Origin of the sequence: Mesorhizobium sp. B2-3-13 (assembly GCF_006442195.1) — a bacterium.
Lineage (GTDB): Bacteria > Pseudomonadota > Alphaproteobacteria > Rhizobiales > Rhizobiaceae > Mesorhizobium > Mesorhizobium salmacidum.
Genome location: NZ_VFVQ01000012.1, coordinates 57672 through 112461, shown reverse-complemented (window position 1 = coordinate 112461; position 54790 = coordinate 57672). Strand labels below are relative to the sequence as shown.

57 protein-coding genes and 1 tRNA gene (2 of these 58 only partly in view) are annotated in these 54790 nt (G+C 65.3%); 33 read left to right on the top strand and 25 right to left on the bottom strand.

The annotated features are described in order from the left end of the window. Window positions 1–836: the 3' portion of an iron exporter MbfA gene (gene mbfA / locus FJ941_RS16205; RefSeq protein WP_140507058.1), read on the top strand. It extends 148 nt beyond the left edge of the window; the window shows 836 of its 984 coding nt (coding positions 149–984); its start codon lies beyond the left edge, outside the window; its stop codon occupies window positions 834–836. A 212-nt stretch (window positions 837–1048) separates the two neighbouring features. Here the strand turns inward: mbfA and FJ941_RS16200 are convergent, their stop codons facing one another. The 3 genes from FJ941_RS16200 to FJ941_RS16190 all read right to left on the bottom strand — a co-directional run bounded on the left by FJ941_RS16200 (window position 1049) and on the right by FJ941_RS16190 (window position 2030). Then, complete coding sequence (locus FJ941_RS16200; protein ID WP_140507056.1) at window positions 1049–1393, bottom strand: antibiotic biosynthesis monooxygenase; 345 nt, start codon at window positions 1391–1393, stop codon at window positions 1049–1051. Next, complete coding sequence (locus FJ941_RS16195; protein ID WP_140507054.1) at window positions 1390–1722, bottom strand: NIPSNAP family protein; 333 nt, start codon at window positions 1720–1722, stop codon at window positions 1390–1392. The genes FJ941_RS16200 and FJ941_RS16195 overlap by 4 nt, the downstream gene beginning before the upstream one ends. Window positions 1723–1814: 92 nt before the next feature. Then, window positions 1815–2030, bottom strand: a complete 216-nt coding sequence (locus FJ941_RS16190) for a DUF1127 domain-containing protein (RefSeq protein ID WP_140507052.1) — start codon at window positions 2028–2030, stop codon at window positions 1815–1817. A gap of 68 nt (window positions 2031–2098) precedes the next feature. Between FJ941_RS16190 and FJ941_RS16185 the strand changes: the two genes are divergently transcribed. Beyond that, window positions 2099–2773, top strand: a complete 675-nt coding sequence (locus FJ941_RS16185) for a winged helix-turn-helix domain-containing protein (RefSeq protein ID WP_140507050.1) — start codon at window positions 2099–2101, stop codon at window positions 2771–2773. A gap of 82 nt (window positions 2774–2855) precedes the next feature. On the opposite strand, the gene ligD is transcribed toward FJ941_RS16185, so the two are convergent. The 3 genes from ligD to FJ941_RS16170 form a co-directional block, all read right to left on the bottom strand. Further along, complete coding sequence (gene ligD / locus FJ941_RS16180; protein WP_140507048.1) at window positions 2856–5378, bottom strand: DNA ligase D; 2523 nt, start codon at window positions 5376–5378, stop codon at window positions 2856–2858. A 9-nt stretch (window positions 5379–5387) separates the two neighbouring features. Next, window positions 5388–6257, bottom strand: coding sequence for a Ku protein (locus tag FJ941_RS16175; protein WP_140507046.1), 870 nt, complete (start codon window positions 6255–6257; stop codon window positions 5388–5390). A 102-nt stretch (window positions 6258–6359) separates the two neighbouring features. Then, complete coding sequence (locus FJ941_RS16170) at window positions 6360–6866, bottom strand: ferritin-like domain-containing protein (protein ID WP_027142569.1); 507 nt, start codon at window positions 6864–6866, stop codon at window positions 6360–6362. A 402-nt stretch (window positions 6867–7268) separates the two neighbouring features. On the opposite strand from FJ941_RS16170, the gene FJ941_RS16165 reads away from it, so the two are divergent. Continuing rightward, entirely contained in the window at window positions 7269–7409 is a 141-nt protein-coding gene (locus FJ941_RS16165) for a hypothetical protein (RefSeq protein ID WP_084636462.1), read from the top strand. Window positions 7410–7666: 257 nt separating this feature from the next. After that, entirely contained in the window at window positions 7667–7855 is a 189-nt protein-coding gene (locus tag FJ941_RS16160; protein ID WP_246673849.1) for a DUF4166 domain-containing protein, read from the top strand. Here FJ941_RS16160 and FJ941_RS16155 read toward each other — a convergent pair. The 3 genes from FJ941_RS16155 to FJ941_RS16145 all read right to left on the bottom strand — a co-directional run bounded on the left by FJ941_RS16155 (window position 7768) and on the right by FJ941_RS16145 (window position 11373). Beyond that, window positions 7768–8151 (bottom strand): DUF1850 domain-containing protein, encoded by a 384-nt coding sequence (locus tag FJ941_RS16155; protein ID WP_140507044.1) that lies wholly within the window; start codon window positions 8149–8151, stop codon window positions 7768–7770. The genes FJ941_RS16160 and FJ941_RS16155 overlap by 88 nt on opposite strands. 76 nt (window positions 8152–8227) lie before the next feature. Further along, entirely contained in the window at window positions 8228–10348 is a 2121-nt protein-coding gene (locus FJ941_RS16150) for a TRAP transporter permease (RefSeq protein WP_140507042.1), read from the bottom strand. Window positions 10349–10413: 65 nt separating this feature from the next. Continuing rightward, window positions 10414–11373: a TAXI family TRAP transporter solute-binding subunit gene (locus FJ941_RS16145; protein ID WP_140507040.1), complete on the bottom strand. Its 960-nt coding sequence runs from the start codon at window positions 11371–11373 to the stop codon at window positions 10414–10416. 256 nt (window positions 11374–11629) lie between these two features. Here FJ941_RS16145 and FJ941_RS16140 point away from each other — a divergent pair, with 256 nt between their 5' ends. Further along, complete coding sequence (locus FJ941_RS16140; protein WP_027142565.1) at window positions 11630–11998, top strand: YciI family protein; 369 nt, start codon at window positions 11630–11632, stop codon at window positions 11996–11998. Window positions 11999–12005: 7 nt separating this feature from the next. Continuing rightward, on the top strand, window positions 12006–13250 hold the full coding sequence (locus tag FJ941_RS16135; RefSeq protein ID WP_140507038.1) for an RNA polymerase sigma factor: 1245 nt from the start codon (window positions 12006–12008) through the stop codon (window positions 13248–13250). Between the two features lie 37 nt (window positions 13251–13287). Here the strand turns inward: FJ941_RS16135 and FJ941_RS16130 are convergent, their stop codons facing one another. The 6 genes from FJ941_RS16130 to hrcA all read right to left on the bottom strand — a co-directional run bounded on the left by FJ941_RS16130 (window position 13288) and on the right by hrcA (window position 18804). Further along, a complete protein-coding gene (locus FJ941_RS16130) occupies window positions 13288–13914 on the bottom strand; it encodes a glutathione S-transferase family protein (RefSeq protein ID WP_140507036.1) in 627 nt (208 codons plus the stop codon). Window positions 13915–14046: 132 nt separating this feature from the next. Continuing rightward, window positions 14047–15027, bottom strand: a complete 981-nt coding sequence (gene cysK, locus FJ941_RS16125) for a cysteine synthase A (protein WP_140507035.1) — start codon at window positions 15025–15027, stop codon at window positions 14047–14049. 177 nt (window positions 15028–15204) lie between these two features. Further along, window positions 15205–15822, bottom strand: a complete 618-nt coding sequence (locus tag FJ941_RS16120; RefSeq protein ID WP_140507033.1) for a LysE family translocator — start codon at window positions 15820–15822, stop codon at window positions 15205–15207. Between the two features lie 130 nt (window positions 15823–15952). Then, window positions 15953–17299, bottom strand: a complete 1347-nt coding sequence (locus FJ941_RS16115) for a sorbosone dehydrogenase family protein (protein ID WP_181169835.1) — start codon at window positions 17297–17299, stop codon at window positions 15953–15955. An 83-nt stretch (window positions 17300–17382) separates the two neighbouring features. Next, window positions 17383–17580, bottom strand: a complete 198-nt coding sequence (locus FJ941_RS16110) for a hypothetical protein (protein WP_015314792.1) — start codon at window positions 17578–17580, stop codon at window positions 17383–17385. A 141-nt stretch (window positions 17581–17721) separates the two neighbouring features. After that, the gene (hrcA, locus tag FJ941_RS16105) at window positions 17722–18804 is read right to left on the bottom strand and encodes a heat-inducible transcriptional repressor HrcA (RefSeq protein WP_027142559.1); all 1083 of its coding nucleotides are present in this window, start codon (window positions 18802–18804) and stop codon (window positions 17722–17724) included. A 293-nt stretch (window positions 18805–19097) separates the two neighbouring features. On the opposite strand from hrcA, the gene rph reads away from it, so the two are divergent. The 5 genes from rph to FJ941_RS16075 all read left to right on the top strand — a co-directional run bounded on the left by rph (window position 19098) and on the right by FJ941_RS16075 (window position 22587). Next, window positions 19098–19814, top strand: a complete 717-nt coding sequence (gene rph, locus FJ941_RS16100; protein ID WP_027142558.1) for a ribonuclease PH — start codon at window positions 19098–19100, stop codon at window positions 19812–19814. 182 nt (window positions 19815–19996) lie between these two features. Continuing rightward, complete coding sequence (locus FJ941_RS16090) at window positions 19997–20407, top strand: VOC family protein (RefSeq protein ID WP_140507029.1); 411 nt, start codon at window positions 19997–19999, stop codon at window positions 20405–20407. Continuing rightward, window positions 20407–21084 (top strand): RdgB/HAM1 family non-canonical purine NTP pyrophosphatase, encoded by a 678-nt coding sequence (gene rdgB / locus FJ941_RS16085; RefSeq protein ID WP_140507027.1) that lies wholly within the window; start codon window positions 20407–20409, stop codon window positions 21082–21084. Before FJ941_RS16090 ends, rdgB begins: the two co-directional genes overlap by 1 nt. Further along, complete coding sequence (hemW, locus tag FJ941_RS16080) at window positions 21081–22259, top strand: radical SAM family heme chaperone HemW (RefSeq protein WP_140507025.1); 1179 nt, start codon at window positions 21081–21083, stop codon at window positions 22257–22259. Before rdgB ends, hemW begins: the two co-directional genes overlap by 4 nt. Window positions 22260–22263: 4 nt before the next feature. Continuing rightward, the gene (locus FJ941_RS16075; RefSeq protein ID WP_140507023.1) at window positions 22264–22587 is read left to right on the top strand and encodes a low molecular weight protein tyrosine phosphatase family protein; all 324 of its coding nucleotides are present in this window, start codon (window positions 22264–22266) and stop codon (window positions 22585–22587) included. A gap of 59 nt (window positions 22588–22646) precedes the next feature. Here the strand turns inward: FJ941_RS16075 and FJ941_RS16070 are convergent, their stop codons facing one another. Then, window positions 22647–22835 (bottom strand): hypothetical protein, encoded by a 189-nt coding sequence (locus FJ941_RS16070; RefSeq protein ID WP_027142553.1) that lies wholly within the window; start codon window positions 22833–22835, stop codon window positions 22647–22649. Between the two features lie 7 nt (window positions 22836–22842). Continuing rightward, window positions 22843–23028, bottom strand: coding sequence for a hypothetical protein (locus FJ941_RS16065; protein WP_140507021.1), 186 nt, complete (start codon window positions 23026–23028; stop codon window positions 22843–22845). Between the two features lie 168 nt (window positions 23029–23196). Here FJ941_RS16065 and rsmI point away from each other — a divergent pair, with 168 nt between their 5' ends. Continuing rightward, a complete protein-coding gene (rsmI, locus tag FJ941_RS16060; RefSeq protein WP_140507019.1) occupies window positions 23197–24093 on the top strand; it encodes a 16S rRNA (cytidine(1402)-2'-O)-methyltransferase in 897 nt (298 codons plus the stop codon). An 84-nt stretch (window positions 24094–24177) separates the two neighbouring features. Continuing rightward, a complete protein-coding gene (locus FJ941_RS16055; RefSeq protein WP_140507018.1) occupies window positions 24178–24555 on the top strand; it encodes a YraN family protein in 378 nt (125 codons plus the stop codon). 59 nt (window positions 24556–24614) lie between these two features. Here FJ941_RS16055 and FJ941_RS16050 read toward each other — a convergent pair whose 3' ends face one another. After that, window positions 24615–25421 carry an undecaprenyl-diphosphate phosphatase gene (locus tag FJ941_RS16050; RefSeq protein ID WP_027142549.1) on the bottom strand — a complete coding sequence of 269 codons (807 nt, stop codon included), beginning with the start codon at window positions 25419–25421 and terminating at the stop codon, window positions 24615–24617. 321 nt (window positions 25422–25742) lie between these two features. Here FJ941_RS16050 and FJ941_RS16045 point away from each other — a divergent pair, with 321 nt between their 5' ends. The 11 genes from FJ941_RS16045 to FJ941_RS15995 all read left to right on the top strand — a co-directional run bounded on the left by FJ941_RS16045 (window position 25743) and on the right by FJ941_RS15995 (window position 36716). Continuing rightward, window positions 25743–26435 (top strand): glutathione S-transferase family protein, encoded by a 693-nt coding sequence (locus tag FJ941_RS16045; RefSeq protein WP_015314714.1) that lies wholly within the window; start codon window positions 25743–25745, stop codon window positions 26433–26435. Next, entirely contained in the window at window positions 26416–27570 is a 1155-nt protein-coding gene (queG, locus tag FJ941_RS16040; protein ID WP_140507016.1) for a tRNA epoxyqueuosine(34) reductase QueG, read from the top strand. The genes FJ941_RS16045 and queG overlap by 20 nt, the downstream gene beginning before the upstream one ends. After that, window positions 27567–28481: an SDR family oxidoreductase gene (locus FJ941_RS16035; RefSeq protein WP_140507014.1), complete on the top strand. Its 915-nt coding sequence runs from the start codon at window positions 27567–27569 to the stop codon at window positions 28479–28481. The genes queG and FJ941_RS16035 overlap by 4 nt, the downstream gene beginning before the upstream one ends. A 58-nt stretch (window positions 28482–28539) precedes the next feature. Then, window positions 28540–29631 carry a penicillin-insensitive murein endopeptidase gene (gene mepA, locus FJ941_RS16030; RefSeq protein WP_140507012.1) on the top strand — a complete coding sequence of 364 codons (1092 nt, stop codon included), beginning with the start codon at window positions 28540–28542 and terminating at the stop codon, window positions 29629–29631. A gap of 187 nt (window positions 29632–29818) precedes the next feature. After that, window positions 29819–30865: a glucokinase gene (locus FJ941_RS16025; protein ID WP_140507010.1), complete on the top strand. Its 1047-nt coding sequence runs from the start codon at window positions 29819–29821 to the stop codon at window positions 30863–30865. A 78-nt stretch (window positions 30866–30943) separates the two neighbouring features. Continuing rightward, window positions 30944–32803 (top strand): ABC transporter ATP-binding protein, encoded by a 1860-nt coding sequence (locus FJ941_RS16020; protein WP_140507008.1) that lies wholly within the window; start codon window positions 30944–30946, stop codon window positions 32801–32803. Beyond that, window positions 32800–33645 carry a 4-hydroxy-tetrahydrodipicolinate reductase gene (gene dapB / locus FJ941_RS16015; protein WP_140507006.1) on the top strand — a complete coding sequence of 282 codons (846 nt, stop codon included), beginning with the start codon at window positions 32800–32802 and terminating at the stop codon, window positions 33643–33645. Before FJ941_RS16020 ends, dapB begins: the two co-directional genes overlap by 4 nt. A gap of 92 nt (window positions 33646–33737) precedes the next feature. After that, complete coding sequence (locus FJ941_RS16010; RefSeq protein WP_140507004.1) at window positions 33738–34358, top strand: 2,3-bisphosphoglycerate-dependent phosphoglycerate mutase; 621 nt, start codon at window positions 33738–33740, stop codon at window positions 34356–34358. Window positions 34359–34481: 123 nt separating this feature from the next. Next, window positions 34482–34566, top strand: a tRNA-Leu gene (locus FJ941_RS16005). 150 nt (window positions 34567–34716) lie between these two features. Continuing rightward, window positions 34717–36408, top strand: coding sequence for an FAD-dependent oxidoreductase (locus tag FJ941_RS16000; RefSeq protein ID WP_140507002.1), 1692 nt, complete (start codon window positions 34717–34719; stop codon window positions 36406–36408). Then, window positions 36408–36716: a UBP-type zinc finger domain-containing protein gene (locus FJ941_RS15995; protein WP_140507000.1), complete on the top strand. Its 309-nt coding sequence runs from the start codon at window positions 36408–36410 to the stop codon at window positions 36714–36716. Before FJ941_RS16000 ends, FJ941_RS15995 begins: the two co-directional genes overlap by 1 nt. Before the next feature lie 37 nt (window positions 36717–36753). Here FJ941_RS15995 and FJ941_RS15990 read toward each other — a convergent pair whose 3' ends face one another. Next, the gene (locus FJ941_RS15990; RefSeq protein WP_181165991.1) at window positions 36754–36930 is read right to left on the bottom strand and encodes a hypothetical protein; all 177 of its coding nucleotides are present in this window, start codon (window positions 36928–36930) and stop codon (window positions 36754–36756) included. A gap of 97 nt (window positions 36931–37027) precedes the next feature. Next, window positions 37028–39034, bottom strand: coding sequence for a BTAD domain-containing putative transcriptional regulator (locus FJ941_RS15985; protein ID WP_140506997.1), 2007 nt, complete (start codon window positions 39032–39034; stop codon window positions 37028–37030). Between the two features lie 249 nt (window positions 39035–39283). On the opposite strand from FJ941_RS15985, the gene FJ941_RS15980 reads away from it, so the two are divergent. Genes FJ941_RS15980 through FJ941_RS15970 form a run of 3 tightly spaced genes read left to right on the top strand, consistent with a single transcriptional unit; the run spans window position 39284 to window position 42278 of the window. Next, window positions 39284–40372 carry a pyridoxal-phosphate dependent enzyme gene (locus tag FJ941_RS15980; protein WP_140506995.1) on the top strand — a complete coding sequence of 363 codons (1089 nt, stop codon included), beginning with the start codon at window positions 39284–39286 and terminating at the stop codon, window positions 40370–40372. An 11-nt stretch (window positions 40373–40383) separates the two neighbouring features. Continuing rightward, window positions 40384–41871, top strand: coding sequence for an aspartate aminotransferase family protein (locus tag FJ941_RS15975; RefSeq protein WP_140506993.1), 1488 nt, complete (start codon window positions 40384–40386; stop codon window positions 41869–41871). Window positions 41872–41921: 50 nt separating this feature from the next. Beyond that, window positions 41922–42278 (top strand): hypothetical protein, encoded by a 357-nt coding sequence (locus tag FJ941_RS15970; RefSeq protein ID WP_140506991.1) that lies wholly within the window; start codon window positions 41922–41924, stop codon window positions 42276–42278. A gap of 33 nt (window positions 42279–42311) precedes the next feature. Here FJ941_RS15970 and FJ941_RS15965 read toward each other — a convergent pair whose 3' ends face one another. Next, window positions 42312–43832, bottom strand: a complete 1521-nt coding sequence (locus FJ941_RS15965; RefSeq protein WP_140506989.1) for a winged helix-turn-helix domain-containing protein — start codon at window positions 43830–43832, stop codon at window positions 42312–42314. A gap of 212 nt (window positions 43833–44044) precedes the next feature. Between FJ941_RS15965 and FJ941_RS15960 the strand changes: the two genes are divergently transcribed. The 5 genes from FJ941_RS15960 to FJ941_RS15940 all read left to right on the top strand — a co-directional run bounded on the left by FJ941_RS15960 (window position 44045) and on the right by FJ941_RS15940 (window position 50209). Continuing rightward, window positions 44045–44284, top strand: coding sequence for a DUF1127 domain-containing protein (locus FJ941_RS15960; RefSeq protein WP_140506988.1), 240 nt, complete (start codon window positions 44045–44047; stop codon window positions 44282–44284). A gap of 116 nt (window positions 44285–44400) precedes the next feature. Next, window positions 44401–44772, top strand: a complete 372-nt coding sequence (locus FJ941_RS15955; protein WP_140506986.1) for a hypothetical protein — start codon at window positions 44401–44403, stop codon at window positions 44770–44772. 109 nt (window positions 44773–44881) lie between these two features. Then, window positions 44882–45508 (top strand): CDGSH iron-sulfur domain-containing protein, encoded by a 627-nt coding sequence (locus tag FJ941_RS15950; protein WP_140506984.1) that lies wholly within the window; start codon window positions 44882–44884, stop codon window positions 45506–45508. A 190-nt stretch (window positions 45509–45698) separates the two neighbouring features. Then, window positions 45699–47741: a hydantoinase/oxoprolinase family protein gene (locus FJ941_RS15945; protein ID WP_140506982.1), complete on the top strand. Its 2043-nt coding sequence runs from the start codon at window positions 45699–45701 to the stop codon at window positions 47739–47741. 296 nt (window positions 47742–48037) lie between these two features. Next, window positions 48038–50209 (top strand): malate synthase G, encoded by a 2172-nt coding sequence (locus tag FJ941_RS15940; RefSeq protein WP_140506981.1) that lies wholly within the window; start codon window positions 48038–48040, stop codon window positions 50207–50209. Window positions 50210–50410: 201 nt separating this feature from the next. On the opposite strand, the gene FJ941_RS15935 is transcribed toward FJ941_RS15940, so the two are convergent. Beyond that, the gene (locus FJ941_RS15935) at window positions 50411–51943 is read right to left on the bottom strand and encodes a YifB family Mg chelatase-like AAA ATPase (RefSeq protein ID WP_140506979.1); all 1533 of its coding nucleotides are present in this window, start codon (window positions 51941–51943) and stop codon (window positions 50411–50413) included. A gap of 121 nt (window positions 51944–52064) precedes the next feature. Here FJ941_RS15935 and FJ941_RS15930 point away from each other — a divergent pair, with 121 nt between their 5' ends. Further along, window positions 52065–52769 carry a LysR substrate-binding domain-containing protein gene (locus tag FJ941_RS15930; RefSeq protein ID WP_246673847.1) on the top strand — a complete coding sequence of 235 codons (705 nt, stop codon included), beginning with the start codon at window positions 52065–52067 and terminating at the stop codon, window positions 52767–52769. 112 nt (window positions 52770–52881) lie between these two features. On the opposite strand, the gene gshB is transcribed toward FJ941_RS15930, so the two are convergent. The 3 genes from gshB to FJ941_RS15915 form a co-directional block, all read right to left on the bottom strand. After that, window positions 52882–53823 (bottom strand): glutathione synthase, encoded by a 942-nt coding sequence (gshB, locus tag FJ941_RS15925; RefSeq protein WP_140506976.1) that lies wholly within the window; start codon window positions 53821–53823, stop codon window positions 52882–52884. Window positions 53824–53894: 71 nt separating this feature from the next. Beyond that, complete coding sequence (locus FJ941_RS15920) at window positions 53895–54269, bottom strand: GtrA family protein (protein WP_140506974.1); 375 nt, start codon at window positions 54267–54269, stop codon at window positions 53895–53897. Between the two features lie 3 nt (window positions 54270–54272). After that, window positions 54273–54790: the 3' portion of a glycosyltransferase gene (locus FJ941_RS15915; protein ID WP_140506972.1), read on the bottom strand. 475 nt of this gene lie beyond the right edge of the window; the window shows 518 of its 993 coding nt (coding positions 476–993); the start codon falls outside the window, past its right edge — the gene reads right to left on this strand; the stop codon is at window positions 54273–54275.

Genomic DNA, 54790 nt, shown 5'->3' with positions numbered 1-54790 from the left:
CGGCCAAACTGTTCGAGGCGATGGCCAAGGAGGAGGACGGCCATCGCGACTCGCTGATCGAGCTCCATCGCAAGCGTTTCGGCGAGCGCATTCCGCTGATCCGCCGTGAACATGTGAAAGGCTATTATGAGCGCAAGCCCGACTGGCTGGTGCGGCCGCTCGGCATCGAGGCCGTGCGTACCCAGGCCGAGGCGATGGAGCGGCAGGCCTACCTGTTCTATGTCGAGGCGGCCAAGCGCACCACCGATGCCTCGACGCGAAAACTGCTCAACGACCTGGCCGCGGCCGAACAGGGCCATGAAAGCTCGGCCCATGCGCTGGAGCAGAAACATGTCCCGGGCGAAGTCAGGGTCGAGGAGGCGACCGCCGAGCAGCGCCAGTTCATTCTCACCTATGTGCAGCCGGGCCTGGCCGGGCTGATGGACGGATCGGTATCGACGCTGGCGCCGATCTTCGCTGCCGCCTTTGCCACGCATGACACGTGGCAGACGCTTCTGGTCGGTCTCGCCGCCTCGATCGGCGCGGGCATCTCGATGGGGTTCACCGAAGTGGCCTCCGACGACGGCAAACTGTCGGGCAGGGGCTCGCCGATCAAGCGCGGCCTGACCGTCGGCGTCATGACGACGCTGGGCGGCCTCGGCCACGCGCTGCCCTACCTCATCCCGCATTTCTGGACGGCGACCGGCGTTGCCGCCGTGGTGGTGTTCTTCGAATTGTGGGCGATCGCCTTCGTCCAGAACCGCTACATGCAGACTCCGTTCCTGCGCGCCGCCTTCCAGGTGGTTCTCGGCGGTGCCCTGGTGTTCGCGGCGGGTGTGCTGATCGGGAATGCGTAGAACGCCTCTTCCTTCCCCCTCGTGGCGGAAGGTGGCCTCGCGCAGCGAGGTCGGATGAGGGGTGCTCCAGGGAAAGCCAGCGTCTCACTCCGCTGGAACACCCCTCGACCGTCTCGGCGCTGCGCGCCGATCCACCGCCCTGGGCGAGTCACGGTCCTCGCCCGCCCTTCGGGCCCCACAAGGGGGGAAGGGAAAAGCGTCGCGCTAACCTCTCACCCATTCACCGCCCGGCTGTCCGCCGGCGCCTCGTCTCTTTCCGTCAGCCCATAATCCCGCACCACATGCGCGATCCGCAATCTATAGCCGGCAAAGATGCCGCCCCGCCCTGCCTTTTGTGCCTGTCGGTGTTCTTCGGTATTGCGCCAGGCCTTGACCGCCTCCTCGTCACGCCAGAACGACAGCGACAGGATCCGGTTCGGGTCGGCCAGGCTCTGGAAGCGCTCGATGGAGATGAACCCATCGATGCCGTCGAGCAGCGGCCGCAGATCCGCGGCGATGCTCAGATAAGCCTCGCGCCAGCCCTGTGCGGGCTGCACCTCGAAGATGACGGCGATCATAGCTTCACCAGTGGCGCGTGCGGGCCGGAAGCCAGTTTCAGGAACATGCGGTCCTCCCTAAGGATGAAGCGTTCACGGCGGGCGAACTCGTAGTTTGCCTTGCCGGCGGGGTCGGCGGCAAGCCGGGCGCGATAGGCTTCGTAGGCGGCCAGATTCTCGATGTTGTAGGCGGCATAGGCCATCGTGGCCGAGCCCTCATGCGGCGCGAAATAACCGATCAGATCGGCGCCGCAGCGCGGAATGGCCTGGCCCCAGTTGCGGGCATACTCCTCGAAGGCGGCCTTGCCGAACGGGTCGATCTCATAGCGGATAAAGCACGTGATGGTCATCTCGGTCTCTCCTTGAAGAGTGTTTTCGCGTGGATAATTCGAGCGGCGTCGAACCGTTGTATCGTCCGATCTGCTAGGCAAATGTCCTGACCTCAAGCCTGCCAGAAGGACTTCGCGCATTCGCGGCGCACATCTTCCCGTGTCAGGCCAAGGTCGCGCAGCAGATGGTCGTCGATCTCGCGGAGATCGCGGCGCCGCAAATGGCGGTCATACCAGCGGGCCGGCAGCCGCGAGCGGACCCAGCTGATGAACGGGAACGATTGGCGGCGGGGCAACGGTGCGGGGACGAAAGCGATTCGTGCGGCCATCGTCGTCTCCTTGATCTGGTCGGAGAATAATGTTTACCTGACAAGAATGCTTCGATGAGGATCAAACCATGCGTGAAGGACCCGATATTGCCCGCATCGCCAGCCTGGTCGGCGATCCGGCCCGCGCCAACATGCTGAACGCCCTGATGGGCGGCACGGCATTGACCGCGAGCGAACTGGCGCTGGAGGCCGGCGTGTCGCTGCCGACCGCCTCCTCGCATCTGTCCAAACTGATGGAGGGCGGGTTGCTGACCTTGGCCAGCCAGGGCCGGCATCGTTATTACGGGCTGGCCGGCCCGCAAGTGGCCGGCATGATCGAAGCCATCACCGGCGTGGCCGAAGCTGTTGGCCCCAAGCGCGTGCGGCCGGGTCCTCGCGACGGCGCGATGCGCATCGCGCGCGTCTGCTACGATCACCTTGCCGGCGAGCAGGCCGTTGCGATGCTGGATCGCCTTGTCGAGAAAAACATCCTGGTCCGCGACGACAAGGAGATCAGGCTCGGGCCCTCCGCCGCATCGCACTTCGCGGCGATAGGCATCGATGTCTACACCAAGCCGCGGCGGCCGGTGTGCCGCGCCTGCCTCGACTGGAGCGTGCGGCGCTCGCACCTCGCCGGGACGCTGGGCGCCGCCATCCTCGACAAGATCCTTGCCGAGAAATGGGCGCGCCGCGAGAAGGACAGCCGGGCGGTGATTTTCTCGCCGCCCGGCAAGCAGGCGTTCGAGAGGGTGTTTCTGGCGTGATGGATTGCGGAGACCTCGGCGGAACAGCGCCCCCCTCCGGCAGGCCAGAGGGGGGTGGTGCCCCAGGGCGTCGAAAGTCGAGTTAGCCCCGCTTCAATACCTTGCCCTTCTTGAAGAAATCCGCCCACGGATCGGCTTCCGAAAGCCGTTTCAGCGTCGTCTTGTCGCCGATCGGGAAGGCGTTTGGCGGCAAGCCGGCCTCGATCTCGGCCCAGGTCACCGGCATCGACACCGTCGCGCCCTTCTTGGCCCGCGACGAGTACGGTGCGACGGTGGTCGCGCCGCTGCCGTTGCGCAGATAGTCGACGAAGATCTTTCCCGTGCGCGCCTTCTTCGACAGCGTCGCCGTGTAGCGGTCCGGCGCGCCTTGCTCAAGCGCCCTGGCGAAATCATGGGCGAAGCCTTTGACCTCGGCCCAATCCGCCGACGGTTTCAGCGGCACGACGACATGAAAGCCCTTGCCGCCCGATGTCTTGACGAAATTGGGCAGCGACAGCTCATCGAGCTTGGCCCTGATGTCGAGCGCCGCCTCGCGCACCGCTTTCACATCGACGCCTTCGTCGGGGTCCAGATCGAAGACGATCTGGTCCGGCTGTTCAAGCTTCTCGATCGTGCAGCCCCAGATGTGGATCTCAACCACGCCGAGCTGGACCAGCGCCGCGATGCCGTCGAAATCGCGGATGAACAGGATTTCCTCGCCATCCGTGGGATCCCTGGTCTTCTCGATCTTCGCATGCATGCCGGCCGAGGCATGCTTCTGGAAGAAGCGCTGGCCGCCGACGCCATCCGGCGCCCTGACCAGGCTGAGCGGCCGCTCGACAACGAACTGCTTCATGCGCGGCCATACCAGCGCGTAATGATCGAGCAGGGCCCGCTTCGAGATCTTTTCGTCGGGCCACAGAAGCTTGTCCGGGTGGGACAGCTTCACAGTGATTTTCGCCGCCGTTCCTGCCGTATTGGCGTTTGCCGCCGGCTTGGCCTTGGCCGGGCCCTTGCCTGTCGCCGCCTTATCTGTCGCTGGCTTCGGCTTTTCCTGCACGACTTCCTCCGCCGGCTTGTCCTCGCGCAGCCCCTGGAACGAAGCATGGCGTATTATACGGTCCGACGTCCAGCTGCGAAATTCCACTTCGCCGACCAGTTCCGGCTTGACCCAGACCAGGCCCTTGCCCTTCGGCACGGCCGCATCGAAGGGCGAGGCGTCTGTCTTCAGCGCATCGAGCTTCTTCTTCAGGTCGTTGGCGCCCTTGGTGGAGAAGCCGGTGCCGACACGGCCGGCATAGTGCAAGCTGCCGTCTTCGAAATAGCCGACCAGCAGCGAGCGCAGGCCGCGTCCGGTCTTGTCCGACGGCAGATAGCCGCCGATGACGAATTCCTGCCGTGCCGTGCATTTCGATTTGACCCATGTCGGACCGCGCCCGCTGCGGTAGGGCGCATCAGCGCGTTTCGAGACGACGCCTTCCAGCCCCATGCGACAGGCATGTTCCAGCATGATCTTGCCGGGTTCGGTAAAATGGTCGGAGAAGCGCACCGCCGCGTTGTCGGCCTGCTCGCCGAGCAGATCCTGCAAGGTGTGCTTGCGCTCGACCAGGGGTTCACGGCGCAAATCCTTGCCGTCGAGCCGCATCAGGTCGAAGACATAGTAGAGGAAGCGGTTTGTCCGCTTCGCCGACAGATCCTGCTGCAGCAGCGCGAAGGACGACACGCCGCTATCGGCCAGCACGACGATCTCGCCGTCGATGATGGCATCGCTGCATTTCAGCCCAGCGAGCTCGGCCGCGATCTCGCCGCCGAATTTTTCCGTCCAGTCGAGGCCGGTGCGGGTCAAGAGCCGCACCTCGGTGCCGGCGATCTGCGCCTGCATGCGATAACCGTCGAACTTCACCTCATGCAGCCAGTCCTGGCCGGGCGGCGCGTCCCGCTCCAGCGTGGCGAGCTGCGGCTCAATGAAGTCGAGCTTCTTGCCGCCGGTTTTGGCCCTGCTGACGGCCGGCTTGTTCGAGTGCCAGACCTTCGGTTTCTCGCCCTTGGCCGCCTTGCCTTCGCCGACCTCCTCGATCGTCAGACCTGATTTCACCGACTTCGGCTCGTCCTTCAGAATGTCCTCGCCGGGGCGTGCGGCAGCATCGTCGGACTTGATCAGCAGCCAGTTGTCCCGTTTTTCGCCCGGGCGCGGACGCAGCCGCACCAGATGCCATTTGCCACGCAGCTTGTGGCCCTCGAGCTCGAAGTTGATGTGGCCCTTCGCCATCATCTTGGCCGGATCGCCCTCGGGCATCCAGGTGCCCTCGTCCCAGACGAGGACCGAGCCGCCGCCATACTCGCCCTTGGGGATGGTGCCTTCGAAGCCGGCATAGTCGATGGGATGGTCCTCGACATGCACGGCCAGCCGCTTTTCGTGCGGGTCGAGGCTCGGACCGCGCGTCACCGCCCAGCTCCACAGCACGCCGTCATGCTCAAGGCGAAAATCGTAATGCAGCCTTGTAGCGGCATGCTTCTGGATGACGAAGATGCCGCCGTGCTTCTTCCCGCGCGCAACCTTGCCGGCCGGCTCGGCCGTCTTCTTGAAGTCCCGCTTCGAATGGTACTGTTCGAGGCTGCTGGCCATCTCGTATCCTCAGGCCGATTTGCGCTTCGGCGCGACGCTTTTCGCCTTGACGCGTTTGGCCGCCGGCTTGGCTTTCGCCGAGGATGGCTTCGTTGATCCTGAATCCGACGACAGGCTCTTCTTCAGCGCGTCGAACAGGTTGACGACATTGGAGGGTTTGGGCGCCGCCTTGGCTTTCGGCGCCTTGTGCCCCGCCTTCTTGGCGCGGATCAGTTCGAGCAGGGCTTCCTCATATTTGTCCTCGAATTTCGAGGGATCGAACTTCGTCTTCTTCTTGTCGATGATGAGCTCGGCAAGGTCGGTCATCTCCTGATCGGGCTTCACCGCCTCGATGTCGCCGAAGACGGTCTCTGGCTGGCGCACCGTATTGTCGTAGCGCAGCGTGGTCAGCACCATGCCCTTGCCGAGCGGCTCGATGACCACCGGACGCTCACGGCGGTAGAGGACGATGCGCGCCAGCCCGGCCATCTTCTTGCCCGCCATGGCGTCGCGGATGACGGCGAAGGCATCTTGCGAAACCTTGTCGGCCGGCGCGACATAGTAGGGCGTGTCGAGATAGATCTGCCGGATCGAGGATTTGTCGACGAAGCCGTCGAGGCTCATCGTGTGCGAGGTTTCGATCTGCACCGCCTCGATCTCGTCCTCCTCTATATGGACGAAATCGCCCTTGTCGATCTCGTACCCCTTGATCTCGTCGCCCTCCTCGATCGGCTTGCCGGTCTCGGCGTCGACATAAATACGCTTCACCGTGTTGCCGGTTTTGCGGTTCAGGATGTGGAACGAGACCTTATCGGCATGGGTGACGACATTGGTCAGTTCGATGGCGCAGGTGACCAGCGAGAGCTTCAGATAGCCTTTCCAGGCCGGGCGCGGCGCCATGATGATTTCCCTTGACAAAGATCAGCTGCAACGGACGACCACCCCGATGGGTTCCAACCGGCTGGAGCCGGCGCGGTTGCCGCCGGCCCCGGCTGTCAGCCCCTATTCGGCGGCTTGCAGGTTGATCTTGCTTTCCGCGATTTCGGTCAGCTTGCGATCCGTCGCCTGCTCTTCCCTAAGGTTCTTGGCCAGCACATTGGCGCAGTCGCTGCGGCCGAGCTGCTTGGCCCAGGCGATCAGGGTGCCGTAGCGGGTCATCTCATAGTGTTCGACGGCCTGCGCGGAGGCGATCAGCGCGGCGTCGAGAACATCCTTGTCGTCGACATCGCCACTGACGTCGTCGGCCTCCTCGAGAATGCCGTCGATGGCCGGGCAGTTCACCTGCTTGGCCTTTACGCCATGCAGCTCGAACACCTCTTCGACGCGTTCGATATGGCCCTTGGTTTGTTCGAGGTGTTTTTCGAAGCCGGCCTTCAACTGCGGATCGGTTGCCTTGCCGACCATCTTCGGCAGCGCCTTCTCGATCTGCTTCTCGGCATAATAGATGTCGCGCAGCGTGTGCACGAAGAGATCGTCCAGCGTTTTGATGTCCTTCGAAAAGAAACCCATGATTTCAGCCTTTCCATTGCTCTTGCTTGTGTCGAGAGTTGCGGCTTGCCAGCGGCAATGCCTCTGAGCCGGCAATGCCGGTCCTAGGATCCCAACGTCCGCTGCGCGGGGCGGTTCCGGGCCTACCGGCCATCCGGCAAGGAAATTCCAAGGGCGGCACGAAAGCTGAAACACAAGCGCGCCAAGGCGACATTCAAACGAAACATATGTGGTGCAAAAGTCACACCGGACGAAATGGCGACAAAAGGCACCGAAACACCCCGAATCAGCCGCATTCCGGCCACGAAGCGACGGGTCTTCGACCAGAAATTAACATCACGTTCACTGAGTATTCACGCCTCAATGCTATCGTTCCCGCAATTCGGAAGGGACATCCGAAAATCGGGCCAGGGACCAGGTAAAATGAACTTCCTCACGCACCTCATCGGCTATGTCGCCGCCATCCGCGAATTCGTCGCGCCGACCTATCGGCCCGAGCGCTATTACATGCGCGGCCCCGGTCCGGCCTGCGCCCGTCGCGGCACGTCGCTGGGTGCGCACTGACCATGACCTTCGAAAGCCGCCACAACAGCCGCATCTGCAGGCCGGGCATCGAGACCCGCGCCACCGCCTATCGCCCGACTTTTACCGACCGACGGCGGGTCCCGCACGCAAGCGCGCTCTAGCCTGTTCCCCCAAACCCTGAACCGCGCCCTGATCGGCCTTGCCTGGCTGGCGCGCATCGGCATGGTCCGCTCGCTGTCGCCGCTCGCCCCGCTGATGCACTGCGGCGCTGGAGCATTCTCGGCCTGCCATTGCCGATGTGGCTCTGCCCGCGCTCGACCTCCTTCGAGACCGTCGAGGACGGAAAATTCCGCTTCCATGTCGAGATTTCACACCCGCTCACCGGCCTGATCGTGCGCTATCGCGGCTGGCTGAAGCCGGTGGGTTCACAGGGCTCGAGCGAGATCGTGTCGCCCGCCGTCTTGCCAAGTTCCAGGCAGCCCTGAACCGTGCACAGCGTCCAGCCATCACCGGTCGCGCCGGAGGCGGCGAGCAGGATTCGACGCTGCGCGCCCATCTTGGGCGCATAGAGCCACCAGCCCTTTTTCAATATCGCACCTTCAGGTGGCTCCATGCCGGCCCCCGAGCCCTTGATGCGGGCTTCTATCACCTGCAGGCCGGACGGCGTCACCTTCCAGTCCTCCTCCCAGCGCGTCCGTTCCACCGAATGCGTCCAGGCCAGCGTGAAGGCGGCAACGCCAAGCGTCACCGTCTTGCCGGCGGCGAGGATGCACAGGCTCATGCGGTTCCTCGTTTGAGCAGGATCTCCTGCGAAAACCGGATCCCGTTTTTTGCGTTCGCTGACCTTTGGTTCGGGATCATGCCCTGGCCGGCGCCTGCCGGGCACGCCAGACATGCCAGCCAATCCAGGCCAGCGACAGCGCCCAGCCGGTCTCGTCGGTCAGCGGCACCGCCGCCACCAGCAGCACGCCGGCGGCGAAGGCGACGAGCCGCTCCCACCAGGCCATGCGCGCGGCAAGGAAGCCGACGGCGGCAGCGCCCCACAGCACGATGCCCATGCACGCCTTGAGAACGATGTAGGCGACCTCGACGGGATAGCCGAACTGCGCGGCGATCGGTCCGGCGTCCTGCAGCATCAAAGCCGGCGTATAGACCGCCATGAACGGCACGACGAAGCCGGCAATGGCAAGCTTGGTCGCCTGGATGCCGATCTTGAGGCCGCTCTCCCTGGCCATCGGCGCTGCGGCAAAGGCGGCCAGCGCCACCGGTGGCGTCAGGTCGGCCATGATGCCGAAATAGAAGACGAACATGTGGCTGACGACCAGCGGCACGCCGAGCGACAGCAGCGCCGGCCCGGCCAGCGACGAGGTGATGATGTAGTTGGGGATGGTCGGGATGCCCATGCCCAGCACCAGGCAGGTCAACATGGTCAACACCAGGGACAGAAACAGATTGTTCTCGCCGATCGAGATGATCCAGCCGATAAAGGTGGAGGCCACGCCGGTCAGCGTCAGCGTACCGATGACGATGCCGACGATCGCGCAGGCGATGCCCACCGGCAGCGCGTTCTTTGCGCCTTCAGCAAGAGAGTCGATGCAGATTTGCAGCGTCTCGCGGCCGCCCTTGAAGGCAAGGCAGGCAATGACGAGGGCCGCGATGACAAGGCTAAGGATGTTGACGCCGAATTTCATGAAGGAGGCGGCGGCAAGCCCGAGCGCCAGCCAGAAGACGACGCGGAAGGCGAGCGGCCCGATCAGCGCCGCCAGCGGCGTACCGAGGATCAGCACGATGGTCAGCGCGAGGCCCATCGTGCCGGCGAAGACCGGCGTGTAGCCGGCGAACAACAGGTAGATCAGTGCCGCGAGCGGCAGCACCAGCGGCCAGTGTTGTCGCACCGCGTCCCACGGGTTTGGCAGGTCCGCCTTGGCCATGCCGCGCAGGCCTGCCTTGCCGGCCTCCAGATGCACCTGCCAGAAGCAGGCGCCGAAATAGAGCAGCGCCGGGATGATCGCCGCCTTGACCACTTCGGCATAGGGGATGTTCAGCGTCTCGGCCATGATGAAGGCGACCGCGCCCATCACCGGCGGCATGATCTGGCCACCCATCGAGGACGTCGCTTCGACGGCGCCGGCAAAGGCCGAGCGGAAGCCGAAGCGCTTCATTAGCGGGATGGTGAACTGGCCGCTCGCCACCACATTGGCGACGCCGGAGCCGGAAATGGTGCCCATCAGCGCCGAAGACAGCACGCAGACCTGCGCCGGGCCGCCGCGCCAGGTGCCGACCAGCCCGAGAGCGAAATCGTTGAACAGCGCGATCATGCCGGCGCGTTCGAGGAAGGCGGCGAAGACGACGAAGATGAAGATATAGGCGGCCGAAACGTAGATCGGCGTGCCGTAAATGCCTTCGGTGCCGTAGGCGAAGGTGTCGACGAGCTGGGCGAAATCATAGCCGCGATGAATGAAGGGCGGCGGCAGATGATTGCCGACGAAGCAATAGGCGAGAAAGATGAAGGCGATGACCGCCAGCGGCAGCCCCATCAGCCGCCTGGCCGCCTCGAACACCAGCACCACCAGCACCGCGCCGACGATCAGGTCCGGCGTGGTCAGAAAGCCGGAGCGCCGGATGAGGTCGGTATAGAACACCCAGTTATAGAGGCCGGTGCCGAAGCCGAGCAGGCCGAGTGCCCAGAAGAAGGCTTTTGCCGGCAGGCTGGTGGCGCGCAGATTGGCGATCAGGGCGAAGCCGAGCAGCAGCAGGAAGCCGACATGCATGGCCCGCACCACCTGGCTCGGAAGGCTGCCATAGGCGGCGATGTAGATCTGGAAGGCGGAAAAGGCGACCGCGATGGCGAAGGCCGCCTTGCCGGCGATGCCGTCGCCGAAGCCCGGCGGCAACCCTTCGACCTGCTCTTCGCCCGGGGGGAGATGGGCGAGGGACGATTTGCCGTCGGCTATCGCTCCAGACGGTGTTTCGCTCATTGGATGCGCTCCCTAGCAGGCGAATTGCAGTGCCTCGCGAAGACATGTCGGATTGCCGCGATACCTTACTTCAACAGCCCCTTTTCCTTGTAATAGCGCTCGGCTCCCGGATGTAGCGGCACCGGCATGCCGTCGAGCGCCTTGGCCGGATCGATCGCCTTGGCGGCGGCGTGCGCGGCGGCAAGCTGGTCGAGATGCTCGAACAGCTGCTTGGTCATCTGGTAGGCGGTCTCATCCGAGACATCGGCACGGGTGATGAGGAAATTGCCGACGGCGGCCGTGGCGACATCCTCGCCCTGGCCTTCATAGGTGCCCTTGGGGATGACCACCGACAGATAGGGCGAGCCGATCCTGGCGACGTCTTCGGGCGGCACGGCAACGACATTGATCGGCACGGAGGTGGCGAGGTCGCGGATCGAGGCGACACCCAGCCCGGCCGATTGCAGGGTGGCATCGAGCTGGCGGTTCTTGATCAGCTCCACCGATTCGGCGAAGGGCAGGTATTCGACGCGGCCGAGGTCCTCATATTTCAGCCCGGCGGCTGCGAAGATGGCGCGCGCGTTGAGCTCGGTGCCGGAGGCCGGCGCGCCGACCGACAGGCTCTTGCCCTTGAGGTCGGCGAGCGTCTTGATGCCGGACTCCTGGCTGGCGACGATCTGGATATAGTTGGGATAGATGGCGGCGATGCCGCGCAGCTTGTCGAGCTTGCCGGGGAAGCCGGCCTCGGCGTTGCCTTCGGCGGCCATCTTGACGGAATCGCCGAGCGCGAACGCGATCTCGCCCTTGCCTTGCTGCAGGAGGTTGAGGTTCTCGACCGAGGCCTTGGTCGCCTGCACCTGCGTGCGGGCACCCTCGATGCCCTTGCCGTAGATTTCCGACAGCGCAACGCCGAGCGGATAGTAAACGCCCGAAGTGCCGCCGGTCAGCACATTGATGAATTCCTGCGCCTTGACCGACGCCGCATCAAGGACAAGTGAAAGCGCCATCGCGCCGGCAGCAACGAATTTCGTTCTGAAATTCAACATCTGGTTTCCTCCCTGAATAGTGGCCGCATCACCTCCCTGATGCGAAGAGAGGCGAGTTTAGACAGCGAAAGGGAAATGCCAACCCGCAATTCCACGCGTTAGACGAATGGTTGAGAGGTCGCCAAACACATACCCGCTTGCGCAAGGCGCGGCCGGAGCCGAAAGTTTTTTCCGCAACCTGTCGAAATCGGTCGCCGACGCGCGACATACGTTCGGCCCGCAACGAAGCGGCCTTCCAAACCACGGGAGAAGACCCATGCGATACATGCTTTTGATCAACAACGATGAAGCCGCCCTGGCGAACACGCCGGTCGAGAAAGCCCAGCAGATGAGCGCGGCCTACGCCGCCTATACCGAAGCGTTGAAGAAGTCCGGTGCGTGGCTGGCCGGCGAAAGGCTGCGCCCGACCCAGGCGACGACCTCGGTGCGGATCGCCGATGGCAAAACCAACGTTATCGACGGTCCCTATGCCGACACCAAGGAGCAGCTTGCCGGCTTCTACATGATCGAGGCGGCCGATATCGATACCGCCATCGACTGGGCGGCGCGCTGTCCGGCGGCCAGCACCGGCACGGTCGAGTTGCGGCCGATCTGGGAAATGGCCGACTATATGCCCAAGAAATGACGGCGTGATGGACAGTCGCCCGGACATCGCCCGGGCGGCCGCCGAGGCCGCCGCCCGGGAAAGCTATGGCAAGCTGGTCGCCTGGCTCGCCGCGCGCACGCGCGACGTCGCCGCCGCGGAGGATGCGCTGGCCGACGCCTTTGCGGCGGCGCTCGAACGCTGGCCGCGCACCGGCGTGCCGGAAAAGCCGGAAGCCTGGTTACTCGCCGTAGCCAGGCGGCGGCGTGTCGATGCGGTGCGGCGGCGGCTGACCAGCGAAGCCGGCCGTGACCATCTCAAGCTGATTGCCGAGGAAGCGGAGGCACGCATGACCGACGAGGACCTGCCGGACGAACGATTGCGGCTGATGTTCGCCTGCGCCCATCCGGCGATCGAATCCGGCGTGCGGGCACCGCTGATCCTGCAGACCATCCTCGGCTTCGATGCCGCGACGATCGCTTCCGCTTTCCTGCTCTCGCCGTCAACGATGGGCCAGCGCCTGGTGCGCGCCAAGAGCCGCATCCGCGAGACCGGCATCCCGTTCCGCGTACCGGAGCGAGCCGAACTCGGCGAAAGGCTGGACGCGGTGCTGGAGGCGATCTACGCCGCTTTCGCCGAGGGCTGGTCCGACCCGGCCGGTACCGAGACGCGACGCCGAAACCTCGCCACCGAAGGGATCTGGCTCGGCCGGCTGATGGCCTCGCTGCTGCCGGGCGAGCCGGAAGCGCTGGGCCTGCTGGCTCTGATGCTGTTCGCCGAGGCGCGCCGCGCGGCGCGGCGCGACCCGGCCGGAGAGTATGTGCCGCTCGCCGAGCAGGATCATGCATTGTGGGATCATGCCCTGGTCGACGAGGCGGAAGCCCTGCTCGGCCGCGCCGCCACCATGGGCACGATCGGCCGCTATCAGCTCGAGGCGGCGGTACAGTCGGCGCATGCCGCGCGACGGCTGAGTGGCCGCACCGACTGGGAGGCGATCCGCGGGCTCTACGAAGCGCTGTTTTCGATCGTCGGGTCGCCGGTCGTGGCGATCAATCGCGCGGTGGCGATCGCCGAGACCGAGGGCGCGGTGGCGGGGTTGGCGGCTCTTTACGTGCTGGGCGACGACAAGCGACTCGATGACTACCAACCCTACTGGGCCGCGCGTGCCGGCCTGCTAGCCAGGCTCGGCCAGGGACCGCAGGCGGTCGAAGCCTATGATCGGGCGATCGGCCTCGAGCGCGATCCGGCGGTGCGCCGGTTCCTGCAGGCAAAACGCGCCGCGCTCAGACAGTGAGCTGTCAGAGCGCGGGCGACTTTCCGGACCATCCCGCTCAGGCCGGCCACATCTCGTGCGACGTGTTGAGCGTCTTCATGAGCGGATGCTCGCGCAACCGCGCCCACAGGCGTTCGATACCGGGCCAGGCCGCCCGCGCCATGTCGATGTCGGGATGCCAGGCCACCAGCATGACGAGATAGATGTCGGCCACCGACATCTTGTCGCCGGCGAGCCAGTCACGGCCGCGCAAGGCGGCATCGACGACGGCAAAACCGCGATCCATCTCGGCGACCGCCGCCTGTTTCACCGCCTTCGTACCTTCGGCATCCGCCGTGTAGCGATGGGCATAGTAGAACCGCAGGATCGCCGGATAGAGGGCCGACGACATGAACGCCATCCAGCGCAGGAACTCGGCGCGCGCCGGTTCATCGGCCGCCGGCGCCAGACCGGCCCGCGGGTGGCGCTCGGCGAGCAGGATGCAGATCGCCGCCGATTCGGTGATCGAGCGTCCGTCCGGCAAGATCAGCACCGGCACCTGGTTCAACGGGCTGATGGCGAGGAAGGCCGGATCGGGCGCCTCGGTCTTCGGCACGTCGATCTGTTCGAAATGCACATCGATCAGCGCCAGCGCCGCCTCGACGACGAAGCCGCCGCTGCCGGGACGTGTATAAAGCTTGTACATGGAATCCTCCCCGGCCAGTCGTGCGCGGGCCGGGGGTGATATGAACCGGAAGCAGGGGTCGGCTCAAGCTGCGCGCAGGCGGCCACGAGGAGTTTTTCAGCGGGCCAGGCGCTCGCGGGAAGAATGCGAGGGTTAAGCCCCCAGCCCCTCGAACAGGATCGTGGACAAATACCGCTCGGCGAAGTCGGGGATGACCACCACCAGCGTCTTGCCCTTATTTTCGGGCCGCGAGCCGACGACGATTGCCGCCTGCAGGGCCGCGCCCGACGAGATGCCGACCGGCACGCCCTCGAGGCGGGCAATCAGGCGCGCATTGGCGACCGAATCCTCGTTGGAGACCTTGACGATCTCGTCATAGACCGTGGTATCGAGGATCTTGGGCGCGAAGCCGGCGCCGATGCCCTGGATCTTGTGCGGGCCGGGCTGGCCGCCCGACAGCACCGGCGAGGCATCCGGCTCGACGGCGACGACATGCAGCACGGGCTTACGCTTCTTCAAGACCTGGCCGACGCCGGTGATCGTCCCGCCGGTGCCGATGCCGGCGACGAAGATGTCGATCTCGCCTTGGGTATCGTTCCAGATTTCCTCCGCTGTCGTCTTGCGGTGGATTTCCGGATTGGCCGGGTTTTCGAACTGCTGCGGAATGATGGCGTTGGGGATCGTCGCGGCCAGTTCGTCGGCCTTGGCGATGGCGCCCTTCATGCCTTTCGGCCCCTCGGTCAGCACCAGCTCGGCGCCGAGCAGCGCCAGCATCTTGCGGCGTTCGACCGACATCGTCTCCGGCATTGTCAGGATCAGCTTGTAGCCCTTGGCGGCGGCGGCGAAGGCAAGCGCAATGCCGGTATTGCCGGATGTCGGTTCGATCAACGTGGTCTTGCCGGGCGTAATCTTGCCGGCTGCCTCCAGCGCCTCGATCATCGACACGCCGATACGGTCCTTGACTGAGGCGATCGGATTGAAGAATTCGAGCTTGGCGACCAGATTGGCGACGATGCCCTTCTCCTTGGCGAACTTGTCGAGCCGTACCAAGGGCGTATCGCCGATCGTGTCGGTGATGGAATCGTAGATACGGCCGCGGCCGGGCACGCGGGCTGAAGTGACGGGCTTGTTCATTGGTTTCGCTCCCTGGATTTCAGGCAATTGGCAGTAGCCGACAGAATAGGGCTTTCAGCCGCGCAAGATAGGCTGCGGCTGGAAAATATCCGAGTGGGCCCTGTGCTGAAAACGCCTGGACCCCGGAAAAGCATTCCTCGAAACAGCCGGGCCAGGGAATGGTTTGGTCGAAACGACCTACTGGCGAGCAGCGATCGCCGCCGCCGCGCCAACCATGAAGGCGCCGGCGGTGCGGTTCAGCACCTTGAGCGCGCGCGGCGACTTCAGGAACCAGCGCGCCTTGGCCGCCAGCGCCAGGTAAGGCACCAGCACGACGAACAGGACGACGAGCGTCAGCGCGACGAGAATGCCGTAATCGGCAAGCGTGATGGTCTTCAGGTCGACGATGGTCGGCGTGATGGCGAGATAGAAGATCATCGTCTTTGGATTGCCGAGCGTCACGGTGAGGCCGGCGATGAAGCTCGACAGCAAGCCGCCCTTGCCCTTCCTGGCTTCGATGGTTTCGGGCGTTATGCCGGCGGTCCAGAAGCGCCAGCCGAGGAAAGCGAGATAGGCGACGCCGGCCCATTTGATCGCCAGGAAAACCATGCCGAACTCCTGCGCGACGAAGGTCAGGCCCAGCACCACGGCGGTCAAATAAGTGAGATCGCCAAGCATCAGGCCGAAGGACATGGCGAGCGACGAGCGAAAGCCCGAGCCCAGCGCACGTGCGACGAGCGCCGTGACGCCGGGGCTCGGGATGGCGGCGGCGACGCCAAGCGCGGCGCTGTAGGCAAGAAATCCGGTGAGGGTCATGGATTCGGTCTCGGATGAGGGCGCTTCATCGCATATATCTGAATGGAATTGAATTTACTGAGGACTGGATTCGATTGCACCAGCTCCCTGTGAGACCTGGTGAGGGGGGCCGGCGCTGCCAGTAGACGGATCAGGACCGGCCGTCACTATAGGTCACGCGCCAGATTGTGCCGTTGCCGTCTTCGGTGACGATCAGCGCCCCGTCCTTGGCCACCGCGACGCCAACCGGCCGGCCCCAGACCTCGCCGTTGGAGACGACAAAGCCGGTCATGAAGTCCTCATATTCACCGGTCGGCTTGCCGTCCTTGAACTTGAGCCGCACCACCTTGTAGCCGGTCCTGTTGCCGCGGTTCCAGGAGCCATGCAGGGCCACGAAGGCGTCGCCTTGGTACTCGGCCGGAAAGCTTTTGCCATCGTAGAAAGCGATGTTGAGCGGCGCCGAATGCGCCTGCATCAGCACGTCGGGAATATCAGTCTTGCCGGCGAGGTCGGGACGCTCGCCCTTGTGGCGCGGGTCCTCATTGTTGCCGATGTAATACCACGGCCAGCCATAGAAGGCACCTTCCCTGACCGTCGTCGCGTATTCCGCCGGCGTATTGTCGCCAAGTGCGTCGCGCTCGTTGACGACGCACCACAGCGCGCCGGTCGCCGGCTGCACGGTCATGCCCGAACAATTGCGCAGCCCGGTGGCGACGATGCGCCCATTCCTGCCGTCGGGGTCGAAAGCCCGCACCTCGGCCCGGCCCGCCTCGGCACCCCAACTGGCGCCGAGCGGCTTCGACTTGACCCAGGCGTCGAGCCCGCCTCTGGGTCTTTTGCCCATGTCCTCCGCGATATTCGAGCCGGAGCCGACGGAGAGGTAAAGTGTCTTGCCGTCGGGGGAAAAGGCGATGTCGCGGGTCCAGTGGTGGCTCGAGGGGATGTCGTCGACAATGGTTTGCGGTTCGCCCGAGGCCTTCAGATCGCCATTGCGGTAGGCAAAGCGCACGATGCTGTCGCTGTTGGCGACATAGACCCATTGCGGGTCATTGCCGGGTGGATGGAAGGCGATGCCATAGGGCTGGTTGAGGCCGCCGGCGAAGATGCTTCTCTCCGCGGCTTTCGCGCTTCCGTTCGTCAGCCGATAGACACGGACCTGGTTGGCTTCGCTGTCGGCGACGAACAGGTCGCCGTTCGGCGCGACACGCACGACACGCGGATTGTCGATGCCGGACGCAACGAGTTCCGCCGAAAAGCCGGGCGGCAGTTGTGGCTTGGCGCCTTGCGGCCTCTCCGTGAGGCCGGCGCCGTTCGAGGCGGATTTGGTGACATAGGGTCTCGGCAGGTCTTCCGGCTTGATCAACCGGCGCACGCCGGGCTTATCCGCGCGCCAGTCGCCGAAGGCCGCCGGGCCTTTGAGCACGGGCCGGTCGGCCTGCTGGGCGAGAGCCGCGGTCGTGAGAAACAGTGCCGACATCGCCAGTCCGGCCAATCGCATCACTTCCTCCACCCGGTCGTGAAGGAAATTAACGATCGGCTTGTCCGTGGGTTCCGTCACGCACGGTGAGCAAACTTCCGGGATCAGGTCCCGGCAGCGTAGAAATCGTCGTCCAGGCGCTTTTCCAGTTCCACGAGGTCGGCCGGCAACGGCAGGCCCATGGCGCGCATTTCCCGCAGTTTTTCGCGCAGCTGTTCCTGAATTTCGTGCTGGTCCTCCGGCTGGTTGACCATTTCTTCGAGCAGCAGGCTGATCTGGGCCTTGAATGATTCCAGCGCCATTCTTTTTCTCCTTTGCAGCCGGTCCTTCGGTGTCGCACCAAAGGTATGTCGAGATTCGGGTCAGGCCGAGTCGAAAACGGCGGCACCGGAAGCGCAGGTATCAGCCGTTTGCAGGCCGGCTTCACCCGAATATCAGTACACCTAGCGCAGCATGCGCGATATCAGCTGCGCCGTATAATCCACCATCGGCACGATGCGGGCATAGTTGAGCCGGGTCGGGCCGATGACGCCGAGCGCGCCGACGACGCGGGCGTCCTTATCGCGATAGGGCGCCACCACCAGCGACGAGCCCGAAAGCGAGAACAGCTTGTTTTCCGAACCGATGAAGATGCGCACGCCCGATCCCTCTTCGGCAAGGTCGAGCAGCTGGATCAAACCATCCTGCGTCTCCATGTCCTCGAACAGATGCCGCAGCAATTCGATGTCGGCCTGGGCGGTGACGTTTTCCAGCAGATTGGCGCGGCCGCGCACGATGAGCCGGGCTGGCAGGCCGCTTTCGGCGCCCGCCCATACAGCCAGCCCCTTCTCGACGAGGTCCTGCGACAGCGTGTCGAGCGCCGCCCTCGTCTCTTCCTTGATGCGCGCGATCTCGGTGCGCGCCTCGGCCAGCGTGCGGCCGCGAATATGCGCATTGAGGAAATTCGAGGCTTCGTGCAGCTGCGAGACGGTGATGCCGGCGGGCAGCTCGACGACGCGGTTCTCGACGTCGCCATTCTGCGACACCAGCACGGCAAGCGCCTTGGTCGGCTCGAGCTGGATGAACTCGATATGCTTCAGCGCCACCTCGTTCTTGGCGGCCAGCACCAGACCGGCGCCGCGCGACATGCCCGACAGCATCTGGCTGGCCTCGGTCAGCATGTGCTCCAGCGTCGCCCCCGAGCCGGAGGCCCGCACCTGCGCCTCGATGGCGCGGCGCTCCTCGTCGGAGAGGTCGCCAAGCTCCATGAAGGCATCGACGAAGAAACGCAGGCCAGCCTGCGTCGGCAGACGGCCGGCCGAAATATGCGGCGCGTAGATCAGCCCGAGATGTTCGAGGTCGCTCATCACGTTGCGGATGGTAGCCGGCGACAGCGAGGACGGCAGGATGCGCGACAAGCTGCGCGAACCCACGGGCTCGCCGTCCCTCAGGTAGGAATCGACGATGCGCCGGAAGATGTCGCGCGAGCGCATGTCGAGCGATTGAAGCGCGGGCGACTGCGACGCGGGATCGACTGGCTTGGTCATTTGGCCAAAAACCTCCGGTTCAAGGATATAGACTTCGGTGGGGCGCGCGCAACCGGTGTCTGTGTCGGATCACCTCGGTGTCTGTACCAGATCACCCCGGCTGTCTGTGTCGGATCACCTCGGTGTCTGTGCCAGATCACCCCGGGGTGTCTGTGTCAGATCGCCCAGGGTGTCTGTGCCAGATCGCCCCGGGTGTCTGTGTCAGATCGCCGGTCCGTTTTCCTTTGCGCGCTGCCCCCCTTGCGTCTAAAAGCCGGCCACGATTTCAAGAAACTGACAAGAAAGCAGGCCGAATGCGCCCCTCCAAACGCCAATTCGACGAAATGCGCGCCATCTCCTTCGAGCGCGGCGTCTCCAAACACGCCGAAGGCTCCTGCCTGGTGAAGTTCGGCGACACGCACGTCCTGTGCACCGCGAGCCTCGAGGAAAAGGTGCCGGGCTGGATGCGCAATTCCGGCAAGGGCTGGGTCACGGCGGAATACGGAATGCTGCCGCGCTCGACCGGCGAGCGCATGCGCCGCGAGGCCTCCGCCGGCAAGCAGGGCGGCCGCACGCTGGAGATCCAGCGCCTGATCGGCCGCTCCTTGCGCGCCGTGGTCGACCTGCAGGCGCTGGGTGAACAGCAGATCACCGTCGACTGCGATGTCATCCAGGCCGACGGCGGCACCCGCACCGCTTCGATCACCGGCGGCTGGGTGGCGCTCTATGATTGCCTGCGCTGGATGGAAGCCCGGCAGATGGCCAGCGTTTCGAAAGTGCTGAAAGACCATGTCGCGGCGATTTCCTGCGGCATCCATGACGGCCAGCCGGTCATCGACCTCGACTATGTCGAGGATTCCTCGGCCGGCACCGACGCCAATTTCGTCATGACCGGCAAGGGCGGCATCGTCGAGATTCAGGGCACCGCCGAGGGCGAACCTTTCTCCGAAGACCAGTTCGCGACGCTTATGGGCCTGGCCAAGAAGGGCATTTCCCGACTGGTCAGCCTGCAGCAGATGGCGGTCGCGTAGGGTTTAATGCCGAGCTTGAACGCCCCCCTCTGGCCTGCCGGCCATCTCCCCCTCGAGGAGGGAGATCGGATACCGTCTCGGCCTTCGCTGGTTTTCAGCGTTGCTGGGTGTGCGACAACATCGAAATTGCCAATCTCCCCCCTTGAGGGGGAGATGCCCGGCAGGGCAGAGGGGGGTGCCTCGTGACTCCCTCCGCCATCCTGGAATCGGCCCTCTACGTCACCGACCTTGACGCCGCTGAGCACTTCTACACCGACGTCCTCGGCCTCATCCTCCTCGGCAAGGTCGACCGCCGCCACCTTTTCTTCCGCTGCGGCCCAGGCGTCCTGCTCGTCTTCAACGCCGAAGCGACCAAAATTCCGCCCGCACCGGACGCGAAGCTGAAAGTGCCGCCGCACGGCGCGGTCGGCGAGGGTCATCTGTGCTTTGCCGCCAGCGCCGCTGAAATCGACGGCTGGAGAACACATCTCCAAGCGAAGAAAATCGCCATCGAAAGCGAATTCGAATGGCCGCAAGGTGGCCGTTCGATCTATATACGCGACCCGTCGGGCAATTCGATCGAGTTCGCCGAGCCAAGAATCTGGGGCCTTTGATGCATTCACCAAACCTCCATACACTCGATGGCAAGAAGATCGTCGTTGCCAGCCACAACGCCGGCAAGCTGCGCGAATTCGCCGACCTGATGGGTCCATTCGGCTTCGAGGCGAAGTCGGCCAAGGAGTATGGCCTGCCCGAACCGGACGAAACCGGCACCACCTTCGAGGAAAACGCCTACATCAAGGCCTTCGCCGCCGCGAAGGCGACCGGCCTACCGGCGCTGTCGGACGATTCCGGCCTCTGCGTCGACGCGCTCGACGGCGCGCCCGGCGTCTATACCGCCAACTGGGCCGAGACGCCGGAGGGATCGCGCGATTTCGCCATGGCCATGCAGCGCACCGAAGTCGCGTTGCAGGAAGTCGGCGCGGCCACGCCCGAGCGGCGCACGGGCCGCTTCGTCGCCGTCATCTGCCTCGCCTTTCCCGACGGCGAGGCCGAATATTATCGCGGCGAGGCCGAGGGCACGCTGGTCTGGCCGCCGCGCGGCGAGCTCGGCTTCGGCTACGATCCGGTGTTCTTGCCCAATGGCTTCGACAAAACCTTCGGCGAGATGAGTGCCGGGGAAAAGCACGGCTGGAAGCCAGGCCAGGCGACGGCGCTGTCGCACCGCGCCCGCGCCTTCCAGAAATTCGCCCAAGCCCGGCTTGATTCGGTCAGGCTTGGCTCCGCATGATCGGACCCGCAACCACCATGGCGCTCGACCGCAGTCCCGGCTTCGGCGTCTACGTGCATTGGCCATTCTGCGCGGCCAAGTGCCCCTATTGCGACTTCAACAGCCATGTCCGCCACCAGCCGGTCGACCAGCAGCGCTTTGCCGCCGCCTTCGAGGCCGAGTTGGCGACGATGCGCCAGCGCACCGGGCCGCGCGACGTGACCAGCATTTTTCTCGGCGGCGGCACGCCGTCGCTGATGAAGCCGGAAACGGTGGCCAGGGTTCTGGACGCGGTGGCCAGGAACTGGACGGTGCCCGATGGTATCGAGGTGACGCTCGAGGCCAACCCGTCCTCGGTCGAGGCGGAGCGTTTCCGTGGCTACCGGGCGGCGGGGGTCAACCGCGTCTCGCTCGGCGTGCAGGCGCTGAACGACAAGGATTTGCGCTTTCTCGGCAGGCTGCACAATGTCGAGGAAGCCTTGCACGCCATCGGGCTCGCGCGCGAAATCTTTCCGCGCCTGTCCTTCGACCTGATCTATGCCCGCCCCGGGCAGACGCCACAGGATTGGCAGGCGGAACTCGAACAGGCGATCGGCCATGCCGCCGACCATCTGTCGCTTTACCAGCTGACTATCGAGGAAGGCACGCCCTTCCATGCGCTGCACGCGGCGAAGAAATTCGTCATTCCCGACAACGATCACGCCGCCGATCTCTACGCGTTGACGCAGGAAATCACATCGGCGTACGGCCTGCCGGCCTACGAGATTTCCAACCACGCCAGGCCGGGCGCCGAGAGCCGGCACAATCTGACCTACTGGCGCTACGGCGAATATGTCGGCGTCGGTCCAGGCGCGCATGGCCGCTTCGTCGAGAACGGCCATCGGGTGGTGACGATTGCCGAGAGAATGCCGGAGACCTGGGCCAATCTGGTCGAGGCCAAGGGCCATGGCATCACCGGCGGCGAACTCCTGACGCGCTCCGAAGAGGCCGACGAGTTTCTTTTGATGGGGCTCAGGCTCGCCGAAGGCATCGACCTCTCCCGCTACGAGGCGTTTTCCGGACGCGGCCTATCGAGCGCGCGGCTGTCGGTGCTGCAGGGTGAGGGGCTGGTGGCGCCGATCGGCAATGCGCGGCTGCGCGCCACGCCGGCCGGCATGATCGTGCTCGACGCCGTGGTGGCGGACCTGGCGCGCTAAACCCTTGAAAAACGTCCTCTTCATCTGCAGCCAGAACCGCTTGCGCAGCCCTACCGCCGAGCAGGTGTTTTCCACGTGGCGCGACATGGAAGTCGCCTCGGCCGGCACCAATCATGATGCCGACACTCCGCTGACGCACGAACTTGTCGCCTGGGCCGACATCATCTTTGTCATGGAGAAAATCCACCGGACGAAACTGCAGAAGAAATTCAAGGCCAGCCTGGAGGCGGCCAAGGTGATCTGCCTCGACATCCCGGACGACTACGAATTTATGGACCCGGAGCTGATAGCGCTTCTGAAGGCGCGCGTTTCACGATATCTGGACTGAGCGCCTGGCCGGCGTTCTCCCCTCCGCCTTCGGCGGCCGCCTTGCCGATCTGAGCCAGATCAGGCGTCGTGTTTGTGGCGGTGCTTTCCGCGCTCCTTCTCTGCATGCGTCTCGCCGCTCCGGACCGGCTTAGCGCCGTCTTTGTCGCGGCGGCCACGGTGCTGGTCGCCTATCGGAGATTGCGGTACGCCGTTGCGGGCGGTTTTCGTTTCAAGACGGGTGATGAAGATATCGAAGCGATTGGGCATCGTCCGGTCAGTGCTCCGTCGTGCTGTCGGGTTTGTTGTCGGAAAGCCTGACGTCTGTTGGCAAGGCACTCGCGGCCTGCTTGGTCAGGCTGGTGTCGTTCCGGGCTGCCAGCCGTTTTTCCTGGCGTGCGGCACTCCGGCTGCGGCCGGCATAGTAAGGCTCGAAAGCGTCCTGTATCGTCAGGCTGTCCATCCTGTCCTCCCTTGGGAATCAGGGGCTAAATCTGCCAAACCCGGTTTCGTTCCCTACTGTGGCGAAGGAATGGCGATTGCCTTACACCGGTGCGAGTTTTGCAAGCCGGCGCCAGCCATGCCAAACAAGATTTGGCGGGCCAGACAGGCCTGAACGGAGACGGCATTGGTGACTGGCGAGACAGGCAAGCGCAGCTATGTGGTCGGGCAGGCCGAGATCGCGGCTCGTCCGCTCGATCCGGCGCTCTATCTGGTGGCGACGCCGATCGGCAACCTCGCTGACATCACGCTGCGCGCGCTGGAGACGCTGGCCGCCGCCGACATCGTCGCCTGCGAGGATACGCGTGTGTCGCGCGTGCTGCTCGACCGCTACGGCATTCGCCGCCGCACCACCGCCTATCACGAACACAATGCCGGCGAGGCCGGGCCGAAGCTGATCGCGGCACTCGAAGCCGGCCAGAGCGTGGCGCTGATTTCGGATGCCGGCACGCCGCTGGTCTCCGATCCCGGCTACAGGCTGGTCGGCGAAGCGCTCGACCAGGGCATTCGCGTCGTGCCGATCCCCGGCCCGTCGGCGCCGCTTGCCGCGCTGACGGCGTCGGGCCTGCCGTCCGACGCCTTCCTGTTCGCCGGCTTTTTGCCGGTCAAGGTTGGCCAGCGGCTGTCACGGCTGGAGGCACTGAAGGCGGTGCCGGCGACCTTGATCTTCTTCGAGTCACCGCGCCGGCTGGCTGAGTCGCTCGGCGCCATGGTCGAGGCGCTGGGCGGCGAACGCAAAGCTGCGATCGGCCGGGAATTGACCAAGACGTACGAGGAAATGCGCACCGGCACGCTGCAAGCGCTGGCCGACCATTATGCGGCGGCCGATACGCCGAAGGGCGAGATCGTCGTCTGTATCGGCCCGGCCGAGGCCAAGGCCGACGAACCCGAAGACATCGATCGTCTGCTTTTGTCGCTCGCTGCCGAAATGCCGGCCTCCAAGGCGGCGGCGGAAGCCGCTAAAATGACCGGCGGCCAGAAGCAGGCGCTCTATCGGCGGCTGCTCGAGCTCAAGGACAGACCATGATCCCGAAAAGTGGAAGCCGGTTTTCTCGGACAAACGGTTTCGTTTGTCCAGAGATCATGGTCGAGCAAAGTTCCGGAGCCGGCAGTGGCTGAGCGCCCGAGCGCTAGCCGCCAAAAAGCCTACCGGCGCGGCCATCGCGGCGAATGGCTGGCGGCTGTCGCGCTGATGCTGAAAGGCTACCGCATCCTGGCGCGCCGCCACCGCACGCGCTTTGGCGAGATCGACCTGATCGCGCGGCGCGGCGACCTGGTGCTGTTCGTCGAGGTCAAGGCGCGCCGCACGCTGATCGAAGCCATGGAAGCGATCGGTCACGAATCGGAGCGTCGCATCGAGGGTGCGGCTGACATCTGGCTGTCGCGCCAGCCGGACTATGGCAGGCTGTCGATGCGCTTCGACATGGTCGCCGTGCTGCCCTGGCGCTGGCCCGTGCATGTCCCGAATGCGTTTTATGGGAGGAGTTGAGGCGGGGCATTCCTTGCTCCGCCCGTGGACGACGAAGGCGCGGAGGTGCGGACCGCTCCTCACCCCCAGATCATCAACGTCACCAGCCCGACAACACCCACCACCAGCCGCCACCAGCCGAACAGCGAGTAGCCGTTGCGCGAGACGTAATCGAGCAGGAAGCGCACCACGAACAACGCCGTGACGAAGGCGGCGACGAAGCCGATGGCGATGATCGGCAGGTCGGCCGAGGTCAGCACGTTGCGGTTCTTGAACAGGTCGAAGGCGAACGCGCCGACCATGGTCGGAATGGCGAGGAAGAAGGAAAATTCCGCCGCCGCCCGCTTGTCGACACCCAGGAGCAGCGCGCCGACGATGGTCGAGCCGGAGCGCGAGGTGCCGGGGATCAGCGACAGGCACTGGAAAAGCCCGATCTGCAGGTAAAGCCTGGTCGGGAACCGCTCGACGTCGCGGTAGACCGGCTTGAGGTTCATGCGGTCGACGACCAGCAGCACCACGCCGCCGATGATCAGCATGATGCAGATCAGCCGGGGCGATTCGAACAGCACCGTCTTGATGAAGTCGTGCGCCAGCGCGCCGATGACCGCGGCCGGCAGGAAGGCGATGAGGATGCCGATGACGAAATGCCGCGTCAGCCGGTCATGCGGCAGGTCGAGCAGCATCTGCCACAGGCGCCGGAAATAGACGCTGAGGATCGCCAGGATGGCGCCGAGCTGGATCAGGATCTCGAAGGCCTTGCCGGTCGACTGGAAGCCGAGGAAATGGCCGGCGAGCAGGATATGGCCGGTCGAAGACACCGGTATGAATTCGGTCAACCCTTCCAGCAGGCCAAGCAGCAGGGCTTCGACGATGGTCTGGCTTTCCATTTCTACCTCGGCGTTGGCGTGACGGCTAACAGAATGGCTTGCTTGTCATGGCGCCGAAGTCCCCCTATAGGTCGCAACACCCCTGACGGCCCGCTAACCGGGCGGCCAAGACTTACCGGTGCGCCCTGCGATTCGCCAGTGTGGCAATCCGGAATTCGCCACACCCGGGACGAGCGCGATGCGCGAATTCCGGATTCTGAGCCACACTGTCAACTTTGAGTTCTAATGTGGTTTGGATTTGAAGTTCCTGAACGCGGATGCCATTGAGGGGCAGGAACTTCAAATCCAAACCACATTAGTGCGCTTTATCACCGCGGAACCATGCTGACGCTTTTCCACCATCCCATGTTCGCAACCTGCCGCTTCGTCCGCCTCGCCTTTGGCGAGTATGGCGAGGAGCTGGCGCTGATCGAGGAAAAGCCGTGGACGCGGCGCAAGGAATTCTTGGCGCTGAATCCGGCCGGCACGCTGCCGATCCTGCTGGCCGAGGGCGACGTGCCGATCATCGGTGCGACGGTGATCTCGGAATATCTCGACGAGACGCGCGGTGTGCTCAAGCGCGACAAGCGGCTGTTCGCCGAGGACCCGATGCAGCGCGCTGAAATCCGCAGGCTGATCGACTGGTATCTCAACAAGGCCGAAAGCGAAGTGACGCGCCATCTGGTGCGCGAGCGCGTGCTGAAGCCGGTGATGCCGGAAACGGCGGGCGGCGGCTCGCCCGATTCGGGCGCCATCCGCGCCGCGCGCGCCAACATCCGCCAGCACATGAAATACACCAACTGGCTGGCCGGCACCCGTCACTGGCTGGCCGGCGGCAGGGTCACCTATGCCGATCTGGCGGCCGCCGCGACGCTGTCGGTGCTCGACTATCTCGGCGAGATCGACTGGCGCGAACACCCCGCCGCGCGCGAATGGTACACGCGGGTGAAATCGCGGCCTTCATTCCGGCCGCTCCTGACCGACCGCGTGCGCGGCCTGTCGCCGGTATCGCACTATGCGGATCTCGACTTCTGATCCGGCAAAACTGCGTGCGCTGATCGACGCGGAGGCGCGGCGCGCCGGCTTCGACGCCGTCGCAGTCACCACTCCCGATGCCATCCCGCTGGCGCCAGCGCGCCTGGCCGAATTCGTCGCCGACGGCTTTCACGGCTCCATGGACTGGATCGCCGAGACGATTGCGCGCCGCAGCGAGCCTTCCACGCTGTGGCCTGACGTGCGCTCGATCGTCGTGCTGGCGATGAATTATGGGCCTGACCATGATCCGCGCGACGTGCTGGCCCGGCGCGACCGCGGCGCGATCTCGGTCTACGCGAAAAACCGCGACTATCACGAGGTGATGAAAGGTCGGCTGAAGGAAATCGCCGGCAAGATCGTCGCGCGGGCGGGCGGCGACGTCAAAGTATTCGTCGACACCGCACCTGTCATGGAAAAGCCGCTGGCGGAAGCAGCGGGCCTGGGCTGGCAAGGCAAGCACACCAATCTGGTCAGCCGCGAGCACGGCTCCTGGCTGTTCCTCGGCACCATCTTCACCACGGCCGAACTGGTGCCGGATAGCGCCGAGATCGACCATTGCGGCTCCTGCCGCGCTTGCCTCGACGCCTGCCCGACCGACGCGTTTCCGGCGCCTTATCGGCTCGATGCGCGGCGCTGCATCTCCTATCTCACCATCGAGAACAAGGGGCCGATACCGCATGAATTCCGCGAGGCGATCGGCAACCGCATCTATGGCTGCGACGACTGCCTCGCGGCTTGCCCATGGAACAAGTTCGCAAGCGCGGCTTCGGAGGCCAAGCTCGCCGCGCGCGACGATTTGCGCGAGCCTGAACTTGCCGACCTTTTGGCCCTCGACGATGCTGCCTTCCGCAGCTTCTTCTCCGGTTCGCCGATCAAACGCATCGGTCGCGACCGCTTTGTCCGCAACGTGCTGATCGCCGCCGGCAATTCCGGCGAGGCCGCGCTTGCAGATAGCGTCCGGGACCTGCTCGGCGACGCCTCGCCGCTGGTGCGGGGCGCGGCAATATGGGCGCTGGCGCGGCTGGTGCCAGAAACCGAATATGCCGGACGGGCCGCGAACGGCCTGAAGAGCGAGGGCGATGGCGCCGTCCGCGAGGAATGGCGCCTGGCACGGCCAAACAGGACGCATGCATGAACGAAAAGCGGATCTTCCTCTTCGGCGCCGGCTATTCGGGCAAGGCCTTTGGCCGCGCCAATAGGGGAGCCGCCCCGATCTTCGGCACGACACGCTCCGAGGAAAAATTCGAAGCGCTGCGCCAAGCCGGCATCGGCCCGCTGCTGTTCGATGGCGCGCTAACCGGCGAAATCGGCGAAGCGCTCGAGAAAACCACCCATCTGGTGATTTCCGTCGCTCCGGAGGAAGCCGGCGATCCCGTGCTGAATGCCGCCCGCGAGGCGATCGCAGGGATGCCTGACCTGAAATGGATCGGCTATCTCTCGACCGTCGGGGTCTATGGCGATCATGGCGGTGCCTGGGTCGATGAAACGGCCGCGTGCCGGCCGGTTTCGAAGCGCTCGACGATGCGGGTCGAGGCCGAGCAGGACTGGTTGAAGCTTGGCGAGGACATCGACCGGCCGGTGGCGATCCTGCGGCTGTCGGGCATCTATGGTCCGGGCCGCAACGCGCTGGTCAATCTGGAAAACGGCACGGCCAGGCGGCTGGTCAAGCCGGACCAGGTCTTCAACCGCATCCATTGCGACGACATATCGGGCGCGCTCTGGCATCTGATCGGCGGCAATACCGGCGGCATCTTCAACGTCACCGACGATGAGCCGGCGCCGCCGCAGGATGTCGTTGCCTATGCCGCTTCGCTGATGGGTGTCGCGCCGCCGCCCGAAATTCCGTTCGAGACCGCCCAACTTTCGCCCATGGCGCGGTCCTTCTATGGCGAGAACAAGCGGGTCGCCAATGCGGCGATCAAGGCGGCGGGCTATCGGTTTCGCTTTCCGGACTATCGCGCCGCCTTCGACCATATGTGGGCAAGCGGCGACTGGCGCGACGGCGCGCCGCGCAGTCCGATGAAGGCCGCGAAGGGGTTAGGATGATCGAAGCGCGGCGCTTGGCGTGGTATGATTCGGCGTTGGAGGCACGGGGGTGCGGTTCATGAAATCATCGACGCGATCGCCTGGCGCCAGAAATTCGGTATTGGCGGCGGCGCTGGCCCTGGCAGGTCTCGCCGCGCAGCCCGCAGCGGCCGAGGAACGGGCAAAAGACCTGTTCGGCGCCGAGAAACTGCCGACGGCTACCGCGGCGCAATCCTTCGGCTTCTATTCCAAGGGCTGCTTTTCCGGCGGCGTCGCCATCCCCATGGATGGTCCGACCTGGCAGGTAATGCGGCCATCGCGCAACCGCCGCTGGGGCCATCCGGCGCTGATCGCGCTGATCGAGAGATTGTCGCGCGATGCGGTCGCCGACGGTTGGCCCGGCCTGCTGATCGGCGACATCGCGCAGCCGCGCGGCGGCCCGATGCTGACCGGCCATGCCTCGCACCAGATCGGGCTCGACGCAGACATCTGGCTGACGCCGATGCCCGACCGCACGATGAGCAGGGCGCAGCGCGAGACCATGAGCGCCACGCTGATGGTCGACGAGAAGACGCATCTGGTGAAGGATGCCCTGTGGACGCCGCGGCATACGGCGTTGCTAAAGCGGGCCGCGAGCTATCCGCAGGTCGAGCGCATCCTGGTCAATCCGGGCATCAAGAAGAAGCTCTGCGACACCGTCAAGGGCGACCGCTCCTGGCTGCGCAAGATCAGGCCGTTCTGGGGCCACGACTATCATTTCCACATGCGCATCGGCTGTCAGCCGGGCTCGCCCAATTGCAAGGCGCAGGAAGCGACGCCGGATGATGACGGTTGCGGCAAGCCGCTGGCCTGGTGGTTCACGCAGGAGCCGTGGCGGCCCAATAAGAACCCGGATGCGCCGAAGGCCCGCGACCTGATGACGATGGCCAACCTGCCCAAGGAATGCCGCGCGGTGCTCGACGCGCCGGGGCCTGCCTCGGCCGAGGCCGCGACCTATCACGGCGACACGGTGCCGATAGCGGTGGCGGCGCCCGCGCCCGTACCCGAAACGCCATCGCTGCCCGCCGTCACGGCCAGCAGCACAGCAGGCCTGCCAAACGCGTTGAACGCCTTCACGGCGACACCCGAGGTCGGCGTGCCGGTGCCGCGTCCACGCCCGCCCGCGAAATGATTGTCGGGCGCCGTCGGCAAGCTCAATCGGTTTAGCTGCCTGCTTTCATGAAACAGTGGCCGTTTGGCCGCAGAACCTCTCCCTGCGCATCGCCGGGTCCGAAAACCGTTTCCCTTTTCAAACTCATGCGCTAGTCAACGGAAGAACGGCGAAACGCCATCGAGGGCGCCGGGGGACGGACAAGAGCATGCCAGGCACAGGCGATGACGAGACTTTGCTGCGGTTTCCGATCCTGATCGGCGATATCGGCGGCACCAATGCGCGCTTTTCGATCGTGCTCGACGCCAATTCCGAGGCCGGCGAGCCGACCATCGTCCAGACCGCCAATTACAGCACCATCGACGAGGCGATCCAGTCGGCCGTGCTCGATCGCTCCTCGGTCCGGCCCAATTCGGCTGTGCTGGCGGTGGCCGGTCCGGTCGATGGCGACGAGATCGAACTCACCAACTGCCCGTGGATTGTCAAGCCCCGGCAGATGTTCGCCAGCCTCGGCCTGAGCGACATCGTCGTGCTCAACGACTTCGAGGCGCAGGCGCTGGCCGTCGTCGCACTCGGCGAAGAGCAGATGGAAAAGATCGGCGGCAGCACGCCGGAGCCCAATGCCGGCCGCGTCGTGCTGGGACCGGGAACCGGGCTCGGCGTCGCCGGGCTGGTCCACGCGCTTCATCACTGGATACCTGTGCCCGGCGAAGGCGGCCATATGGACATCGGGCCGCGTTCGGCCCGCGATTTCGAGGTGTTCCCGCACATCGAGAAGCTCGACGGCCGCATTTCGGGCGAGCAGATCCTGTCCGGGCGAGGCCTCGTCAATGTCTACCGGGCGGTGGCCAGGGCCGACGGCAAGCCGTCGCCCTTCACCACGCCGGCCGAGGTCACCGCTGCGGCGCTGGCCAAGACCGATCCTGTGGCGCAGGAAGCGCTGGAGACCTTTGTCACCTGCCTGGGCCGCACCGCCGGCGACCTTGCCTTGGTGTTCATGAGCCGGGGCGGGGTTTTCCTCACCGGCGGCATCGCGCAAAAGATCGTGCCGGCGCTGAAGGAGGGCAATTTCCGCGCCGCCTTCGAGGACAAGGCGCCGCACAGCGCGCTGATGCGCACCATGCCGGTCTATGTCATCACCCATCCGCTGGCGGCGCTCCTAGGCCTTGCCGCCTATGCCAGGAACCCCTCGCTGTTCGGTGTCCAGACATCGGGCCGGCGCTGGCGCGACGAAGTTAGTCACCCCAAGGCATAGGCAAGCCGGCTGCTTGGCGTTAATAGGGGTGCCGAATTGCCCGGCCACGGGAAGCGGAAACCGACAAAGCCCTCTGATTTGACACTTCAAACTCCAAACAAGCTGAAAGCCCGGCCCGGCGAGGTCACAGCGGTGCTGCGCCGCATTCTGGCTGAGAACAGCCACGACTATCGCTGGACCTATGTGATGGTCATCACCTGCTCGCTGATCGTTTCGGGCACGACCGCCTTCACGGCCTGGATCATGGCCCCGATGGTCAACCAGATATTCTACGAACGGCGTGGCGATGCGATCGTCTGGATCTGCGCCGGCTTCATGGCGGCCTTCCTGCTGCGCGGCTTCGCCGGCTATGGCCAGGCGGTGGCGCTGGCCAAGATCGGCAACAATCTGGTGGCGCGCTACCAGAAGCGCATCTTCGATCACCTGATGAAGCTCGGCGTGGGCTTCTTCAACGACACACGCTCCGGCCGGCTGGCGGCGCAGGTCAACGAAAACGTCGGCGGCATCCGCGACCTGCTGTCGCTGACGCTGACCTCGATTACCCGCGACGCGGTGACGCTGATCGGCCTTCTCGGCGTCATGGTCTATCAGGATCCGGTTTTGTCGCTCAGTTCGCTGCTGATCGGGCCGCCGCTGATCTGGGCCGTCGTCTACCTCACCCGCCGCGTACGGCGCATAACCCGGGAATCCGTGCTCATCAATTCGCGGCTGATCGGCGCGGTTCAGGAAGCCACGCAAGGCATCGCCATCGTCAAGGCCTTCACCATGGAGGACGAACTGTCGGGCCGCATCGGCAAGCTCGCCAACGACGCCGAACAGCGCTCCAACAAGATTGCCCGCGTCTCCGAACGGCTGTCGCCGATCTCCGACATGCTGGCTGGTCTCGCCGTCACCTCCGTCATCGCCTATTCCGGTTACCGGGCGCTGGTTCTGGGCCAGCCGCCGGGCGCGGTCTTCTCGTTCATCACCGCGCTGATCCTGGCCTATGATCCGGCGCGGCGCCTGGCGCGCATGCAGGTCGGCATGGAACGGGCGCTGGTCAACGCGCGCATGATCTACGAACTGCTCGACCTCGAGCCCAAGCAGGGCGATGCTCCAGGCGCCACACAGGCACATTTCACCACCGGTGAAGTGCGCTTCAACAACGTGTCCTTCCGCTATGTCGAGGAGGCGCCTGTCCTTCAGGGTCTGAGCTTCGTCGCCGCCGCCGGCAAGATGACCGCCGTCATCGGCGCGTCCGGCGCCGGCAAGACGACGCTGGTGGCGCTGCTGCAGCGCTTCTACGACGTCGAGAGCGGCACGATCGAGATCGACGGCCAGGACATTTCCAAGGTCACCAAACAGTCGCTGCGCGGCTCGATCGCCTATGTCTCGCAGGCGCCCTACCTGTTCGAAGGCACCATCCGCGACAACATCCGCTACGGCCGCCCCTCGGCGACCGACGCCGAGATCGAACAGGCCGCGCGACTGGCCGCGGCCGACGAGTTCATCCGCCAGCAGCCGCAAGGCTATGACACGCCGGTCGGCGAGAATGGCGCCACGCTCTCCGGCGGCCAGCGCCAGCGTGTGTCGATCGCCCGCGCCATCGTGCGCCAGGCGCCGATCTTGCTGCTCGACGAGGCGACATCGGCGCTCGACAACGAGGCCGAAGCCCGGGTCCAGCAGGCGCTCACCAAGGTCATGGAAGGGCGCACCACCATCGTCATCGCGCACCGCCTGTCGACCGTGGTCAATGCCGACCACATCATCGTGCTGGAACAGGGCCATCTGGTCGAAGAGGGTACGCACGCCTCGCTGATGGCCGACCCGCACAGCGTCTATGCCCGTTTCCACCGGATACAGGGCGTTAAGGGCCTGGGGCTTGTCGACGACAGCGCGCCGGCCGAAATTTTGGTTCAGGAATTAGAGACCGGGAACATCGCCGGGAGCACGGCATGAGCGAAACATCAGCAATATCAGGCGAGACGGCCAGCGATATGGGACTTGTGGTGGTCGGCGCGGCCGGCCGCATGGGCCAGACGCTGATCCGCGCCATCCACGCCTTTCCGGGCGCCCGCGTCATCGGCGCGGTCGAGCGCGCCGATTCGCCTCATCTGGGCAAGGATGCGGGCGAACTGGCAGGCGTCGGCCGCATCGATGTGCCGATCGGCGGCGATCCGCTGCCGGTGTTCGCCAGGGCCGATGGCGTGCTCGATTTCACCACCCCGGCCTCGACGGTCGAGTTCGCCGGTTACGCGGCGCAGGCGCGCATTGTCCACGTCATCGGCACGACCGGCTGTTCGGCCGAGGACAACGCGAAGATTGCTGCCGCCGCGCGCCACGCGACCATCGTCAAGTCGGGCAATATGAGCCTCGGCGTCAACCTGCTGGCGGTGCTGGTCGAACAGGCGGCGCGCGCGCTCGATGCCGATGATTTCGATATCGAGATCCTCGAAATGCACCACAGGCACAAGGTCGACGCGCCTTCGGGCACCGCGCTTCTGCTCGGCGAGGCCGCCGCCGCCGGGCGCGGCATTGCACTGGCCGGCAACGACGTGCGTTCACGCGACGGCCATACGGGTGTGCGACAAACCGGCTCGATCGGTTTCGCCGCCCTGCGCGGCGGCTCGGTGGTCGGCGACCACAGCGTGATCCTGGCCGGCACCGGCGAGCGCATCACGCTGTCCCACCATGCCGAGGATCGCGCCATCTTCGCCCGCGGCGCCGTCAAGGCCGCACTTTGGGCGCGCGGCAGGAAGCCGGGCCTTTACTCAATGCGGGACGTGCTCGGGCTTGCCTGAAACGACCCTGAACCATCTTCGTTCTTACGCAAGTCCGGACAGAAAACCGCTACACACTTTTCCTGGAATGCTCAGACCCCAGAGGAGCAAAAATGTCGAGAACTCTCGTGCTCGTGCGTCACGGCCAGAGCGAATGGAATTTGAAAAACCTGTTCACCGGCTGGCGTGACGTCGACCTGACCGAGCAGGGCCACGCCGAGGCTAAGGCCGCCGGCCAGAAGCTCAAGGCGCGCGGCCTGAAATTCGACATCGCCTTCACCTCGGCGCTGGTCCGGGCGCAGAAGACCTGCCAGCACATTCTCGACGCCGTCGGCCAGAGCGACCTGAAGACCATTCGCGACCAGGCGCTAAACGAGCGCGACTATGGCGACCTTTCCGGCCTCAACAAGGACGATGCGCGCCAGAAATGGGGCGAGGAGCAGGTGCATGTCTGGCGTCGCTCCTACGACGTACCGCCGCCCGCCGGTGAAAGCCTGAAGGACACCGGCGCCCGCGTCTGGCCCTACTACCTGCACGATCTGCAGCCGCACGTGCTGCGCGGCGGCACCGTGCTGGTCGCCGCCCACGGCAATTCGCTGCGCGCGCTGATCATGGCGCTGGACGGCAAGTCGGGCGAGGAGATCGTCAGGCTGGAGCTCGGCACCGGCGTGCCTGTGATCTACCAGCTCAACGCCGATTCGACCGTGGCCTCGAAGGAAGTGCTGGAAGGCTGACGGCTGGCGAGTTGCGGCGGCGGGCCTCCACCAGCTTTGCTAAAGCGACTTCCCAGCTTTTGGCGTCCTGTTCCAAAAAGCGCGTTGACAGCAATCGCTTGCCCGCCTATTGAGCCCGCACCAGCCCAGATGGCGGAATTGGTAGACGCGCACGGTTCAGGTCCGTGTTCCGCAAGGAGTGGAGGTTCGAGTCCTCTTCTGGGCACCAAATTCCCGTTTCGAACCATTCGATCGGTTCAGAAGCTCAAGAGAAAAGCCCGGTTCGTCCGGGCTTTTTTCTTGCCCGATGACCTCCCCTCCTGGCCAGTCCCCAACAAACCGCTTCAAACCGGGCTCCGGCTTCGCTACGCTCGCTCCCATGTCTCAATCCGCCACCGCGATCTTCGGCGCCCGCCGCGACCAGGCCTTCCCAACCCTGACCGAGGCCGACATCGAGCGCATGCGCCGGTTCGGTGAGGCCAGCGCCTATGCCGCCGGCGAGCACATTTTCGAGGCCGGCGATGTGTCCCCGGGGCTGATCGTCGTCCTGTCGGGCAAGCTGGACATCACCCAGGACGGCAAGCTCGGCCGGCGCGAGACGATCGTCACGCATGGCCCGGGCAGCTTCGTCGGCGAGCTGGCGCAGCTTTCGGCCCGTCCCTCGCTGGTCAATGCGCAGGCCGCCGAGCCAGTGCAGGCGTTCGTCATCTCCTCGCAGAGGCTGCGCGACCTGATGGTGCAGGAGGCCAATCTCGGCGAGCGCATCATGCGGGCGCTGATCCTGCGCCGCGTCGGGCTGCTCGAGAGCGGCACGATCGGTCCCATCATCGTCGGACCGGCCGACAATGGCGACGTCCTGCGCCTTCAGGGGTTTCTCGCCCGCAGCGGCCAGCCCCACCGCGTGCTCGATTCCAAAACCGATCCTTGTGCGAAGACCCTGTTTGAGCACTTCCATGTCGATCCCCACCACTTGCCGGTCGTGCTGTGCCCGAACGGCAGGCTGCTGCTCAATCCCGCGGAGAAAGACCTCGCCCGCTGCATCGGCCTGCTGCGGCCGGTCGACGCCAGCAAGGTCTATGACGTCGCCATTGTCGGCGCCGGGCCGGCCGGTCTGGCGGCGGCGGTCTATGCGGCCTCCGAAGGGCTGTCGACCATCGCGCTCGATTGCCGTGCCTTCGGCGGCCAGGCGGGCGCTTCCGCGCGCATCGAGAACTATCTTGGCTTTCCCACGGGCATTACCGGCATGGCGCTGATGGCGCGCGCCTATAACCAGGCGCAGAAATTCGGCGTCGAGATGGTCATCCCCGACGAGGTGAAGCTGCTCGGTGCCGCCACCGACGGCGCGCGCTACCAGCTTGCGGTCGGCGACGACGAGACGGTGCGTACGCGCTCGGTGGTGATCGCCAGCGGCGCACGCTACCGCCGCCTCGACGTCGCCAATCTCGCCGAGTTCGAGGGCACATGCGTGCATTATTGGGCCTCGCCCATCGAAGCACGGCTTTGCGGCGGCCAGGAAGTAGCGCTGGTCGGCGCCGGCAATTCGGCTGGGCAGGCGGCCGTCTTCCTGGCCAGCCATGTCAGGAAAGTGGCGCTGCTGGCGCGTGGCGGCAGTCTCGAAGCCTCGATGTCGCGTTACCTCGTCGAGCGCATCAGGGCGCAGCCGAACATCGAGGTGCTGACCGGCACCGAGGTCGAGGCGCTGGACGGCGAGGAAGGCAATCTTGCCACGGTCCGCTGGCGCGACCGCTCGAGCGGCGCCTCGACGACGCGGCCGATCCGCCATCTCTTCCTGTTCATCGGTGCCGACCCGAATACCGACTGGCTCGCCCAATCCGACGTGGCGCTGGATGCCAGGGGTTTCATCCGCACCGGATCGGACATGGGATCGGCGCATGGCCTGATGGAGACGAGCCGCAGCGGCGTGTTCGCCATCGGTGACGTGCGCTCCGGCTCCGTCAAACGCGTCGCGGCGGCGGTCGGCGAAGGCGCCCAGGTGGTGGCCGCATTGCATGCATTTCTTGCGCGGGAAGGCAGCCATGCTGACGCGCCTCAACTGGTCGGGGGAGTGTGATGGCTGACGAGTGCAGACACGCGGCTGGGATCAAGGACGTGACGCCGAGCGCGCTCGGCTGCGAGGAATGCCTGAAGAGCGGCTCGTGGTGGGTGCATCTACGGCTCTGCCGAACCTGCGGCCATGTCGGCTGCTGCGACGACTCCCCCAACCGTCACGCCACCAAGCATTTTCATGCCACCAGCCATCCCGTCATCGAGGGCTATGACCCGCCGGAAGGCTGGGGCTGGTGCTATGTCGACGAGATCTTTCTCGACCTCGGCGACCGCACGACCCCGCAGAACGGCCCGATCCCGCGATTTTACTGAGTACTTCGGCGAGCTGGGAAAAGCGGGCCGGTCTGATCTATCGCACCGAACCGGTAACTGTCCGGTCGACATCCGGAACGGATTTGCGATCGTTGCCGGCAAGGGCGGCGATGAGCAGCAGGCTGGCCACGACCGGAACGAACAGCACGGCGACGCGGGCCTGTATATGAAGAATGGCGCGCCATTCGCTGCGCTTGTCGGGGCTGTTGCTCATCATACTCACTTTGCCATGGCCCCCCGGAGGTCACATAGCCGTGAACGGTTAAGCAACTCCTTCCGACTTCGTTAACGCAGGCGATTCAAGCCTGAAATCAGCCGAGCCCGATCCGCCTGGCGCCTTGCCGGAACAACGCTTCGGCGTCGGGCTCGAAGCGGAACGTGCCGATGAAATCGTCGGCGCGGTAATCCGGCAACGTCTTGCGGATCGCGGCTGCAAAGCCGCGCGCCTCGTCGAGCCGCCCCGCCAGCGCCAGGCAATGTGCCGCGATCGCCAGGATGATGGCGTGCGCGTTCGGCCGCGCCGCTGCCTTCCGCGCCCATACGGCTGCCTCCTCGAACTGGCCGAGACGGACATGCGACATCGCCCGCGCGCCCAGCATGCCGAACAGCAGCGGGTCGAAAGGGCTGAGGTGGCGCGAATGGTCTGAGGAGCTTATCGCCGCTTTCGGGTCGCCCGACTGCGAGTGGACGAAGGACAGCGCGTAATGGCCGAGCGCGAAATTGGGACTGAGTTTGACCGCCTGTTCCAGTTCGCTGAGCGAGCCCTCCTGTTCGCCGCGCAGCCACAGCGCCCGCCCCATTGCCCAGTGTGCGGCCGGATTGTGGTCGTCGACCAGCAGGCTCTGGCCGGCGCTCTCGAACGCCAGCGCGCTTTCCCGGTCGCGGTCGCCCCAGCGCTGGAAGGCGTTCTGCCAATGGGTGAAGGACAGGCCGGCATAGGCGCGGGCGAAGGTCGGATCGAGCTGCAAGGCCCTGGCAAAGAAATGCCGCGCCGTTTCGTTCTCGGCCTGGGTGAAGCGATACATATGCCAGAGGCCGCGGTGGTAGGCCTCCCAGGCGTTGAGCGAGTTGGGCGCCTTCAGCAGGGCTCGGTTACGCTCGACGGTCTCGACCTCCACCGAGATCGACGACACGATGCTGTCGCCGATGTCGTCGAGCACGGCAAAAATGTCGTCCGGACGGTGCTCGAACGTCTCGGCCCAGACGATCCTGGCGGTACGCACCTCGATGAGTTCGACGCCGACGATCAGGCGGCCGGCCATGCTGCGCACCGTGCCAGTGGCGACATAGTCGACCTTCAGCCGGCGACCGGCCTCCTCGGGTGCGATGCCCTTGTCGGCCAGTGCGAAGACCGATCCGCGCGCGATGACGAAGAAATCCCGTAGCTTGGCGAGACGGGTGATGATGTCGTGGGTAAGGCCATCGGCCAGCCCGCCGCGCAGGCCGGATTCCTCAATAAACGGCATCACCGCCAGCGACGCATGGCTCGGCTCGAGTGGATCGGAGTTGAGTGGACCGGAGTCGGGCGGACCAGGTGACGTCAATTGCGATGCTGTGAACTGGCAGGCCGGCTGCGGCCGCGGCGAGGCAGCCGACTGCTGGTCGCGGATCACCCGCCAGGCTGTCCGGAGCGGGACGAAATCCAGGTCTTCCGACTGGAACAGCTGTGCCGCCACCGCCAGATGCTTCTCGGCCGCGGCGATCTCGCCGCGCCGGGCGAGGCTCGCCAGCAGCGCCGTATGCGCGCGCCCCTCGAAAGGCGCGAGTTCCACCCATTTGTCGAGATGGGCGGTCGCTTCGTCGCAGTCCGTGGGCAGGCTCGCGACGAGCCGTTCCAGCACCGCCGCGTGGACGGACCGGAAGCGGCGGCGCTGGCCGATCAGCCAGCTGTTGAAGTGCGGATTGCGTTCGAGTTCCAGCCCGTCGAGAAAATCGCCGGCGAAGAGTTCTGCCAGCGCTCGCAACCGCTCGGCATCGAGCGTGTCGACCCCGTGCGCGGCGGCATGGCTGATCTCCAGCGCATCGACAAGGCAGCCGCCGAGATCGAGCGCGACCGTATCGTCCTGCGTGCGGACATGGCGCCGGTCCGGGGCGTCGAGAGCGCCGCGCAACTTGCTCAGGCACCAGCGCAGCTCGCCTCGCGGATCGTTGGGCACGTCCCACAGAAGTTCGCACAGGCGGCTGCGCCCCACCGGGTGCGGCGCCAGCGCCAGATAGGCAAGCAGCGCCCGCAGCTTGCGCGAGGCCGGCAGTGCCATCGGCACACCGTTGCGCGTGATCGCCAATTGGCCGAGCAGGCGCACGGACAGGCCCGGCATACCGCCGTCCTGGCTCGATGGTGCGGATTCCACGTCCCTTCCCACGCCTGCTCCCACGCTGGCCTGTCGGCCCCTGCTTTATCACCAAACACGATCTGGCGCATCCGGCGGCGAATTTCGCGCCGGCAGCGATCATTGCCGCATCGCCGGCAACGTCAGTCCTAGCGCGGCAAGGTCTCGAGACCTCGCCGCCCGGGCCGCCGGTTTGTAATCGGTCCGTGAAAATGAACACGATCGAGGAGATCAACGATGTTGAACAAACAGAAAATCAGGACCACCGCCGGGCGCGGGCGCCTGTTCGACAGCATTCTCGACACTGTCGGCGACACGCCGGCGGTGCGCATCAACAATCTCGCGCCGGCCCATGCGGCCATCTACGTCAAGGCCGAGTTCTTCAACCCGGGCGCCTCGGTGAAGGACCGGCTGGCGCTCAACATCATCGAGGAGGGGGAACGCAGCGGCGCGCTGAAGCCGGGCCAGACCGTGGTCGAGGCGACCAGCGGCAACACCGGCATCGGCCTCGCCATGGTCTGTGCGCAAAAAGCCTATCCTCTGGTCGTCACCATGGCCGACAGCTTTTCGGTCGAGCGCCGCAAGCTGATGCGCATGCTCGGCGCCAAGGTGGTGCTGACGCCGCGCGCCGAAAAGGGTTTTGGCATGTACAAGAAGGCGGTCGAGCTGGCTGAGGCCAATGGCTGGTTCCTCGCCCGCCAGTTCGAGACGGCCGCCAATGCTGCCATCCACGAGGCGACGACGGCGCGCGAAATCATCAACGATTTCGCCGGCTCGCGGCTCGACTGCTTCGTCACCGGCTATGGCACCGGCGGCACCGTCGTCGGCGTGGCGCGAGTCTTGCGCCGCGAACGGCCCGATACCCGCATCGTGCTCTCCGAGCCGGCCAATGCGCAACTGATCGGCAGCGGCAAGACGCAGCTGCGCGGTGCCGGTGGCGCCCCCGCCGCCAGCCATCCGGCCTTCGAGCCGCACCCGATCCAGGGCTGGACGCCGGACTTCATCCCCAATGTCCTGCAGGAAGCGATCGACGCCAGCCTCTATGACGAGGTGATGCCGATCGCAGGGCCAGAGGGCATCAAATGGGCGCGGGCGCTAGCCCAGAAGGAAGGCATCTTCACCGGCATTTCCGGCGGCGCCACCTTCGCCGTGGCGCGGCAGGTCGCGGAGAAGGCGCCGGCGGGATCGGTGATCCTGTGCATGTTGCCCGACACCGGCGAGCGCTACATGTCGACACCGCTGTTCGACGGCATCGAGGCCGAAATGGATGCCGACGAGCTGGCGCTGTCGCGCTCGACGCCTGGCTGCCAGTTTCCGGCGGCTTGACGGAGGCAGTCATGGACATTGCGCGAGAAACCGTCGGCATGGTGGCCGAGGAAACGCTTGACCCCGCCGACTGGGCCGATGTGCAGGCCTTGTCGCACCGGGTCGTCGACGATGCCGTCGATTATCTGCGCGACGTGCGCGACCGCCCGGTGTGGCGGGAGATGCCGGCCGATGTGCGGGACTTCTTCACCGCCCCGTTGCCGCGCTCGCCGGCACCGCTTGCCGCCGTCTACGGCGAGGTCTCGCGCACCGTGATGTCCTATCCCATGGGCAACATCCATCCGCGCTTCTGGTCCTGGTACATGGGGTCGAGCAACTTCACCGGCGCGATCGGCGATTTCCTGGCGGCGATCCAGGGCTCCAATCTCGGCGGCGGCAACCACGCCGCGGGGCTGATGGACAACCAGGTGGTGAACTGGTGCAAGGAGATGCTGGGCTTTCCGGCATCGGCCTCCGGCACGCTGGTCAGCGGCGGCTCGATGGCCAATATCATCGGGCTGACCGTGGCGCGCAACGCCAAGGCCGGCATCGATGTGCGCGAACACGGTGTCGCCGCCATCGAAAAACCGCTGCGCTTCTACGGCTCGGACCAGATCCATTCCTGCCATCGCAAGGCGATGGAAGCGCTTGGGCTCGGCAACCGGGCGCTGCGCCGGATCGCGACGGATGCCGGGCTGCGCATCGACATATCGGCCTTGCGCGCGGCGATCGCCGAGGACCGGGCAGCCGGCGTCACGCCGGCCTGCGTCATCGGCAATGCCGGTACGGTCAACACCGGCGCGATCGACGATCTCAGGGCGCTTGCCAAACTCGTGCACGAGGAAGGACTCTGGTTTCATGTCGATGGCTGTATTGGCGCGCTGATCGCGATAGCGCCGCAAAACGCCCACCGCGTCGCCGGCATCGAATGGGCCGATTCGATCGCGCTCGATCCGCACAAATGGCTGCACGCGCCGTTCGAGGTCGGCTGTGCCCTGGTCAGGGATGCCACAGCGCACCGCCGGACCTTCGCGGTGACGCCGGAATATCTGGAATCGACGCCGCGCGGCCTCGCATCCGGCGAATGGCTGCACGACTATGGCCTGCAGACCTCGCGCGGCTTTCGCGCCCTGAAAGTGTGGATGGCGCTGAAGGAGCATGGCATCGAAAAATTAGGCCGCCTGATCGACCAGAACATCGCGCAGGTCTCCTATCTGGCCAGGCTGATCGAGGCCGAGCCTTCGCTGGAACTGGCGGCAGCGCCGACCATCAACATCGTCTGCTTCCGCTATCAACCCGGTTTGGCGGGCGAAGCGCTGAAGGCGCTCAACACCGAGATCATGCTGCGGCTGCAGGAGCAAGGCATCGCGGCACTCTCCGACACCACCGTGCATGGCGAGCACTGGCTGCGTGTGGCGATCACCAATCATCGCACCCGCCGCGACGATCTCGATCTGCTGGTGCGTGAAGCGGTGAGGCTGGGGCGTGAGATCACTGCGGAGGGCCGCGTGTCTTCCTAGTTCCGGGCGGCCGTGCGAACCTGCCCGCGATGATTCGCGGGAGGTCGGCGGTGACGTTGTTTCGCATGGTTGCGCTGGCGGCACTGGTCCTGGCCAATTCGGCCGATGCCGCCGATATGGCCTTTTTCGTCAAGAACCTGCGCAAGGAGGCGGTCGCGGTCGAGCTGTTCAGCCGCGACCGTGAGACCGTCTGGCCGGGCAACGACAAGGTGTTCCTTGTCGATCCGGACTCGCAGAAATCAGTGCCGATCTCCTGCAACCAGGGCGAACGCATCTGCTATGGCGCCTGGGTCGATGGCAATGACAAGATTTCCGCCGGCGTCGGCCCAGACAACGACCAGCCCTGCGATACCTGCTGTTTCATCTGCGTGGAGCACGCTACCGAGACGATCGACCTGGTGCCGTGATCGGGGATCCCGTCCAGGCGGTCATTCCGGGCGTCAGTCTGGGAGGCCGGCCTTGTGGAAGCCCTCGATGAAATGCTCACGCGTCGCGTCGTCGCGGAACGGCTCGGTCATCACCCAGTGGCGGGTCGTGAAATGCGGGTTACCGACGAGGAACAGCTCGACCTCCGCGCGCGCCTCGTCGAGCCGGCCAAGTTGCGCAAGGCTTGCCGCAAGGAAGCGGCGTGAGCTGGTGCGGTAGGTCTCGTCCCGGCGCAGCGTCTCGACGGCGGCAGCGTAGTCGCGCGCCGCATATTGCGCCTGGCCGAGCGTCAGATAGTACCAGCTTGCCGGAAACGGGTTCAGCCGGAACGCCTTGCGGATCTGCTGCAGGCCCTCCTCCACCCGCCCGGCGAGCGTCGTTATATCGGACAATGTCGCCCAGGCATCGGCCTCGTTGGGGTCGAGTTCGAACGCCCTGGCGAATTCGGCATCCGACTCGGCGAAATCATGCTCATAGGCAAGCAAATTGCCGAGCACCCAGTGGCAGCCGGCATCGTTCGGATCGATCGCGACCGCCTTGCGCGCCAGGTCCAGGGCAATTCGGCGGTTAGGGTCGATCGGCTCGCCCCAGTGCACCCATCCCATCCAGTGGTTCATGGCGAGCCAGCGATAGGCCTCGGCGTAGTCGGGGTCGAGCGCAACCGCGCGCGTCAGCATCAGATGCGCTTCCCGTGCCGTCTGCGGCGAATCGTCGATCAGCTTGCGCGCCCGCACGCACAGATCGTAGGCATCGAGATTGGTGGGCCGGTTGCGTGGCGGCGGCGCGCGCAGCCGGCCGAGCAACGCCTCCACGATCTTGGCGGTCACCTCGTCCTGGACGGCGAAGATATCGTCCAGGCCGCGGTCGAAGCGTTCCGCCCAGAGATGGTCGCCGCTCGCCGCGTCGACCAGCTGTGCGTTGATGCGCACGCGCCCCGCGTCACGCCGCGCGCTGCCCTCCAGCAGGTAGCGGACGCCAAGTTCCCTGGCGATCTCGCGCACATCCATCGCCCTTCCCTTATAGGCAAAGGTCGAATTGCGCGCGATGACGAACAGGCCGGAGATCCTCGACAGGTCGGTGATCAGGTCTTCGGTCAAGCCGTCGCAGAAAGCGTCCTGCCCGGCATCGTTGCTGAAATTGACGAAGGGCAGCACCGCGATCGATGGTTTGTCAGGCAGCGGCAACGGTTTTCGCTTGGCGCCGGCGAGCTGTTCGACGGCTCCCGTGAAGCGGTAGCCGACGCGTGGAATGGTGGCGATCCATTCGCCGCCTCCTTCACTAGCAATGCCGGGCGGACCGAGCAGCTTGCGCAATTGCGCGATCTGGACGGTGAGGTTGCCTTCCTCGACGGCCGTGCCCGGCCACGCCGCGTCCATGAGTTCGGCCTTCTCAAGGATTTCGCCGGCCCTTGCGACCAGCGCCGCGAGCAGCTTCAGCCCGCGATAACCGATGGCCACGGGGACGTCGTTCCGGAGCAGCGTTCCCGCACCGGCATCCAGCATGAACGGGCCAAAGGCAAAGCGCTCTCCCTGCATGGCGCATCTATAGAGCAATTCCAGGAAAAGTGCGAAGCGGTGCCCCGGAGAAGCGCATAGCGCTTTCCCCGGAGGAAGTTCATGAAAACAAAGAGTTAGACGCCGTTTGGAACTTTTGAGAACTATTTGGCGGGCCTTAATTACGGCGGCGTTCGCGTCCCGCAGAATGCAACCTCTTTCAGCTCGAGGGCTCCGGCCCCACGGAGGTTGTCATGAACCATATCCTTGTTTCGGTTCCGCCGGCAGTGCGGCAGCCCGCAAGTCCCAAGCAAGCGCCGCGTCGGCGCCTGGCGGTCTTGCGAAACACCATCGCGGCCTGGCGCGAGCGGACACGCTTTCGCTGGGACCTCAAGCGAATGTCGGAGGTCAGTCCACATCTGATCGACGACATCGGTTTGACGACGCCACAGGTAGAGGAAGAAATCGCCAAACTGCCCTTCTGGCAGCGATAAGGCGAAATGTCGCGATGATTTGGACGGGATTGCCGGCATCATCCCTTTAGTGCCCGCCCGCGTCATGTCATGATCCCCCATCGGCCGTGGGGGCCGATTCTACATCGGGGGTTTTCATGTCTTTCACATCAGCGCGCCGGCTCGCCGCCGCGTTTTCGCTTGCCGTCCTGTTTGTATCGACCGCCCAAGCCGGCGACGTCACCTTCGCCGTCAAGAACAGCCACCCCAACGCCATGCGCCTCGAGCTCTACAGCCAGGACCGCGACTATGTCTGGCCGGGCGATGCCAAGGATTTCTATCTCGATGACGGCGAGACCAAGCAGCTGCCGATATCCTGCAATGAAGGCGAATCGATCTGCTACGGCGCCTGGGTTGACGGCGACGAAGGCACCTATTGGGGCGTCGGCCCCGGCAACAAGGAAAAATGCGAGGATTGCTGCTATACCTGCAGCGGCGGCGAGACCGAGGAGATCGATCTGGTCCCCTGACCGGTTTGCCAGCTTGACGGGTTTCCCGCTGGGGACCATAGCCCAAACACCCAAGGCACGCCGCGTGCAATCAGGCGCGGTGTGCTCCAGGCACACAGGGAGCACACCAATGGCTGGCATGGTCGAAAGCGACAAGATCGACGTCGGATTTTCCGGCAAACGCTGCATCCACTCGCGCAATTGCGTGCTCGGCGACCCAAATGTCTTCGTGCCCAACGCGCCGGGACAATGGATCCATCCCGAGGCGGCCAGCGTCGAAAAGATCGTCGCGCTGGCCGAGAATTGCCCCTCGGGCGCCATCACCTATATGCGCAAGGATGGCGGACCGCAGGAAAAACCGCCTGTGGTCAACACCGTGCGGTTGCGCGAAAACGGTCCGCTGGCGGTGCATGCCGAGATCGTGCTTGGCGACGAGACATTCTTCCGCGCCACGCTCTGCCGCTGCGGCGCCTCGCAGAACAAGCCGTTCTGCGACAACAGCCACATCAAGGCGGGCTTTGCCGCCACCGGCGAACCGGCGCTGAAGGACGCGCCCGCGCTGGAGGCCCGTGACGGCCCGCTGAAGGCGACGCCTACCACCAACGGCCCGCTCAAGCTCGAAGGCAATGTCGAGATCGTCACCGGCACCGGCCACACGGTCGATCGCACCACGAAGGTTTTCCTGTGCCGCTGCGGCCACTCGGCGAACAAACCGTTCTGCGATGGCAGTCATAAGAAGGTTGGGTTTGTCGGATAAGGCGGCGCGTCGACGCTGCCAACTTCCCACTCGTGGCGACGAGGAACCCCACATATGTTGGCGGGACGGCGCACCGACCTTCCGGTGGGTTCATGACACCGTGGCCCATCTCACGCTGCTTTATCGGCCGGCCCGTTTCGGCTAAGGGCACGGGTGAAAAGAACGCCTCCCGTCCCGGATCCGCCAAAGAATGACCGCCAAGACCAAGCCCGCCCCTCTCTTCCTCGGCATCGACACCGGCGGCACCTACACCGATGCCGTGCTGTGGTCCGAGACCGAAGGTCCGCAAGAGGGGCCGAACAAGGGCAAGGTGCTGGCCAAGGCCAAGGCGCTGACCACGCGGCATGATCTGGCCGTCGGCATTTCGGGTGCCGTCGACGCGGTCCTGGAAAAGGCGGCCACCGATCCGGCTGACATCAAGCTGGTCTCGATGTCGACGACGCTCGCCACCAACGCGCTGGTCGAGGGGCAGGGCGGCCGGGTGGCGCTGGTCATGATCGGCTTTTCCGAGGCCGATCTTGCCCGTGATGGGCTGAAGACGGCACTCGGCACCGACCCGGTGGTGTTTTGTCCGGGCGGCCATGATGTGCACGGCAACGCGGCAAAACTCGACCTGTCCGGGCTGGAGGCGATGCTGCCGGAACTCGGCGCGTCGGTGTCCGGTTTCGCCGTCTGCGCCTATTTCGCCACCCGCAATCCCGCGCATGAGATCGCCGCCCGCGAGCTGATCCGCGACAGGACCGGCCTGCCGGTCACATCAAGCCACGAATTGTCGGCCAAGCTCGGCGGGCCACGCCGTGCGCTCACCACACTGCTCAATGCCAGACTGATCTCGATGATCGACCGGCTGGTGGCGGCGACCGAGGGGTTCCTTCAGGCGCGCAACATTGGCGCTCCCCTGATGGTGGTGCGCGGCGATGGGGCGCTGGTTTCGGCGGAGTTTGCCCGCCAGCGGCCGATCGAGACGATCCTCTCCGGCCCCGCCGCCAGCCTGGTCGGCGCCCGCCACATGACCGGGCTCGACAACGCGGTGGTCTCCGACATTGGCGGCACCACCACCGACGTCGCCGTGCTCGATGGCGGCCGGCCGCGGCTCGATCCGGAAGGCGCCACCGTCGGCGGCTTCCGCACCATGGTCGAGGCGGTGGCCATGCGCACTTTCGGCCTCGGCGGCGATTCCGAAGTGACGCTGGAGGATGGCGCGCTCAATCCGAAGATCCTGCTTGGGCCGCGCCGCCTGGTGCCGCTGGCGCTGGCCGGCATGGCGCATGGCGAGGCGGTGACGGCGGAACTCGAACGCCAGTTGCGCGCCCCCAACACCGGCCGCATGGACGGCCGCTTCGCGGTCCGCACCGGCGTGCCGGACCGGCTCGCCGCGGGGCTGACCGCACCGGAGGCGAAGCTCTACGAGGCGATTGGCGCGACGCCGCTTGCCCTCGACAGGCTGCTGACGTCGAACGCCCAGAACGCCACGCTGAACCGGCTGGTCTCGCGCGGGCTGGTGCATATCTCAGGTTTCACGCCGTCGGATGCCGCGCATGTGCTCGGCAAGCAGGCGAACTGGGATGCCGCCGCCGCCCGCTTAGGCGCCGAACTGTTCGCCCGCAGGCGCGATGGCCGTGGCCAGGCGATCGCGGCCTCCCCGGAAGCGATCTCGGAACGAGTGCTGGTGACGCTGACGCGCTGGTCGGCCGAATATATCCTGGAAACCGCCTTTGCCGAGGACGGGCTCGATGGCGCGGCGACCGTGGCGCACGCGCTGGTCCAGCGCGCCGTCGACGCCCACCCCGGCATCGCCCGCCTCAGCGTCGCGCTCGACCGTCCGGTCATCGGGCTCGGAGCTTCGGCCCCCCTGCACTATGCCGGCCTGGCGCCGTTGGTCGGCAATGAGTGCGTGGTGCCCCGGGATACCGATGTCGCCAACGCGCTTGGTGCCGTCGTCGGCCAGGTCAGGGTCTCGGCCGAGGCGCGCGTCAGCCAGCCCAAGGAAGGCCTGTTCCGGCTTGCCTCGGGTGAAACGGTGCGCGATTTCCTCGACGAGGCGGCGGCGATAGCAGCCGCCGAGGCGGATGTCCGCGCCATTGTCGCCCAGCGGGCCCTTGATGCCGGCACCGACAGCGCCAAGATCGACGTGGCAACGGAGTTCCGGGTCTCGACTGTCGAAGCGCAGCGCATGTTCATCGAAGCGCATGTCGTGGCGGTGGCCTCCGGCAGGCCAAGGATCGCGGTTTGAGGAAGAAGAGCGATCTCCCCCCTCGTTGGGGAGATGGCCGGCAGGCCAGAGGGGGGCTGTCCCGCCAGCATCTCCGTTCTCCCTTCGCTCCTATATTCTGGTTGGGATGAGTCCCACGGCAAAAGTGGGCAACGTCGGCGATCCTTCGCGCCCCCTCTGCCCTGCCGGGCATCTCCCCCACGAGGGGGTAGGTTGGCCAATCGCCCAAAATGCCCCACCTTCACCCTAAGCTGAATTGACCCCGCAACCCCAAACATGCCAAACGCCCCGCAAAGCCTTTCATCTGGAGTAGCCTGATGACCGATCGCATCGAGATCGCCGGATTGCGCATTGCCCGCGAGCTGCATGACTTCGTCGTCGACGAAGCGTTGCCCGGCACCGGCATCGAGGCGGCGCGCTTCTGGGACGGATTTTCGGCCATCGTCCATGATTTGGCGCCCAAGAACCGGGCGCTGCTGGCAAAACGCGATGCCATGCAGGAAAAGCTCGACGGCTGGTATCGCGACAATGGCGCGCCAATCGACATGGACGCCTACAAGGCGTTCCTGAAGGAGATCGGCTATCTCGTTCCGGAAGGGCCGGCCTTCAGCGTCTCGACCGCCAATGTCGACCCGGAAATCGCCGTCGTCGCCGGGCCGCAGCTTGTCGTGCCGGTGATGAACGCGCGCTATGCGCTGAATGCCGCCAATGCGCGCTGGGGCTCGCTCTATGACGCGCTCTACGGCACCGACGCCATTCCCGAAACCGATGGCGCGCAGAAGGGCAAGGGGTTCAACCCGGCGCGCGGCGCCAAGGTGATCGCCTGGGCCAAGGATTTTCTCGACCAGTCGGTGCCGCTCACCTCTGGCAAATGGGCAGGGGTGAATGGCCTGTCGGCGGCCAACGGCGCCCTGAAGCTCAGCGCCGGCGCCGGCTCGACGACGCTGGCCGATCCCAGGCAATTCGTTGGCTATCGCGGTGACGCCGCCAATCCGCAAGCCGTGCTCCTGGTGAAAAACGGACTGCATGTCGAGATCCTGATCGACCGCGCCAACCAGATCGGCCGCACCGATCCGGCTGGCATCGCCGACGTCATCCTGGAATCGGCACTGACGACCATCCAGGACTGCGAGGATTCGGTCGCGGCGGTGGATGCTGAGGACAAGGTCGTCGTCTACCGCAACTGGCTCGGCCTGATGAAGGGCGATCTGGCGGAAGAGATCACCAAGGGCGGCAAGAGCTTTACCCGCAAGCTCAACCCCGACCGCGTCTACACCATCCCCGCCGGCGGCACGCTGGCCGTGCCCGGCCGCTCGCTGATGCTGGTGCGCAATGTCGGCCACCTCATGACCAATCCGGCGATCCTGGACCGCGACGGCAACGAGGTACCGGAAGGCATCGTGGACGCGGCGATGACGGCCCTGATCGCGCTTCACGACGTTGGGCCGAAGGGGCGGCGGATGAACTCCCGCGCCGGCTCGATGTATGTGGTGAAGCCGAAGATGCACGGGCCGGAGGAAGTCGCCTTCGCCGTCGAGATCTTCGACCGCGTCGAAGCCCTGCTCGGCATGGCCCCAAACACCATCAAGATGGGTATCATGGACGAGGAGCGGCGCACGACGATCAACCTCAAGGAGGCGATCCGCGCCGCCAGGGAGCGCGTGGTGTTCATCAACACCGGCTTCCTCGACCGCACCGGCGACGAGATCCACACCTCGATGGAAGCCGGCCCGATGATCCGCAAGGGCGACATGAAGCAAGCCGCCTGGATCTCCGCCTACGAGGCCTGGAATGTCGACACCGGTCTCGAATGCGGGCTGGCCGGCCATGCCCAGATCGGCAAGGGCATGTGGGCGATGCCGGATCTGATGGCGGCCATGCTGGTCGAGAAGATCGCGCACCCCAAGGCCGGCGCCAACACCGCCTGGGTGCCGTCGCCGACGGCGGCGACGCTGCACGCCACGCACTATCACAAGGTCGATGTCCACGCCGTCCAGGCGGCGCTGAAGAGCCGGCCAAAGGCGAAACTCGACGACATCCTCTCGGTACCGGTGGCCGTGCGGCCCAACTGGACGCCCGACGAAATCCAGCGCGAGCTCGACAACAACGCGCAAGGCATTCTGGGCTATGTCGTGCGCTGGATCGACCAGGGCGTCGGCTGCTCCAAGGTTCCCGACATCAACGACGTCGGCCTGATGGAAGACCGCGCCACGCTGCGCATCTCCTCGCAGCACATCGCCAACTGGCTTCGCCACAAGGTCTGCTCGGAAATCCAGGTCAGGGATTCGCTGCAGCGCATGGCCGCGATCGTCGATCTGCAGAATGTCGGCGATCCGCTCTACCGGCCGATGGCGCCGGACTTCGACAGCTCGATCGCCTTCCAGGCCGCCTGCGACCTTGTGTTCAAGGGAACAAGCCAGCCAAATGGTTACACCGAGCCCGTACTGCATAAGCGGCGGCTGGAGCTCAAGGCGCGGGAGAGCGCCTGAGCCTGCGGCGCCTCATCGAGCTGGTTCCGGCGAGGGCTGCGGCCATGACCTGAAGGGTCACTTTTGCCGCTTTGTCCTGAATTGGATCAATGAGCAGGGCCGCCGGCCGCCGTCACTTCAAACTCCCCGCTTGACCATCTCTCCGCCGGCGAGGTCGGCAGGTCCAGGTGCCGAGGCGGGATGCCGGCCTCCGGGCGAACTCTACGCCGCCTGCGCCATGCGCTCCGAACTCATGCGGTAGGAAATCGCTTCGGCCAGATGGATGCGGCCGACGGCCTCGCTGGCGTCGAGATCGGCGAGCGTGCGCGCGACTTTCAGCACGCGATGGTAGGCCCGTGCGGAAAAGGCGAGTTTTTCGCTGGCGTCCTTGAGTAGCGACAGGCCGGCGGCGTCCGGCATGGCGATCGCTTCGATGACTGCGGGAGAGCAATGCGCGTTGGTGGTGGCGCTGCTGACGCCGAGCCGTTCGAAGCGCTCGCGCTGGAGGGTGCGCGCGCGGCCGACGCGCAGCGCCACATCGGCGCTCTTTTCCGCCCGGTCGGGCCGGATCAGGTCGCTGGCCGAGACCGCCGGCACTTCAATGCGAAGATCGATGCGGTCGAGCAGCGGGCCTGAGATGCGCGCCTGGTAGTCGGTGCGGCAGCGCTCGCCGCGCAGGCAGCGATAGCCGGGTTCCCCGGCCATGCCGCAGCGGCACGGGTTCATCGCCGCCACCAGCTGGATGCGTGCCGGATAAGTGACGCGGTGGTTGGCGCGCGCGATCATGCAGTCGCCGGTCTCAAGCGGCTGGCGCAGCGCATCGAGCGTCTGCGGCGTGAATTCGGGGAACTCGTCGAGGAACAGCACGCCGTGATGGGCGAGCGACACTTCGCCCGGCCGCGCGCGTATGCCGCCGCCCACCATAGCCGCCATCGAGGCCGAATGGTGCGGGGCGCGGAATGGCCGCCGGTCGGTCAGCTTGCCTTCGCCGAGCTCGCCCGCCACCGAGGCGATCATCGAGACTTCGAGCAATTCCTTCGGCGCCAGCGGCGGCAGGATCGAGGGAAGACGCTGCGCCAGCATCGATTTTCCCGAGCCCGGAGGACCGATCATCAAGAGATTGTGGCCGCCCGCGGCCGCCAGTTCCAGCGCCCGCTTCGCCGTCTCCTGGCCCTTGATGTCGGCAAGGTCGGGCAGGTCGCGTGCCGAGGCGTGGATGCCGGCCTCCGGGCGCGACAGCACCTGCGTGCCGCGGAAATGGTTGGCTATGGCAATCAGGCTGCGCGGCGCCAGAATGTCGAATTCCCGCCCCGCCCAGGCCGCTTCCGGCCCACAGGCGAACGGGCAGATCAGGCCCTTGCCCTCGGCATTGGCGCCGATCGCCGCCGGCAGCGCACCGGCGACCGCCGTGATCGTCCCGTCAAGCGACAGTTCGCCGAGCACGACATAGCCGGCCAGCATGTCGCCCGGAATGGCGCCGAGGGCCGCCATCAGGCCGAGTGCGATCGGCAGATCGTAATGGCTGCCTTCCTTGGGCAAATCCGCGGGCGCCAAATTGATCGTTACTTTTTTCGACGGCATCGACAGGCCGGAAGCATGAAGGGCCGCCTGGACCCGCTCGCGGCTCTCGGCCACCGCCTTGTCCGGCAGGCCGACGATGTGCATGTTGACCTTGCCGGGTGCGATCATCACCTGCACGTCGACCGGCACGGCCTCGATGCCCTGGAAAGCGACCGTACGAACCCGCGCCACCATATTCTGCCCCCCGATGCCGGCTCGCCCCCAGCCCTTGTGAACAATCCACGAGCGACGTCAGCTCAAGACAACCACAGATTTCAGGCTTAGGCAAGAACAATACAAGAACAAAGGCAAACGGGTGCATACGGCATCGGGCGCGTTCTCGGCGCTGGCCGACGCATGGGTTGCGACCAAGGGCGGCGCCACCGGTGTGCTCTCCGTCACCACGGTCCAGACTTTCGCCTCGACCTGGCTCGCCGTGCGCCTTGGAGCATTCCAGCTGATGCATCCGGACCTTGCCGTGAAAGTCGATACATCGTCCCGGCTGGCCGATTTTGGGCGCGACGGCATGGATATCGGCATTCGCACCGGCACCGGGAAATGGCCGGGCCTGGGAGCCCACTACCTGTTCAAGGCAGACTACACGCCGATGCTCAGCCCAAGGCTGGTGCGGAGCGTGGGAGGAATCCGCCACCCGCAGGATCTCTACAAGCTGCCACTATGCTGTTCGAGCGATCCCTGGTGGAAGATCTGGTTCGAGGCAGCCGGTGCCCGCTTCGAGCCGGATCGCATCATAGCCGGTCCGGAGCTCGGCACACAGGCCTATGACGCGATGGCGGCGCTGACGGACCAGGGTGTCGCCATCCTCACCCGCAATCTCTACTCCTCATTGCTGACGACAGGACAGCTGATCCAGCCGTTCGAGGCGCAGGGGTCCGACGGCGACGGCTATTGGCTCGTGCATTCCGAAGGCCGCCGCAACACCCCGAAGATCCGGCTGTTCAGGGACTGGGTACTGGCCGAGACCGCTGATGTCAGGGCGCGCGAACAGCGCGGGGCCTGAAGAGTCCTTGGTCAAATCAGGAACATCGAGGGAACCCGGTAGCCGCACAGGTTGCGCCCCGGTTGTACCCGGCTGCAAAAGCGGAACATGGTTAACACAAATTGGAAACGGATTATGCCCGTTTCGCTTCCACCGCGTCCCAGAACAGGCTGGCGATGTCGGCGCCGCCGAAGCGTTGCACTTCACGCACGCCGGTCGGCGAGGTGACGTTGATCTCGGTCATGTAGTCGCCGATGACGTCGATGCCGACCAGGATGAAGCCGCGCTCTTTCAGCGACGGTCCGATGCGGGCGCAGATTTCGCGCTCACGTTCGGTCAACTCGGTCTTCTCCGCGCGGCCGCCAACATGCATGTTGGAGCGGGAATCGTGCTCGGCCGGCACCCGGTTGATGGCGCCGACCGGCTCGCCGTCGATCAGGATGATGCGTTTGTCACCCTTGCGTACATCCTTCAGGTAGCGCTGCACGATATAGGGCTCGCGAAACAGCTGGCCGAACATTTCGAGCAGCGAGGCGAGGTTGCGGTCGGCTTCCAAGAGATGGAAGATGCCGGCGCCGCCATTGCCGTAGAGCGGCTTGACGATGATGTCGCCGAACTCCTTGCGGAAGGCGGCCACCTCAAGCGGATCCTTGGTGATCAGCGTGTCCGGCATCAGGTCGGGAAACTCGGTGACGAAGATCTTTTCCGGGCTGTTGCGCACCCAGGCCGGGTCGTTGACGACCAGCGTCTTCGGATGGATGCGCTCGAGGATATGGGTCGTGGTGATGTAGTTCATGTCGAAGGGCGGGTCCTGGCGCAGCAGGATGACGTCCATCTCCGACAGGTCGGTGCGCACCTTTTCGCCCAGGGAGTAGTGGCTGCCCTTCTCATCGCGCACCTGCATCTCCTCCATGCGGGCAAACACCTTGCCGTCGCGCAGCGACAACCGGTCTGGGGTGTAGTGGAACAATTGATGGCCGCGCCGCTGCGCTTCCAGCGACAGCGCGAACGAGGTGTCGCCGGCGATCGACACGGTGGAGACATGGTCCATCTGGACGGCGATTTTCAGCTTCATGGTGGATCCCCAACGCAGTCAACGCATGCGATATAAGGGTCGCGGCGCCTTCTGCCAATCGGGCCACGCCGCTAACGGTCGAAGACCAGCCGCGAGTAACCCACGAAGGACAGCGTCATGGCCACCAGCGAAGCGATGGCAAGCGCGCCCAATGGTGGCGCTGCCGGCAGCACCAGCAGGATGGCCGAGTAGACGGCATAGTTGACGATGCTGGTGGCGACGCCGACGCCGCCATAGCGGGCGCCTTCCTGTGTCAATCCCCTGCTCGACGGCGAGAAGGTCAGATGCCGGTTGATCTGCCATGTGACGCAGAGCGCAAAGCCGATCGAGAGCATGCGGCTGACGAAGGGCCCGAGCGGCGTGACGGCGAGCAGCAGCCAGAGTGCCGCCGCGTCGGCGACGAAACCGATGCCGCCTGCGACGACAAAGCGGACGACGCGTTGCATCGTTCAGGCCGCGCGCGAGGCCTTGCCCCGTTCCGGCTTCTGAACCACATCGCCCGTGCGGCGGCCCGAAGACATGGAGAGATAGAAGATCCGCTTCTGTTCGGCGCGCCCACGCGAGACCGAATCAAGAATCAGTCCGGTCACCGCCGCCAGCATGGACAGAAGCAGCAGCCCGACCGACAGCACCCATGTCGGCATGCGCGGAACGAGACCGGTTTCGGCGAATTCGACCAGCACCGGCGCCATCAGGAACAGGCTTGAGGCCAGGAAGAACAGCGAAAAGGCGCCGAAGAAGCGCAGCGGCTGCGTCTCCTTCATCAGCATGGCGAACATCCACAGGATCCTGGCGCCGTCGCGGAAGGTCGACAGTTTCGACGACGAGCCTTCCGGCCGGCGTCCGTAGTCGAGCGCGATTTCGCTGACCGGCAATTTGAGCTGCGAGGCGTGCACCGACATTTCGGTCTCGATCTCGAAGCCGCCGGACACGGCGGGAAAGCTCTTGACGAAACGCCTGGTGAAGA

Coding starts and splice junctions, on each gene's coding strand:
- FJ941_RS16195 (WP_140507054.1), bottom strand. CDS start 1,722: ATGACCATCACGTGCTTTATCCGCTATGAGATCGACCCGTTCGGCAAG.
- FJ941_RS15940 (WP_140506981.1), top strand. CDS start 48,038: ATGACCGATCGCATCGAGATCGCCGGATTGCGCATTGCCCGCGAGCTG.
- FJ941_RS15995 (WP_140507000.1), top strand. CDS start 36,408: ATGGCTGACGAGTGCAGACACGCGGCTGGGATCAAGGACGTGACGCCG.
- FJ941_RS15960 (WP_140506988.1), top strand. CDS start 44,045: ATGAACCATATCCTTGTTTCGGTTCCGCCGGCAGTGCGGCAGCCCGCA.
- FJ941_RS15955 (WP_140506986.1), top strand. CDS start 44,401: ATGTCTTTCACATCAGCGCGCCGGCTCGCCGCCGCGTTTTCGCTTGCC.
- FJ941_RS15985 (WP_140506997.1), bottom strand. CDS start 39,034: ATGCCGGGCCTGTCCGTGCGCCTGCTCGGCCAATTGGCGATCACGCGC.
- rdgB (WP_140507027.1), top strand. CDS start 20,407: ATGCATTCACCAAACCTCCATACACTCGATGGCAAGAAGATCGTCGTT.
- FJ941_RS16135 (WP_140507038.1), top strand. CDS start 12,006: ATGGACAGTCGCCCGGACATCGCCCGGGCGGCCGCCGAGGCCGCCGCC.
- queG (WP_140507016.1), top strand. CDS start 26,416: ATGCGGATCTCGACTTCTGATCCGGCAAAACTGCGTGCGCTGATCGAC.
- cysK (WP_140507035.1), bottom strand. CDS start 15,027: ATGAACAAGCCCGTCACTTCAGCCCGCGTGCCCGGCCGCGGCCGTATC.
- FJ941_RS16170 (WP_027142569.1), bottom strand. CDS start 6,866: ATGGGTTTCTTTTCGAAGGACATCAAAACGCTGGACGATCTCTTCGTG.
- FJ941_RS16145 (WP_140507040.1), bottom strand. CDS start 11,373: ATGTTGAATTTCAGAACGAAATTCGTTGCTGCCGGCGCGATGGCGCTT.
- FJ941_RS16110 (WP_015314792.1), bottom strand. CDS start 17,580: ATGGCGCTGGAATCATTCAAGGCCCAGATCAGCCTGCTGCTCGAAGAA.
- FJ941_RS15975 (WP_140506993.1), top strand. CDS start 40,384: ATGGACATTGCGCGAGAAACCGTCGGCATGGTGGCCGAGGAAACGCTT.
- FJ941_RS16035 (WP_140507014.1), top strand. CDS start 27,567: ATGAACGAAAAGCGGATCTTCCTCTTCGGCGCCGGCTATTCGGGCAAG.
- FJ941_RS16115 (WP_181169835.1), bottom strand. CDS start 17,299: ATGCGATTGGCCGGACTGGCGATGTCGGCACTGTTTCTCACGACCGCG.
- FJ941_RS16140 (WP_027142565.1), top strand. CDS start 11,630: ATGCGATACATGCTTTTGATCAACAACGATGAAGCCGCCCTGGCGAAC.
- gshB (WP_140506976.1), bottom strand. CDS start 53,823: ATGAAGCTGAAAATCGCCGTCCAGATGGACCATGTCTCCACCGTGTCG.
- hrcA (WP_027142559.1), bottom strand. CDS start 18,804: ATGACCAAGCCAGTCGATCCCGCGTCGCAGTCGCCCGCGCTTCAATCG.
- rph (WP_027142558.1), top strand. CDS start 19,098: ATGCGCCCCTCCAAACGCCAATTCGACGAAATGCGCGCCATCTCCTTC.
- FJ941_RS15990 (WP_181165991.1), bottom strand. CDS start 36,930: ATGAGCAACAGCCCCGACAAGCGCAGCGAATGGCGCGCCATTCTTCAT.
- FJ941_RS16010 (WP_140507004.1), top strand. CDS start 33,738: ATGTCGAGAACTCTCGTGCTCGTGCGTCACGGCCAGAGCGAATGGAAT.
- mepA (WP_140507012.1), top strand. CDS start 28,540: ATGAAATCATCGACGCGATCGCCTGGCGCCAGAAATTCGGTATTGGCG.
- FJ941_RS15980 (WP_140506995.1), top strand. CDS start 39,284: ATGTTGAACAAACAGAAAATCAGGACCACCGCCGGGCGCGGGCGCCTG.
- FJ941_RS16025 (WP_140507010.1), top strand. CDS start 29,819: ATGCCAGGCACAGGCGATGACGAGACTTTGCTGCGGTTTCCGATCCTG.
- FJ941_RS15920 (WP_140506974.1), bottom strand. CDS start 54,269: ATGCAACGCGTCGTCCGCTTTGTCGTCGCAGGCGGCATCGGTTTCGTC.
- FJ941_RS16045 (WP_015314714.1), top strand. CDS start 25,743: ATGCTGACGCTTTTCCACCATCCCATGTTCGCAACCTGCCGCTTCGTC.
- FJ941_RS16185 (WP_140507050.1), top strand. CDS start 2,099: ATGCGTGAAGGACCCGATATTGCCCGCATCGCCAGCCTGGTCGGCGAT.
- FJ941_RS16050 (WP_027142549.1), bottom strand. CDS start 25,421: ATGGAAAGCCAGACCATCGTCGAAGCCCTGCTGCTTGGCCTGCTGGAA.
- FJ941_RS16070 (WP_027142553.1), bottom strand. CDS start 22,835: ATGCCCAATCGCTTCGATATCTTCATCACCCGTCTTGAAACGAAAACC.
- FJ941_RS16150 (WP_140507042.1), bottom strand. CDS start 10,348: ATGAGCGAAACACCGTCTGGAGCGATAGCCGACGGCAAATCGTCCCTC.
- FJ941_RS16065 (WP_140507021.1), bottom strand. CDS start 23,028: ATGGACAGCCTGACGATACAGGACGCTTTCGAGCCTTACTATGCCGGC.
- FJ941_RS16175 (WP_140507046.1), bottom strand. CDS start 6,257: ATGGCGCCGCGCCCGGCCTGGAAAGGCTATCTGAAGCTCTCGCTGGTC.
- FJ941_RS16120 (WP_140507033.1), bottom strand. CDS start 15,822: ATGACCCTCACCGGATTTCTTGCCTACAGCGCCGCGCTTGGCGTCGCC.
- FJ941_RS16160 (WP_246673849.1), top strand. CDS start 7,667: ATGTGGCTCTGCCCGCGCTCGACCTCCTTCGAGACCGTCGAGGACGGA.
- FJ941_RS15965 (WP_140506989.1), bottom strand. CDS start 43,832: ATGCAGGGAGAGCGCTTTGCCTTTGGCCCGTTCATGCTGGATGCCGGT.
- FJ941_RS15950 (WP_140506984.1), top strand. CDS start 44,882: ATGGCTGGCATGGTCGAAAGCGACAAGATCGACGTCGGATTTTCCGGC.
- FJ941_RS16155 (WP_140507044.1), bottom strand. CDS start 8,151: ATGAGCCTGTGCATCCTCGCCGCCGGCAAGACGGTGACGCTTGGCGTT.
- FJ941_RS16000 (WP_140507002.1), top strand. CDS start 34,717: ATGTCTCAATCCGCCACCGCGATCTTCGGCGCCCGCCGCGACCAGGCC.
- FJ941_RS16130 (WP_140507036.1), bottom strand. CDS start 13,914: ATGTACAAGCTTTATACACGTCCCGGCAGCGGCGGCTTCGTCGTCGAG.
- dapB (WP_140507006.1), top strand. CDS start 32,800: ATGAGCGAAACATCAGCAATATCAGGCGAGACGGCCAGCGATATGGGA.
- FJ941_RS15945 (WP_140506982.1), top strand. CDS start 45,699: ATGACCGCCAAGACCAAGCCCGCCCCTCTCTTCCTCGGCATCGACACC.
- FJ941_RS16190 (WP_140507052.1), bottom strand. CDS start 2,030: ATGGCCGCACGAATCGCTTTCGTCCCCGCACCGTTGCCCCGCCGCCAA.
- FJ941_RS16200 (WP_140507056.1), bottom strand. CDS start 1,393: ATGATCGCCGTCATCTTCGAGGTGCAGCCCGCACAGGGCTGGCGCGAG.
- ligD (WP_140507048.1), bottom strand. CDS start 5,378: ATGGCCAGCAGCCTCGAACAGTACCATTCGAAGCGGGACTTCAAGAAG.
- FJ941_RS15935 (WP_140506979.1), bottom strand. CDS start 51,943: ATGGTGGCGCGGGTTCGTACGGTCGCTTTCCAGGGCATCGAGGCCGTG.
- FJ941_RS16165 (WP_084636462.1), top strand. CDS start 7,269: ATGAACTTCCTCACGCACCTCATCGGCTATGTCGCCGCCATCCGCGAA.
- hemW (WP_140507025.1), top strand. CDS start 21,081: ATGATCGGACCCGCAACCACCATGGCGCTCGACCGCAGTCCCGGCTTC.